Raw genomic sequence first — 57,671 nt, 5'->3', positions numbered from 1 at the left:
AACCCCGAGTGAGAGCAACATGAGTGACTGGCTAGATGCCGTAAAATGGGATGCTGATGGCCTGGTTCCGGCGATCGCCCAGGACTACCAGACTGGCCGTATCCTGATGATGGCCTGGATGAATCGCGAAGCCCTGAGCCTGACGGTACAGGAAAATCGCGCCATCTATTATTCCCGTTCACGCCAGAAACTGTGGCGCAAGGGCGAAGAATCCGGCCACGTGCAACAGCTGCATGAAGTGCGTCTCGACTGTGACGCCGACGTGATCGTGCTGCAGGTTGAGCAAATCGGTGGAATTGCCTGTCATACCGGTCGTGAAAGCTGTTTCTACCGCGTCTGGCAAGATGGCGAGTGGGTCACCGTTGATGCGGTGCTGAAAGACCCCAAAGAGATTTATTGATCTGCCGCTGGTAAAGTGGCCGATTCAATTGCAAATTGGTAAGACAAGATTCATACAGTGGTGCCTTAAATGAGTGATATTCTCTCCGCCCTGGGAGACATCCTGGAACAACGCAAAGGTGCGTCGCCGGATTCATCCTACGTCGCCAGCCTGTACCACAAGGGTCTCAACAAGATTCTGGAAAAGGTTGGTGAAGAAGCGACCGAAACCATTCTGGCCGCCAAAGACGCGGAAACCAGTGGTGACAACAAGGACGTGGTTTATGAAACCGCCGACCTGTGGTTCCACAGCCTGGTGGCGCTGGCGCAGCTGGGCGAACGTCCGGAAGCCGTGCTGAATGAGCTGGCGCGTCGTTTCGACATTTCCGGGCTGGAAGAAAAAGCCTCACGGCAACCCAAATAACCGATATAGAAGAGCTTGGCCAAGGATCAGCAAACATGACCGACTGCATTTTCTGCAAAATCGTCGCTGGTGATATCCCTTCCAGCAAGGTCTATGAAGACGACGATTTTCTCGCCTTCCACGACATTGCGCCGAAGGCCGATACCCATTTGCTGGTCATCCCCAAGCAGCACATCGTTAACCTGAATGACCTGGCTGACGAACATGGCGCACTGATGGGCAAGCTGATGCTTACCCTGCCCAAAATCGCTGCCGACCAAGGTCTGCAAGGCTTCCGCACCATCACCAATACCGGTGTTGAAGGCGGTCAGGAAGTATTCCACATGCATTTTCATATTCTGGGCGGCAGCACGCTGCCCGGATTCTGAGTATCTGAGAGGACAAGGCTATGCTCGGCGGTATCAGCATTTGGCAACTGCTCATCATTGCAGTCATTGTGATTCTGATTTTCGGCACCAAAAAACTGCGCAACATGGGCGGTGATCTGGGTGGCGCGATCAAGAACTTCAAGTCAGCCATGAACGAAGACGACAAGTCTGAAGCCCAGAAAACCCTGTCGGCCGACAAGCCGGACGCGGTCAAGGACGCTGACTTCAGCGACCAGAAAGACAAGGATCAGAAGCACTCCTGATGTTTGATATCGGTTTCCTCGAACTGGTGGTGGTCGGTGTGCTGGGCTTGCTGGTACTGGGACCCGAACGTTTGCCGAAGGCTGCTCGTACGGTTGGCCTGATGATTGGCCGTGTGCGTCGCACCATCAATGGCTTTCAGGACGAACTGGAGCGTCAGGTACGGGCCGAGGAGCTGAAAGAAAAGCTCAAGGACCCTTACGCGACCTTCCTCGACGACGACGTTCGCAAGCCAGCAGCCGTGCTGGAAGCCGAGCGCCAGGCCCATGCTGCACCAGACGTCCTGCCAGGTCAGGCTGAACAGCCGTCAGAGCCATCGATCGTTGCCGATATCGATCCCCAACACCAACAGAATTCCATTGCTGCGCCAATGCCAGCCCCTGCGGATCAGGATACCCACAAGCCATCATGAGTCAGGATCAGGAACAACCACTGATTGCCCATCTGGTAGAGCTGCGTAACCGGCTGCTGAAGTCGGTGCTGGTGATACTGGTGCTGTTTCTTGGCATGTTCTACTTCGCCAACGACCTTTATCTGATTCTGGTGAAACCACTGTCGGCCCTGCTGCCGGATGCCCAGGGCCAAATGATCGCCACCGGCGTCGCCGCGCCATTTCTGGTGCCATTCAAGCTGACCCTGGTATTGGCGGTGCTGTTGGCGGTGCCGGTGCTGCTGCATCAAGCCTGGGCCTTTATTTCGCCAGGTCTGTACCAGCATGAGAAGAAGTTTGCCATTCCACTGCTGTTTTCCAGCATTGCGCTGTTTTACCTCGGCATTGCCTTTGCGTACTTTGTGGTATTGCCACTGGCGTTTGGCTTTTTCACCATGGCAGCACCGGAAGGCATTTCGGTGATGCCCGACATCACCAATATTCTCGATTTTATCCTGAAAATCTTTTTTGCCTTTGGCATCGCCTTCGAAATTCCGGTGGCGACCTTTCTGATGGTGCTGAGTGGCATTACCACGGTGCAATCACTGTCGGAAAAACGGCCGTATATTTTCCTCGGCTGCTTTGTCGTTGGCATGCTGGTAACACCACCCGACGTTATTTCCCAGACCATTCTGGCGCTGCCCATGTATGCCCTGTTTGAAGGTGGCGTACTGGCATCCAGACTGATTCGCAAAACCGACGAACAAGCGGAAGCGGATCAGGCCTGATCCGCTAACTGCTGCTCGTCGCCATGCTCGCCACCTGTGCTGGCTGACAAATACTGATACACTCAGCAGCTGTTAGTCTGTCCCATGTAAGTACGCCCATATTTCAGGAACACGCCACCAATGCCGGAAGTTATCCCTGACGATTCCGTCGGTCTGGTTACTCCCCAAACCTTCCATTCTGATACGCCATTGACCCTCCGCTCCGGACGGGTATTGCCGCAGTATGATCTGGTTTATGAAACCTATGGCCAGCTGAACCCGCAACGCAGTAATGCGGTGCTGATCTGTCACGCCCTCAGTGGCGACCAGCACGCTGCCGGTTACAACTCGATGGAAGACAAGAAGCCGGGTTGGTGGGACAACGCAATCGGCCCCGGCAAGCCGATTGATACCAATCGTTTTTTTGTGGTGGCACTGAACAACCTTGGCGGCTGTAGCGGTTCAACCGGGCCGATTAGTATCAACCCGGAAACCGGCAAACAGTACGGTCCGGATTTTCCGATTGTGGCAGTGCGCGACTGGGTTAACAGCCAGGCGGTGCTGGCCGATCATTTGGGCATTGCCAAATGGGCCGCCGTGGTCGGTGGCAGCCTTGGTGGCATGCAGGTACTGCGCTGGTCGATCCAGTTCCCGCAACGTATCGCCAACGCCGTCGTGGTGGCTTCAGCGCCCAAGCTGTCAGCGCAGAATATTGCCTTTAACGAAGTTGCCCGTCAGGCGATTGCCAAAGACCCGGACTTCCACGACGGCAACTACCTCGACCACAACACCATTCCCAAAACCGGCCTGATGCAGGCCCGTATGCTGGGTCACCTGACCTATCTGTCGGAAGATGCCATGCGGCAGAAATTCGGCCGCGATCTGCGCGAAGGCAAGCTTAACTACAGCTTCGCGCCGGAATTCCAGGTCGAGAGCTACCTGCATTATCAGGGTGAGAAATTCAGTACCCGCTTTGATGCCAACACCTACATGTTGATGACCAAGGCGCTCGACTACTTTGACCCGGCAGCCGACTACGGCCACGATCTGGTGAAATGTCTCAGCAATGCGCTGTGCAACTTCCTGGTGGTATCGTTCACCACTGACTGGCGTTTCTCGCCGGGCCGTTCCGAAGAAATCGTTAACGCCCTGATGGAAGCCGACAAGAACGTCAGCTATGCCTGTATTGAGTCTGATGGTGGGCACGATGCCTTCCTGCTCGATAACCCGCGTTACCATCAGGTGCTCAGAGCCTACATGAACCGCATTGCCAACCAGCTGGAGGCCAACGCATGAGCCCGGCTACCCTGCAATCCCTGCGACCGGATCTGGCCATCATTCAGGACTGGATTCAACCCGACAGCCAGGTGCTCGACCTCGGCTGTGGTGAAGGCGTACTGCTGCGCTACCTCAGCGAACACAAGAACGTGCGTGGTTACGGGCTGGAAATCAACCCGGACAAAATCACCGCCTGTATTGCCAATGGTGTCAACGTGATTGAACAGGACCTCAACGACGGTCTGGTCAACTACAAGGACAGCAGCATAGATACCGTGGTGATGACCCAGGCGATTCAGGCTGTGCAACGGCCCGACCAGCTGCTGGAAGAAATGCTGCGGGTCGGCGACGAAGCCATCGTCACCTTCCCCAACTTCGGCTTCTGGCGCACCCGTTTGTATCTGGCCCTGAAAGGCCGCATGCCAATGTCAGAAACCTTGCCGCACGCCTGGTACGACACGCCTAATATTCATTTATGCACCATGACGGATTTCGAGGAACTCTGTGCCTCCAAGAATATCCGTATTCTGAACAAGACCGTGGTGGACGATAATCACCAGGAGCATTGGGCCATTCGTTTGTGGCCTGCCCTGCTGGGTGAAGTCGCCATCTACCACCTGACCCGGAGAGCGTAATGAAAGCCATAACAAGTGTCTTGATGATGTGTCTGCTGGCACTGCCAGCACTGGCCGACCGTGGTGAACAAAAGCAGGTTTTTGGTGACTATGAAGTTCACTACATTGGCCTCACCACCAGTTTCCTGACCACGGACGTGGCCAAGGCCTACGGCATTGAACGATCCGGCAAACTGGCGATGCTGAATATTTCCGTGCTCAACAATCCCAGTGATGACCAGCTGCCGATTCCCATGACCTCCAGCGTTACCGGCACCATCAAGAACCTGATCGGCCAGAGCCGGGCACTGGAATTCCGTGAGATCAAGGAAACCAACGCGGTTTATTACATCGCCACCTTCCGTTTTGACGAAGCCGAGACCTATCGTATTTCACTGAAGGTGAAGCCGGACGGCAACAGCCGTACCTACGACGTCAATTTCAGCCAGAAATTTTACGAAGAATAATTGCGGAGCCCTGTATGAAAGTTGTTCTCGCCAGTGGCAACGCCGGTAAGTTGCGTGAATTCTCACAGCTGTTCGACAGCCATTTCAGTGATCGCCACATCCAGCTGGTGCCGCAAAGCGAACTGGGCGTTACCGATGCTGACGAGACTGGCCTGAGCTTCGTTGAAAACGCCATTCTGAAAGCCCGCCACGCCTCGCAGATCACAGGTCTGCCCGCACTGGCGGACGACTCCGGCATAGAAATCGACGCACTCAACGGCCAGCCGGGTATTTATTCCGCCCGTTACGCCAGCATGAATGAAGCCGGTCAGGGCGATGCCGACAACAACGCGCTGGTGCTGGAAAAATTACTCGACGTGCCAGCCGCAGAGCGCACTGCCCGCTTCCAGTGTGTGCTGGTTTACATGCGTCATGCCAATGATCCGACCCCGCAGATCTTCCAGGGCAGCTGGGAAGGCCGCATTCTGACCGCTCCGGCCGGTGAAGGCGGATTTGGTTATGACCCGCTGTTCTGGGTCGAATCCGAACAATGTGCCGCGGCTGAACTTGAAAAAAGCCGCAAGAACGCCATTTCTCATCGAGGCCAGGCAATCCAGCAATTGCTGGCGCGCTGGCGTCCCTGAACACCAAATAACATTCGCCCCTCAGCCGCAAGCCCGGGGGGATTCGGAACGCCTGCCCCTGACAGCTGTCAGACAGGCGCTGCCGAGTGACATCACAAGGCTTATCAGCCAAGCAACGGATAGAAGTACATCGTGGATATTCTCGAACAACTGCAAAGCAAGATCACCCAGACCATTCAGACGCTGGAAAACCTGCAACTGGGTAACATGGAACTGCAAGAAGAGCTGGAACAGCTGCGCGCTGAACTGGCGACCAGCCAGCAGCAGAACGCTGACCTGCAAGGTCAGGTAGAAGAACTGCAGAAAGAACAGGTCCGCCTGTCACACGAGAAGCACGAAAACGACGCTCGCGTTGAATCCCTGCTGCAAGCCCTCGACGGTGCGGTTGCCGATTTGCTGCCAGCAGCAGACAGCGCAGACATGCTTGAAACAGCAGCCCAGCCACAGCCTGCGGAACAGCCACTCAACAACGGCTTTAACAGCGCACCAAGCTGGAACTGAGCCTGTACTCCGGGATATGACCTTGAACGCGTTACCACCACTGAGCCTCTACATCCATGTTCCCTGGTGCGTACGCAAATGCCCCTACTGCGACTTTAATTCGCATGCGGCAGGCGAGCAGATCCCGCAACAGCAATACGTCGAAGCCCTGCTGGCCGACCTGCAAAGCGAGCAACCGCTGGCTTTGCAACGGCCGCTGCAGAGTATTTTTATCGGTGGTGGAACGCCCAGCCTGCTGAGCGCAGAAGCCTATCAACAGCTGTTTACCGGGCTGCGTCAGCAGCTGGTATTTGCCGACGATATCGAAATCACTCTGGAAGCCAACCCGGGAACCTTCGAAGCCGAGCGCTTCAGGGCCTATCGCCAGTCAGGTATCAATCGCCTGTCGATGGGCATCCAGAGTTTCAACGATCTGCATTTACAGAAACTCGGCCGTATTCACGACAGCGACCAGGCCAAAGCCGCCATCGCTGCCGCCTTCAAGGCCGGTTTCGACAATATCAATATCGATCTGATGCATGGCCTGCCCGGCCAGTCGCTAGCCGATGCCATGCAGGATATCGACACGGCGATCAGCTTTAACACCCCGCACCTGTCCTGGTATCAGCTCACCATCGAACCCAACACCGAATTCTACAAGCGACCACCGACCTTACCGGAAGACGAAATCCTTTGGGATATTCAGGAAGCGGGTCAGGCCCGGCTGGCCGCTGCAGGCTTTCAGCATTATGAAATTTCGGCGTTTGCCAAACCCGGCAAGCAGGCCCGTCACAACCTCAATTACTGGCGCTTTGGCGATTACCTCTGCATTGGCGCCGGCGCTCACGGCAAGGTCAGCTGGTTTGATGAGCAAGGCCATTTTCACAGTCAGCGGCGCTGGAAAACCCGCACGCCAAAAGACTACCTCGACCCAACGAAGAACTTTCTCGCTGGTGAAGAAGCCATCGAGCCGGAAGACATGGGCTTTGAATGCCTGATGAATGCCCTGCGGCTGCACGAAGGCATCTCCGTTGAGCTGTTTGAACAGCGCACCGGCATCGGCCTTGATGCCGTCCGCGAGCCAATCGACAAGGCCATCCAGCTGGGCTTGCTGGAAGTCAGCGAGCAGATTCGGCCAACCGAACGCGGCCGTCTGTATCTGAACGAGCTGCTGGGGTTGTTTTTGTAACAATCTCCGGTTGGTGTGGTTCGGATTTGATAAGTCGTTAGATGGCACTCACTGCGCTCGTTTGTCCAACCTGCGGCCTGTACTGGTAATTCATTGTCGGTTGGGCCCCGCCCAACATTTGCTGGGCAAGGCTCAGCCTACAAGCGCTGCGAATAATTGTGCGGCCTACACCTTGATATTAACGTTATACAGGCTCTTGGCTTCCTGAATCCGATGCACGGTGATTTCCCGCACCGTGTTCTTGCTCAGCTCAATATGGGATTTCAGATTATTCACAACCGCCTCCGCCTGACGCGCCAACAGATGCTGCAGAATCTCGCTGTGCTCGCGATAAGTCGCTTCAATACGCCCTCGCTGGGTGAAATCCAGCCGCCGGATAATCTTCAGCCGCTCACACACACCCTTGTGCAACAGCGCCATTTCGCGATTACCGGCCAGCGCCACCAACTGCTCATGGAAGGCTTCATCCAGCGTCGCCACCACATCAGAATCCGTCAATCGCGAGCCTGCGTCCACACACCAGACAGCCTGTAATTCTGCCAGTCCTTCAGCCAGATCGTCTGCCTGACACAAGCGTCGCACCGCCTCGGACTCCATCAGAATCCGGCAGTCGTACAGGTCTTCAAAATACTGGAAATCAAACGGCCGCACTTGCCAGCCGCTACGGAAATGCACCTGCACATAACCATCCCGTTCGAGTCGATACAAGGCCTCCCGAACGGGTGTTCTGGACGCATCCATGCGTTTGGCAATTTCCGACTCGCTGAAGCGGTCACCCGGTAACAGCTGGAAGCCGAAAATATCCTGCTTCAGTTGCTGGTAAATACGTTCAGCGACATTCACCGGACGCTTGATAGTTTCTGTCATACCGTCACTCTTCTGGAAAGCGGCATTGCGTGTACGAATCGCGCATCAAGATGAGCCAATTTTCACCAGAGCAAATAGAGCAGCCCGGCCATGGATGGCCGACTAGCCCAGTTAAGGCAGGAATGCCGCATCTGGGCGTGCTCGTTATGGGCTCGCAGGGAAAACTGATCCGCGAATCGGTAGTGCAAAGCAGGGGGCGCCCGACCGGCCGGGGGGATAAGATCCCCCAGGAGGTCAGAACACCGCCTTAATAGGTAAAGCGATTGCCCAGGAAAATCATCACACGACTAACGAGCGTTAATCATCCCTGCAAACTCTGGATATAGGCACGCCAGCCACCCAGCTCACTGATATGGGTCGCGCCTTCAAGCCCGGCTGGCTCGCAGATAAAACCCTTCACCAGTCGGCCGTCTTCCAGTTCCAGCGTGCCGATGCCCAGCGGCTGGGGGATTTCTTCCACAAAGGAACCGAAGGCCTGTTCACTCAGACGCCAGACTTCAACAATCAGCGAATAACCTTGCTCAGCTGTCGCTTCCGGCAAACGCACCAGACCGGGTTTCGGTGGGGTGGTGTTGGCCAGCGCATAGAGTTTGTATTTGGCGGCAGTACGGGTTTCTTCCAGCAAGGAGGCATTACGGCTGCTGAGCTGATGATTCAGCGGCATCCCGGTCAGGTGGGCGCCAACCACGGCAACGTCGATGGTCTTGTTGGCTTTACGGCCCAACAGCAGTGGCGCTTCCGGCAGTTTGAGGCTGCTTTCCCAGCGGTTGGCAAAGCTCAGCAACGCCATTTCCTGCCAGGCGGGGGCAATGATGGTGATACCAAATGGCAGGCCATCACCACGCAACTGCGCTGGTAACGCAAGCGCCGACAGGTCAGCCAGGTTAACGAAGTTGGTGTAGACGCCATTACGGCTGTTAGCCAGCACCGGCTGCTGCCGTAGTTGTTCATGAGTCGGGAAGTGGGGAGAAGTTGGCACAAACAGCGCGTCAACGTCGTTGAAGAAGTCATCGACCGCCCGCATCAGTTCCAGACGACGATATTCAGCCCGGAAGGCATCCGCTGCCGACGGATTTTTACCCGCCAGCACAATGGCTTTGACGACAGGGTCGAGTCCCGGAAGATCCTGTTCCATGAACTCGCCAACGGCAGCGTAGCGTTCTGCTACCCAGGGCCCTTCGTACAACAGGGCCGCTACCTCGAATAGGGGGCCGAAATCCTTTTCGACCAGCTCGAAACCGGCGGATCGGGCCTGGCTACACGCCTGTTCATAAGCCCGCTGCTGTTGCTCATCTCCGAACCACTCGGGTTGCCGTGGTATCGCCAAACGCTGGATGCGGCGTTGAACCGGTTGCAGGGGTTGGCGGGAGAACGGGTCCGTTCCATCGAACCCACCTGCTACACTCAGAACCAGTTCGGCATCCAGGCTGTTAAGCGCAAAGATGGAAACAACGTCCAGGCTTCTACAAGCAGGAACCACGCCAGAAGTACTCAGTAATCCTTTGGTCGCCTTCATTCCAACCAGATGGTTGAAACCAGCCGGCACCCGCCCCGAGCCAGCGGTATCCGTTCCCAACGAAAACGCCACCTGACCACGGGCAACCGTCACGGCCGAGCCGGAACTTGATCCGCCGCTGACGTATTGCGGGTCAAAACTGTTGGCTACTGCACCATAAGGGGACCGCGTCCCCACCAGACCGGTCGCAAACTGATCCAGATTGGTCTTGCCCATCACCACCGCACCGGCAGCTTTTAACAGTTTGATCACGTGAGCGTCCTGCTGCGGTTCAAATGCGAACTCTGGGCAGCCGGCTGTGGTAACAAACCCGGCGACGTCGATATTGTCTTTCACCGCGAAAGGCACACCAAAAAGGGGCAAGGATGTTGGCGACTTGCCCTCAAGCGAGGCAAGCTGATCGGCCAGCTGTTGATCAGAAGCAACTGAAATCCAGCCGCTGCCATAGAAAGGCGCGCCATTTTCCAGCTCTTCGGCACGGATGCTGTGCAACAGCGCAGGCAACAGTTGCTGCGGGCTGTAGCCGGATTGATAGGCCCCGGCCCAGTCGCTGAAATTCCAGCCCAACAGGTTTTCAGGCAGGCTCTGAGGGAGGGAAGAAATGGATGAAGACATGGTCGCTCCTGTTGCACACAAACTTGTATACAAGTTACAGAGCGAGAGCTGTGCCAAATGACTATTGCCAGAGATTTACCGTAACTGGCTGTCCTTGCTGCCACGGCGGTTGATACCACCGCTGGGACGATATTCCTTTTCCTGCTCAGCCTGACACTGAATACACAGGCGTACACCCGGCACAGCCTGGCGACGAGCCTCGGGAATCGGTTTATCGCATTCTTCGCAATGAGTAAGGCTGTCGCCCTGTGGCATACGCGCACGGGCTTCGGCCACCGCGTCTTCCAGACTGGCGTCAATCTGATCCTGTACTGCCCCTTCGGGAGCCCAACCTGAAGCCATCGCTCATCTCCTGAGAATCAAGCTTGTCAGTGTTGCTCAAAAAGTGTTTGTTTGCCTGACTGCTTGCGTCATCTGGCGCTGCCAGCGACACAAAACAGCTTTTCAGGAATCACCGAATCGCCAGCTCAGCCCCAGCTGAACTTCGGTGCCGGTAACAGAATAGCTGTAAACGCGGTTGGTTTTATCAACAAACTCGTCGAAGGCTTCGTTGGTGAGATTATTGGCATCCAGGCTGATGGTCAGCTGCGAGTCGTAATGCCAGCGGGCATAGGCTCCCAGAATAGCGGAGGCATTGACGCCTTCGCGATCATTGCCGTTATTGCCTGGCACTTCCGTCAGATAACGCGAGCGTGCCCTGAGCGTCAGCCCCAGTTCGGCAGCTGGCTGGCGATACCAGAGCGCGCCATTAAAGACATGGCGCGATAGTCCCGGCGGCGGCAGGGTTTGATGGCCCTCATCCACCAGATAACGGGTGACGGCTTTGCTGAAGGCGTAACTGGCGTCGATACCCAACCGGTTCAGCGGCGCAGGCAGCAGGCTGAACGGCAGTTGCAGATTCAGCTCCAGCCCGGTGATGTCTGTACCAGGGCCGTTCACTGGCTGACGCAGTTCGTATTCACCACCGTCATCATTGGCGTTGTCGAGGGTTTGCCACAAGGGGTTGTAATACGGCAGCTGATCCAGCGTGATGGTCGAAGACTGTTCCATAATCAGGCTGTCGATGCGGGTGTAGAACAGCCCCGCCGCCAACAGGGTTTGCTGATCGCCGTACCATTCCAGCCCCAGGTCAAAGGCGTGGGCACGACTGGGATGTAGCTGAATATTGCCGCTTTCAACAATCCGGGCACTGCTGCGCAACAGCAGCGGTGAGGTCAGTGAATCAATTGACGGCCGTGAAATCTCGCGGCTGTAACCCAGCCGGATCAGCAGGTCGTCATCGGCCTGCGCCACCAGATGCAGCGACGGCAGCCAGTCCGCATAAGCAAAATGGGCATCGACCGGCGCAGTGCTGTTGTCTTCATCGCTCATCAGCATGGCCCCCGTAACCTGCTGACGGGTGCGGGCGTAACGCATCCCGACATCGCCCCGTAAGGGCCAGCCGAGTTGCCAGAATTCAAACCCGCTTTGCCACCAGCCAGCCCAGGAGGTTTCCCGTAACTGGCGCTGCTGGGTTGGATCTTTTTCCAGCAGATCGTCAGTCAGCCCCAGCGCATCCACCAGCCCCTGGCGCGCCACCACCCATTTCGATGGCAAGCCACGTACACCAAAGCCGCTGGCGTAATTGTCGGGTGTGCTGGTCGTATAGCCAAGGCTGTCACCGTTGTCACTGCTATAGGTGTAAGAGGATTGCTGACGGTCGTTAGTGAAGCCCTGATAGCTGGCGCCAAACCAGTGTGTCAGTAGTGGCGTCTGGCGGAATTCGGCTTCCAGCTGACCAACCTGATAACGGTTCACCACCTGATCATTCTGCAGCGTGATTCGCCACAACTGCCATTCGTCAGGGTCATTGATGTCGAAACCGTAATGGTTCACGGCGATACGGCCATTACTACGCAGGTCGTAGCTGAAGTCCTGTGCTTCCGACAGCAGTGAAATATTGGTGTGCAACGGGCTGTAGAAAATCGACGCCTGATAGCCCAGTTGTGAGCGCAGCTGCCAACGCTCAGACAGCTGCCGCCGCCAGTCCAGCGACAGTTGGGCCAAATCGGTTATATCCAGCTCGTGATTGTGCTCCGAACGGATATCCACATTCGAAAACGAGCCATACACCATGCCTTGCGAGCCCAGCTCAAAATCATTGACCGTGATGTCGCTGAGATCCTGCAGACGCAAACCGGCGGATGTGATGTGATATTCGTGCAGTTCCTGCTTGTGGTGCGAGGCCACCAGAGTCAGGTCCAGATCCCCCCAGGGCTGCTTGCGCCACTGCAGCACCCCGGTCGCTCCCAGCGTGGTAAGTTCCCGATTGAGAATATCGTAGCGGTTGTGGCGCGGAGAAAAGACACCGTCGTCCAGCTGCTGTTGCTGCTCATCACTGAGCTGGCTTTGTTCACCCCAGTCGGCTTGCTGCCAGCGAACCGTCGAAAAGCCTTTTTCCGAAGTGGTACGTTTGCGGAAACTGATCGCCCCGTGCCAGCCCAGTTCACCATCCTCACTGATCCCCTGCACACCAGCCAGCACCGCAGCGCCACCACTGCCATTACGAACGTTTTGCTCTGGCTGCAGGGTCAGCCATTGTTGCCGACCACCAGCCAATAGGCCATCACTGTTGAATGGCTTCGGCGTGCTCATATCCACAGCCCCGCCAATTGCCCCCTCTGTGCTTCTGGCACTGGAAGATTTGATGATGCTGATGTGGTTAAACAGCCCCTGCGGGATCACGTTGAAGTCAAAACTACGGGAATTATTTACCGAGCCACGGGCGTCAATACTGGTGCCGGTGGCCAGCATCGGCATGCCATTGACGGTCACCCGGGTAAAGTCCGAACTCAGACCGCGCACACTGATGTTACGGTCATTACCGGCTTCCTGAGTAAAGGTGACCGCGGCCTGGCGGCCCAGCGCAGCGGTGATAGTGTTATTGCCTGCCAGCTCGCCAGTCGGCAACGATGCGCTTTGCAACAGGCTATTACTGGCATAACGGGCAGCGATGTCGTTCTGACTGGCAAACTGCACGCCCTTGACCAGTACCTCCTCAGCGGCTGGCAGACCCGTGCCAGCTGCAGTAGTAACCGGTTCAACCGTGTCGGCATCAGCCTTGACTAACGGATGATAGGAAAACACGACCCCGGCCTGACCAAGACGATAACGCCAATCGCTGCCGTCGGTCGCCAGCGTCAGGAATTCTTCCAGCGGGCAATCGCCCAGCGGCTGGTTGATGGGCACATCCAGCCATTGGCTGTCAGCCGTCACTGCCGCGCGCTGATAACGCTCTGACAGCTGTTCGATCAAATGCAGCACAGAGGTCTGACTGACACCGTCGTAAAAGCAGGAAGCTTCAGCTTTGACAGGAAGTGTAAATAACGCCAGCAACAGCCAGAACCAGGCCGAACTCCGCCGGTCTGTCCTGATCAAATGCAGGCTTGCAGCCAGGTCTTTCATACCTTCAGTACCCATACCCCGGACAGGGCACTCCATCGCCTGGCCATTCCAACCGGCTTTTCAATACCGGCCATGTATGACACCGGCCAGTCTGGCGATGCCACAAAATCAGCCCGACATGCTACTCCAGCGGGTGTGACAGAGGTATGAAGCGGCAAGCTCTGCCATAATATCGACTAAAGGCTAATAGCAGCGAACCCGGCAATAATAGCGTCAACAGTATCTCTGGCCGGACGACATCAGACGACTGCAGTCATCTCCGAATTTTTGTTTTTTGCTTATCCATCCAAATACAGGAGCGCTTATGAACGCTGAACAACCCTCCATGGGCGGTGACCCACAACGCATTGTGATTGTGGGTGGCGGTGCTGGCGGGCTCGAACTGGCTACCCGGCTCGGCCACAAACTGGGCCGCAAGGGCCTGGCCAGTATCAAACTGATCGACCGCAACCGCACCCACATCTGGAAACCCCTGCTGCACGAAGTCGCCACCGGCACACTTGATACCGGTACCCAAAGTGTCTCCTACTTCGCCCACGGCGCACGCCACGGCTACCAGTTTGAACTGGGCGAACTCACTGACGTCGATGTCCACAACAAGACCCTGACGCTGGCTCCGCGCAAAAACCGCTCTGGAGAGCAGCTGCAACAACCCCGCACAATTGAATACGACCAGCTGATTCTGGCATTTGGCAGTATCAGCAACGACTTCGGCATTGCAGGCATTCAGCAGCACTGTTACATGCTCGACTCACTGTCGCAGGCTGAACGTTTCCACACCGCTCTGATTGACCAGTTCACCGACATTCACCAGAACCGCCCGGGCGATTCGCTGCGTATCGCCATCGTTGGTGCCGGAGCCACCGGCGTTGAACTGTCGGCCGAGCTCTACAAGGTGACCGAACTGCTGACCTCCTACGGCATGGCCGGGATGTCGCAGCAACAGCTGGAAGTGAATCTGATTGAAGCTGGCCCGCGGGTATTGCCAGCGCTGCCGGAACGGATTTCCGCCTCTGTCAGTCGTGAACTGGGCGAGCTGGGCGTCAAGATCAAAACCTCGGTGGTGGTCAGTGCTGCCGACGAAAACGGCCTGCTCACCAAAGACGGCGAACGCATCGACGCCGACCTGATGGTCTGGGCCGCCGGCGTCAAGGCACCGGATTTTGTTCGGAATATCAGCGGTCTGAGCCTCACCCGCAGCAACCAGATAGCAGTGAATGAATTCCTCCAGGCCACCGATGCCGAGCGCAACGTCATCAAAGACCTGTGGATCATCGGCGACTGTGCTGCGTCTATCGGCGCCGATGGCAAACAGGTGCCGCCACGCGCCCAGTCGGCCCACCAGATGGCCAGCAACGTGCTGGAAAACCTGCTCGCCCGCCGCAAGGGCAAGCCAATGAAAGGCTTCCAGTATCACGACCACGGCTCACTCGTCAGCCTCAGCAGCTACAGTGCCGTTGGCACCCTGATGGGCAACCTGACCCGCAAGTCGATGTTCGTGGAAGGTAATATGGCGCGGCTGTTCTATATCTCACTGTACCGGCTGCACCAGCTGGCAATTCACGGCAAGGTTCGCGGCGCACTGATTGTCGCTGCCGACTGGCTGACCAAGGCCATCAAGCCAAAGATGAAGTTGCACTAACCTGCAGCACGGAAACAGGTACGCCTGTTTCCGTGTTCTAAAAACGTTTAAAGACCCGTCATTCCAGACGAGCTTGCGAGCCCTGGAATCCCTACGGCGATTCTCGATTCACTACAGCATGGATCCTGAAGCGCTGCGCGTTCAGGATGCCTGTTTCCGTCTCCTTCCCCTCCCCTGTTTCCCCTCCCCTGGCAACAGAGCCGCCAATCTCTCCAGCTGGTCGGCACCACAACCAGCAACATGGCCGCTTGCCCGTTCTTTTGCTAACCTCATCACATATTCCGGTTATCAAATGGACTTGCCGTTCATGCAGCGTTTTCTGTCTTGCCTGCTGTTCATGCCGCTCTATAGCAGTGCTGCCCCTCAGATTTACGAACGAAGCTATCACTACGACTCCTCTGAAAACGAAAGCCCAAACCAGGCCCGCGATGCTGCTCAGGCTCGTGTGATTGCCAACCTGATCAGTGAAATTGGCACGTATGTCGAGCAACGGCTGGATATCCGCGAAACCGGTGAAGGCCGAATCTGGCAGCAACAGCAAATTCATAGCCTGACAGCAGGAACCGTCAGCTATCGAGTGTTGGAAGAGTCGTTTAACGATGGAGATTATCAGGTCAGGGCCTTGCTGACCGCCGATCCAGACGAAGTTGTAGACAAGGTCAACGAAGCCGCCAGACTCCGCCGTGCCCAGCAAGAAACCCAGCGCAAACTGCAGCTGGAACAATCACAAACCCGCCAGCAAATGGCCCAGCTTAATCAACAACTCGGCACCATCAGCCTGCAGCTGGAAACCATGCAGGCCAGCATGCAACTGATGCAGCATCAGCCGCTCCAAAGCGCATCGGCAAAACCACCAACAAGTCCACCAGATACGACGGCCGACAGCCCCGCCGAAGCAGTCACTCCGACCAATCTGGATGCCTTGTCGATGAGCAAACTGGTTGGCGTGCTGAATCAACAGCAACTGAAAAGTGCACCTGTCATTGAAACAACCCCAGACGGACTCACCAACGTGGTTCGCCATATCGTACTGGAACCACCCACAGTGCCAGCGACTGTCGCAGCAACCAACACACCCCTGTTACCTGGTCGGCTACGGGTCACCAACTTCTCTGATCGGGGCACCGTGATTCGTTTACGGCGAGCCAACAGCGAGCAACTGGTCGGCACCTACTTCATACCGCCACAGCGGGAAATTATTCTGAGCCAGAACAACACAGCCACCATAGTGAATCGCTTCTGGACCCTGCAAACCGGCGCTGACATTCAGCCGCTGCGGCAGATTGAAGCTGTTGGTGAATATGATGCCAACCAGCGCTTGTGGTCGGTTGAGATTGACTAGCAGATGAGCCGATTCAGCTCAGTTTGTCAGAAAATCCTGCTTTGCAAAAATAGTCACAAACTGGCTTTACTGAGCCAACCTTGATCACAGTTTAGTGATACAACTCTTCCCTGATAGCGCTGATCTGTATTTCCTGTTCATTTATCAACAGTCAGATACAGGACGTAATAATGACACGCGTAACCCATGCTGAATTTCTTCGCCTTGAAAACCGAAAAGCACAAATCAAATCGAAGCTGGACAACAATAGACATCAACTAGATATTTTAAGCTCTGAACAATTGATTCAGGTATGGCAAGACAAGGTTGGACCTGCCGTTGCCCAAACCGTATTGCCAGCCTTAAAGGAATCCACCAACTATGTTGCACCAACTCTGGATAGCATAACATTAGGTAGAGTCGCTTCCGACCTTGGAATCTTAGGTCGAATTCAGACGAAAATGGTACAAGGCAAACAATACGTCATTATAAAAGGGCTGGCAGGCCGTCGCTCTCTTATTCAGGGAACCCGATATCTGGCCAGCAATGCGAAAATGGTGGAACTGGCCTTAACTAAAGAGGGAGTAAACAAATCTATCGTTAGTGGTGCCAGGATTACGATTTATTTGGTCGTACCACTGAATGTTGTCAAATACATATTAGACGATGAAGCAACACTTGGGTTGCTGGTCGGTGAGACCGCGACAGATTTAGTGAAAATTGGTATTGGAGCCATCGTCAGTAGTTTGGCTGTATCTGGAGCTATAGCAGTCGCTGCGAGCGCTGGAGTTTCCATGTTTGCTCTTGGCCCTCTGGCTATTGCAGTTATTGTTGGATTAGTAGCTGGCGCTATACTAAACAGCATAGACAAGCAATATAATATTACCGACTCACTGGTATCGAAATTATCCTCGATATCGGAAAAACTGCGCAATATTGACAATAATGGAAGAAATATAATCAACAAATTCAATGAAAAGATTGAAGATTGCCACGATAATTTCTGGGACTATGGTGTACAATGCTTTTAAAAATACCCAAGCATCTTTACTACATGATGGGTTTTCACATAGCAACGGCCCTGGCTCTATATATGGTTTTTCGAGGATATTCAATAACGTTAGAAGAGGTTGAATCCAGGACTGAGCTTATATATACAAGCCGCCCCTTTGGCGCCATTGTCGGACTAAGTCTGGTATCTTTGTTTCATCTTCTGGTAATCGTGGAAAAAAGATTAAATCTGGGACCAGATGCCACTTTAAAAATAATATTTATTGGTATTTTCCTGGTTATTTCTTCAGGTTTTTTTATGGATTTTCTGGTAGATAATCACATCAAGAATAGTGGATATATTGAGTGTAAAAACCTCAAAGAACGAATGAATATTACTACCTTTAACTACTACTCCTATTCTGGTAATTGCATCAAACCAGAATAGGATACCCTTGGAATCTGTTTGGGATTCACAAATCCCCAAACAGGTTCTTCAACCCCGCCAGCGTCTCCTGGCCGCGTTTTTTCTGTTCTTCCGGGGTACGTTCAACCTTGCCTTCCCATTCAACGTCGTCCGGAGGTAGTTCGTCGAGGAAGCGTGAATGGGTAGTATCGACGGTTTCGCCAAACTGGCGGCGCTTGGCGGCGTAAGTGAGTGTTAACGTACGCTTGGCGCGGGTGATGCCCACGTACATCAGGCGGCGTTCTTCTTCGATGGTGTCGGCTTCGATGCTGTTGCGGTGCGGCATCAGCTCTTCTTCCATACCAATGATGTAAACGTGCGGGTATTCCAGACCCTTGGATGCATGCAGGGTCAGCAGCTGTACCTGGTCGGAGTCGTATTCCTGTTCCTGCTGTTCGAGCATGTCGCGCAGAATCAGTTTGCCGATGGCGTCTTCAATGGTGAGCTCTTCCCCCACTTCGTCGGCTTTTTCGATCATTTTGCTGATCGAGTCGACCAGGAACCAGACATTTTTCATGCGCCGTTCGGCCTGGTTGGGAGTGCCGGAGTTCTGCATCAGATAGCCTTCGTAGTCGATGTCAGAGAGCATCTCCTTGATTGAGGCAATCGGATCGTCGGTGTAGGCGTTACGGGTGATGTTCTCGAGCCAGTGGCCAAAGCGCCGCAAACGGTCGACGGCTTTTGGCGTCAGTACCTGTTCGAGGCACCGTGATTCGTTTACGGCGGGCCAACAGCGAGCAACTGGTCGGCACCTACTTCATACCGCCACAGCGGGAAATTATTTTGAGCCAGAACAACACCGCTACCATAGTGAATCGCTTCTGGACCCTGCAAACAGGCGCTGACATTCGGCCCCTTCGGCAGATTGAAGCTGTTGGTGAATATGATGCCAACCAGCGCTTGTGGTCGGTTGAGATTGACTAGCAAATGAGCCGATTCAGCGACTCGACGGGGCAAGTCAGACTCCGCCTCGTTTTACTGCCCTGTTTCAGCTCAATTTGTAAGAAAATCCTGCTTTGCAGAAATAGTCACAAACTGACTTTACTGAGCCAACCTTGATCACAGTTTAGTGATACAACTATTCCCTGATAACGCTGATCTGTATTTCCTGTTCAATTATCAACCGTCAGATACAGGACGTAATAATGACACGCGTAACCCATGCTGAATTTCTTCGCCTTGAAAACCGAAAAGCACAAATCAAATCGAAGCTGGACAACAATCGACATCAACTAGATATTTTAAGCTCTGAACAATTGATCCAAGTATGGCAAGATAAGGTTGGACCTGCCGTTGCCCAAACCGTATTTCCAGCCTTAAAGGAATCCACCAACTATGTTGTACCGGCACTGGATAGCATAACGTTGAAGCTGTAGGAAATAGAAAGCCTGACAACAAAAGACAAAGCTCCGGCCGTTATATTTACTGTAAGCAACAAGGGGGAATTATGGCAAAAATTGAAAATGGGATTGTTGTCGATGATAATGTTGAATCCAAAACATTCGCCTCAATTGAGCATGATAATCTTACTAAGGTAAGTTCAATTGTATTGCATCGGACTGATTCTACAACCGCCGACGGTACACTAAATGCGTATGCAAATGGAAAAAAAGCAGGTGCACATTTTCTTATAGATAAAACTGGTTATATTTACCAGACAGCTAGTCTATTAAAGACTTGCTGGCATGTTGGAATTTTGCTGCCTCGCTGCCAAATCGAAAAAAGCTGTAATCCTAAAGAGCTAAAAACTATAACCGCGTTGATATATGAAGAAGGATTGAGTTTTGGGCGTCGTGCAAAAAATCTTTCAAGGCACGAGGTTGCCAAGAAATACCCCCTTAGATATCCATCTAATAATGATTCTATAGGCATTGAGATTGTAGGTAAGTTTTTGCCTTCTGAAAAATCTTTTGAAAAACCAACATTAAAGCAACTTGAATCAACCAAGTGGCTAATTGAGCTGATTGCAACGAAATACGGTTTAAGTATTAATAATGATGTTTATGCCCATGGCGCTATAGCCAGAAAGGAAGTAACAGAAGGTGCTCAGTTGCTCCAATATATATTTTCTGGTGCAGTGTAATGACAAGGAAAGTATCTTTAGTTATTTTTTTTGTTCTACTCCATTTTTTGGTTTCCTGTCAGAAGGGGTGTGATGAAAATTTAATTGTGATGACATATACAAAGAGTGTAGATAAAAACCTTCCGGAGTATGAAATATGTGAATCATTTACGCTATCCAAAGCCGACGTGGTTACCTATTTTTCTACTGCAGAAGAAGTTAATGAATATGAATTTAACCAAGACGCAATCATACTCCCATGCAAATACATTGGTGGCATAGACATTCACGGGAAACAATATGACTGGGTAATATATGCAGGAGGCGCAGGTTATTTATCTAATAACAACGGTGCTAATAATCGATATTTATGTAAGGAAAAATGTAGCCAAGCCTTGCCTGGATTAAATTAAAAAATAACAAACCAAAACACACGGATGCAGCGGAGCTGTGCCGGTGTTTGAGTCCTTGAAGCTGCAGAAAAACCTCATAGGCTCAGGACCTCAGTGTTCTGCGTGGGTTCTAGAAAAATTTTCAGAGCAAACGGCTCAAGAATTCCGGGCAAAAGTCAATTCTGGAGCAATAACGGCAGAAGAAGCGGCAAATCAGGTTCAAGGGATACAAAACCAGATTATTGAAGCACAACGCTTACGATCAAGTGACATAGGTAAGGCGACAGCGGTAAAGACAAAAAATACCGGATTAACCTTATCAGAATTAACCGACAAATATGTAAATAGCATGTTTGGAAAATCGTTTTCGAATTTATCCGCCCAAAATCAAAACAGGGTATATCTGGAGATTATAGAAAGTTCTGGCAGGACAAGACCTTCTGTAAATGCACCGGCCAGTAAATATAGTAAGCTGGGCCGAGGACTATTGATTGTTACTATCGGTGTTGCCGTTGACAACATCGCTGTTGCAGAAGATAAGGTAACTGTTACGGCGAGAGAGAGCGTAATAATTGCTGGAGGTTTCGCCGGAGGTGTTACTGGCGGAGCGGTGGCAGGACTTGCCTCTGGGCCGGGCGTTCCTGTTTGTGTCACTATCGGGGTATTTGTAGGAGGCGCATTGGGTGCACCAGGTGCTGATTTCACTTTTGGGTGGTTTTTATGATTCCCACAAAGGAAATAGATGAATTTCATGTCATAGATACGATAGAAGAGCCTAATGAAACACCAAAAGTGTTGCTTGAAAACAAAAAATTAAAAAAGCAATATGAGGTTTCAGGAAAGGTGCTGGAAGCTCAGTATCGAGTTGGAGAAAACTTCCTTGTCCTGGTCACGGAAGGAAACCCTTTCGAAGAGGCACTATACGTATACTATTTTAGTAATAGCTTACATCTCATGGATTCACTGGAGCTTTCTGCAATGTATTCAGAAGGAATGCTCAGAAATATTTCCATTTCTGATTCAGGAAATATTATTTTTTTGTTTTTTGATAACAATGAGCAATGGCTTTTGAAAGTATATTCTCACTCCAGGTACGCTTTTTTCAACAACAAGTACCCGGTTAAAAGAAACATGTCGATTTTTCATAAAAATTGGCTGAGTTTAAAGAAGTCCTAATGACAAGGCATAGAACAGCATTTCTGATTTTTCATTGTTTTACAGCATTAGCATACTACCTGATTATAAAAGGGTATTTCATAACACTGAAAGAGATCGCTGCTCACCAAGAAATTATTGAATTGTTCCGGCCATTTGGTTTATTTCTTACCAGCATTGCATTCCCGCGGTATCATTGGAAGTATTCATTTTATTCTATCGCAAAATAGGTGCATTAATTGCGCACCGAACTTTCCTTACCACATTATTAACTTTATGCATTGGAGGCCTTTTCCTAGACCACCTTATCGAGTCTTATGTACTGGAAAGTGCCTATACCGAATGCAAAAACATCAAAGAACGAATGAATATTACTACTTTTAACTACTAATCCTATTCTGGTAATTGCATCAAACCAGAATAGGATACCCTTGGAATCTGTTTGGGATTCACAAATCCCCAAACAGGTTCTTCAACCCCGCCAGGGTCTCCTGACCGCGTTTTTTCTGTTCTTCCGGGGTGCGTTCAACCTTGCCTTCCCATTCAACATCGTCCGGAGGTAGTTCGTCGAGGAAGCGCGAGTGGGTAGTGTCGGCAGTTTCGCCAAACTGGCGGCGCTTGGCGGCGTAAGTGAGTGTTAACGTACGCTTGGCTCGGGTGATGCCCACGTACATCAGGCGGCGTTCTTCTTCGATGGTGTCGGCTTCGATGCTGTTCCGGTGCGGCATCAGCTCTTCTTCCATACCAATGATGTAAACGTGCGGGTATTCCAGCCCCTTGGAGGCATGCAGGGTCAGCAGCTGTACCTGGTCCGAGTCGTCTTCCTGTTCCTGCTGTTCGAGCATGTCGCGCAGAATCAGTTTGCCGATGGCGTCTTCGATGGTGAGCTCTTCCCCCACTTCGTCGGCTTTTTCGATCATTTTGCTGATCGAGTCGACCAGGAACCAGACATTTTTCATGCGCCGTTCGGCCTGGTTGGGAGTGCCCGAGTTCTGCATCAGATAGCCTTCGTAGTCGATGTCAGTGAGCATCTCCTTGATTGAGGCAATCGGGTCGTCGGTGTAGGCGTTGCGGGTGATGTTCTCGAGCCAGTGGCCAAAGCGCCGCAAACGGTCGACGGCTTTTGGCGTCAGTACCTGTTCGAGGCCCATTTCGGTGGTGGCCGACAGCATGCTGGTGTTGCGCATGGCGGCGTATTCACTGAGCTTTTCAATGGTGGTCGGGCCAATTTCGCGCCGCGGGGTGTTGATGATGCGCAGGAAGGCAGCATCGTCTGCCGGATTCACGATCAGCCGTAGGTAACCCATGATGTCCTTGATCTCGTTGCGGCCGAAGAACGACTGGCCACCACTGAGTTTGTAAGGCACCTGATAGGCCTGCAGTTTCATTTCGATCATACGGGCCTGGTGGTTACCGCGATACAGCACCGCAAAATCCTTGTAGCCACAGCCGTAGCGCAAACGGCGTTCAACGATTTCCGATGCCACCCGCTCGGCTTCAATCTCATCGTTCTTGCACTTGAGGATGCGGATCGGGTCACCGTAACCCATGTCACACCAGAGCTTTTTCTCGAATTCGTGGGGGTTGTTGTCGATCACCCGGTTGGCGGCGTTCAGAATCAGGCCAGTCGAGCGGTAGTTCTGCTCCAGTTTGACCAGCTTCAGATTCGGGAAGTCTTTTTTCAGCAAGGCGAGGTTTTCCGGCCGCGCGCCACGCCAGGCGTAAATCGACTGGTCGTCGTCGCCCACCACCGTCAAGCCGCCACGGAATCCCACCAGCAGTTTGACCAGTTCGTACTGGGAGGTGTTGGTATCCTGATATTCGTCCACCAGCAGGTAACGGATTTTTTTCTGCCAGCGGGTCAGCACGTCCTGATGGTTCATGAACAACAGCGTTGGCCCCATGATGAGGTCATCGAAGTCCACCGCGTTGTAGGCCTTCAGCATGCGCTGGTAAATCGAGTAGGTCTGGGCAATCAGCATTTCCTGCGGGCTGGCTGCCTGCTTGATCGCCTGTTCCGGGGTAATCAGGTCGTTCTTGAGGTTGGAAATGGTGTTCTGCACCAGGTCGATCATGTCGCCATCATCGCCGTGCTCACGCTGCATCACATCGCGGATAATGCCTTTGCAATCGTCCTGGTCGAGAATCGAAAAACCGGCTTTGTAGCCAGACGCCGTCAGTTCCTGCCGCAGGATATTGAGGCCGAGGTTGTGAAAGGTCGATACCGTCAGACCACGGGCACCGCCTTTGCCAACCAGCGCACTGACACGCTCTTTCATCTCGCGAGCAGCCTTGTTGGTAAAGGTCACCGCCGCGACGTGATGGGATTTGATGCCACAGGATTCAATCAGATAGGCGATCTTGCGGGTAATTACCGAGGTTTTACCCGAGCCAGCCCCGGCCAGTACCAGCAAGGGGCCATCAATGTATTTGGCGGCTTCGCGTTGACGGGGGTTAAGCTGGGTTAAATCGACCACGGGCACTTCCTCTGAACTGGGCGGGCATTCTAGCTCAGAGCGATATGAATTTCAGTGGCGCGGTGATGACAATTCAGCCGTCTACCCCACGATTACGGCTTCGGTGCAGCGGGCTCTGCCACCGGTTCAGGGTCGTTCATTGGCCCAAAAAACAGTTCGTTGTGGAATGGGCTGGGCGTGCGGTAATGGTAGACCGCCATCATGGCAACCAGAATGACCACAACGACCAGAAAAATCGCCAGCTTGCGCTTGTCATGATTTTCCGGTGGTTTTTTCTTCATACGGCTGACATCCAACACGATGCGATACCTGAAGTGTGGTTCAGCCTTCGGCGGTTTGCCAGTTCAGAGCTGTTGCCCGGTCGTAATGCGACTGCCCCACAACAGTAACCCCAGCAGCAACATGCCCAACAGCATCACCACGGCTGCGATCAGCAAGGCACCGTGATAACTGCCGGTCATTTCAGCGATGTAGCCAGACAGCGCCGGTGCCAGCACCTGCGCGACACCATAACTGAGCGTCAGCCGCGCCATCGCCCGCGCCGGGTTATGGGGAAATTGGCGGCCAATCACCGTCAAGGTCAGGCTGACGATGCCAATAAAGGTACTGCCGTAAAGCGCCACACTGATGAGATTAGGCACTAATTCGGCACTCATCATGGTCAGCACAAAGGAGAGGCTTTGCAGCAGGTAACAGACCATCAGCGCACCTATGTCTCCCAGCTTGCGGGCCACCAGATCCCATAAAAATGCCGATGGTGCCGCTGCCAGTCCAACGATCACCCAAACCCAGGCGCCGCTACCGGCAAACACTGGCAATTTTTCCAGAATCGCGACAATAAAGGTGGCGCTGATAACATACCCAACACCACCGCAAAAATAGGCGGCAATCATCAACCACAGCCAGCGTTTCGACGGAGGTGGCGGTGCACTGGCCTGATGCTGGGTGGTCAACGCTATAGGGCGCGGCATCCAGAGCCAGGCAGGCACAAAAAACAACATGCCGATCAAGCCCATCAACAGCCACTGCTCATCCCAGCGCAGCCAACCGACCACCAGCGCCGAGGCGATCCCGGTGACCATAATGCCAAAACCCATGCCGGTGAAATGCAGCCCCAGCTCCGGTCGCAGCTGATGGCGAATCAGCCAGTTCAGCACCAGCCCGGACGCCAGCAACATGCCAGCAATACTCGACAGGCCAGAGAGATAACGCAGCAGGCCCCACAACAACAGGTTGTCGGTCAGCCCCATCGCCAATGTCGTCAGCAAGGCGACGATCAACATCAGCCGATAGATAAAAAACTTGGTCAGCAGATCCTTCACCAGCGAGGCCAGAATCACGCCGGAGATGTAGCCCAGGTAGTTGAAGGTCGCCAGCCAGCCACCAGCAAGATCCGACAGCCCGGCCTGTTGCTGCATCACCGGCAATAGCGGTGTATAGCCGAAGCGTGCCAGACCGACCGTCAGCATCAGGGCAAAAATACCGGCAGCAATAACCCGGTAACGTTGGGAAGAAACAGCAGAATCAGTCGTCATGGTGCTCATCATGGGCGGGCCATTGAATCAGCACCATACGACCTGTGGACGATTCTGGCTCAGCCGAGCCCAGCACCGGCCAGCTTGACGGCGAAGCCGATAAACAGGCTGCCAATGCCACTGGTCGACACTGCGGCCAGCCGCCGCCGTTTACGGAAGGCTTCGGCCAGCCAGGAACCACTGAGAATCAGCGCCGACAGATACAGAAAGCTGCAGACCTGCACAATCGCTCCGAGAATCAGGAACGACAATCCTGGCCAGGCATAATCCGGCGATACAAACTGAATAAAGAAGGAAACAAAAAACAGAATCGCCTTGGGGTTCAGCAAACTGATGGTCAGCGCCACCCGGAACGGGCTGGAAGCCTGCTGCACTTCGGTTTGTGGCAACTGTTCTTCGGCCCGCTGACGCCAGCCACTAAAACCGGCTTTCAACAAATTGAATCCCAGCCATAACAGATACAGCGCACCGGCGTATTTCAGCGCCATAAACAACGGCGGATACGCCTGCACCAGTGACGCCACCCCCGATGCCGACAGAATCATCAGAATGGTGTCGCCAACAAACACGCCGCAGGCGCCTTTATAGCCTGCCGCAATGCCCTGACGCGCCGACACCGACATCACATACATGGAGTTGGGGCCAGGCAAGAGCACAATCAGAATGGTGCCAATCACAAATGCTGTCAGATCGGTAATACCGTAAAACACACAGGCCCCCTGAGCGTGTCGCCGCTCGAATTGATCAAATGATCGCCGTTTCGGATCAGCGCGATCTTACTCCTGCCATGCAAGGTCGTCGATATTCAACGTCTGGCAGCTGCAGCAGGTGTCGCCGCAGCGCCCAGCCGGTCGAGACTGCGATAACCAATGGCTTCCAGCAGATGTGGTTTGTGGATATGTTCGCTGCCAGCCAGATCGGCAATGGTACGAGCCAGCTTGAGTACCCGGTGAAAGCCGCGAGCGCTGAGATTGAGTTTTTCCGCCGCCGCCAATAACCAGGCCTCATCATCGGCTTGCAAGGCACAAACCTGATCGCGCTGCTGGCCAGCCAGTTCGTTGTTACTACAGCCTTGGCGCTGCAACTGACGCTGGCGGGCAGCCAACACCCGTTGCTGCACCACCTGGCTGGACTCACCGGGCGGTGCCTGTTGCAGCAGCGCGGTTGGCATCGCCGGGACTTCGACGTGGAGGTCGATGCGATCCAGCAAGGGACCGGATGTCTGGCCCTGATAACGCCGAATCTGCTCTTCGTTACAACGGCAACGGCCGGAGGGATCTCCAAAATAACCGCACGGACATGGATTCATTGCAGCCACCAGCTGGAAGCGTGCAGGGAAAGTCACACTGCGCTGGGCCCGGCTGATAACAATACGGCCGCTTTCGAGTGGCTCGCGCAACACATCCAGCACCTTGCGGCTGTATTCCGGTAACTCATCGAGAAACAGCACACCGCCATGGGCCAGCGAAATTTCCCCCGGCCGCGGATTGCTGCCACCACCAACCAGCGCCACTCCCGAAGCCGTATGATGCGGTGCCCGAAACGGCCGCTGCTTCCAGTGCTGCAGCCAATCGGAGTTGCTGGCAGCGATGGAATAGACGGCCGCCGACTCCAGCGCTTCCGCTTCCGACATCGGCGGCAAGATACCCGGCAAACGACTGGCCAGCATGGTTTTGCCGGTCCCTGGCGGGCCAATAAACAACAGGTTATGACCACCGGCAGCAGCAACCTCCAGCGCTCGCCGTGCCTGCGGTTGGCCTTTGACATCGAGTAAATCGGCCAGCGTCCGCTCGCGGCCTTCATCCACCGCATCGGGCAAGACGGTCGCCAGTTGCTGATTGCCTTTCAGATATTCAACGATTTCCGCCAGCGTGGTGGCGGTGCGGACATCACATTGATCTGACAGCGCCACTTCCTGACCATTCTGCTGCGGCAACACCAGCCTGCGCGCTTGCTGACCACAGCGTACAGCACTCGGCAGCGCGCCGGAGACTGGTCGCAATTCACCATTCAAACCCAGTTCACCGAGCCATTCGTGGCCTTGCAGGGCATCCGCGGGTAACTGGCCGGACGCCGCCAGAATGCCCAGCGCAATGGCAAGATCAAAACGACCGCCGTCTTTCGGCAAATCGGCCGGGGCGAGATTAATGGTGATGCGTTTGGCGGGAAAATCGAACTGACTGGTCAGGATGGCGCTACGCACCCGATCCTTGCTTTCACGCACGGCGGTTTCCGGCATACCAACCAGACTGAGCGAGGGCAAACCGCCGGAGAGATGAACCTCGACCCGCACTTCCGGGGATTCAACCCCCAGTAGTGCCCGTGTGGTGACACTGGCGAACGACATAAGCGATCCTTGCTTACTGACAAATTCACAGCAATTCTAAACATACCCTCAACAGGAAAGTAGCCGGGATTTCACGTTGCTTCGCCTAGAATCAATAAATCAACACGATTTTGCGGCAAACTGTCAGGAATCGACCTGAACCTTCTGCTGCCAACAGGAAATGAGCATGTCTTACCGGTTTTTACGACATCCAGGCCAGCTCTTGATACCCATCTTGCTGATGTTCAGCCTGCATGGCTGTATCAGTGTCGACAGTGACTCCGGCAGCAGCAATACGGGCAGCAGTGACGACGATACCAGCAGCGACGATAGCACTGATGACAACTCTGGCTCGGATTCCAGCTCCAGCAGCTACATTCTCAGCGGCACCATCAGCGCCGCCAACGGCATTGTGGTCGACAGCGACACCAACGATATCGAAGCAGAATACAGCACTAATGATTCAATCGCCGATGCTCAGGAAGTTGCCAATCTGGTAACCATTCAGGGCTTCGTCAATGCTACCCCGACCCGTGGAATTGTCTCTGGCGTACCGAGTCTGGAACGCTTTGCCGATAGCGCCGACAGGAACGACTATTATTATGCCTGGCTGCAGGGCGGCCAGGTGATCAGTTTGCAAGTGGTCAATTACCAGCGCAGTTACGGTGGCTATCAGGGCGACATCGACCTGCAACTGATTGATGCCAGCGGCGATATCCAGGGCTATTCCAATGGCAGTGGCGAATTTGAAAGCATCACAGTGCCTGAGGACGGCCAATACTATATTCGCGTCTACGCCAACAGTGGCAGTAGCAAATATGTGATGTCACTGGCGGCCGCTGGCGATACCCTGACCAGCAATCGGAGCAGCAGCCAAAGCAGCGATTTTGCCACTGGAGAGATGCTGCTGAAAACCACCGACAGCAGTGCCCAAAGTGCTCGTTCCGCTGCCAGGTCGAGTCTTCAGGCACTTGGCATCAGTGATATCCGCGCCAGCCAGGCCGACCGGGATGGCCACAACCGTATCCGTTTTGATCTTCCCGACAATAGCAGCAAGCTGACCACCACAGTACTGCATGGGGTCGACGTCTCAGCAGGTAACTACGAAGAAAAATTCCAGACCCTGCTGGCAATCAAACAGGCAGCTGCCGAAGACGGAGTGGAATTCGCCGAGCCTAACTACATCTACCGCAAGTCGACCACTACTCCTGACGACAGCCGTTATGACGAGCAGTGGGGTCTGCGCATGATTGATCTGCCCGCTGCCTGGGACATCACCACAGGGGCCCGCAGCGACGGCAACGATGTGGTGGTAGCCGTCGTCGATACCGGCGTATTTCTGAGCCACTCCGACCTCGCAGACCAGCTCACCAGTGATGGCTACGACTTTATTTCCGACAGCAGCAATTCCAATGATGGCGACGGTATCGACAACGACCCGGATGACCCGGGTGACAACACCACTGCCGGATTGAGTTCCTGGCACGGTACCCATGTGGCCGGCATCATTGCCGCCGCCAGCAACAACAGCAAAGGGGTTGCCGGTATCAGCTGGAACGCCAAAATCATGCCTGTACGGGTGTTGGGTATTGATGGCGGTACGGTTTGGGACATTATCCAGGGCATGTATTACGCCGCCGGTCTCGACAACGACAGTGGTCTGTTACCAGACCAGGCTGCTGCGATCATCAACCTCAGCCTTGGCGGCGACAGCGCCTCCACCATCTTCCAGAACGCCATTGATGACATCAATGCCGCTGGCGTCATAATTGTTGCCGCGTCGGGTAACTCCGGTAATTCCACCACGCTGTATCCAGCCGGTTACGACCATGTGATCGCCGTTGGCGCCACCAATGCAGAAGATGAGCTGACCTCATATTCCAACTATGGCTCCAAACAGGATCTGGTAGCCCCCGGCGGCGCCAGCCTTGAAGACGTCCAGAACGATGGCTATCCGGATGGCATTCTCAGCACCGTCGCCAATGACAGCAGTGGCAGCCGGGTCAGCTCCTATGCCTATTATCAGGGCACCTCAATGGCGGCTCCGCATGTTTCCGGTGTTCTGGCTCTGATGAAAGCGGTTTATCCGGAATTAACCCCAACCCAGGTCGATGCACTGATTGCAAACGGCGATATCAGTGATGATCTGGGTAGCAGCGGCCGGGATAACTATTACGGCTATGGTCGTATCAATGCGCTCAAGGCCGTCAATGCTGCCCTCAGTCTGGCCAACGACGGCGAAGTCACCCTGCCGGTGATTCTGACCACGGACGTGGATATTCTGGCGCTGGGCAGCAGTGACTCAGCCGACTTTACTCTCAGCAACGAAGGCGGCGGCAATCCGGTAATCAGCAGTGTCAGTGGCACTGATAGCTGGCTCAGCGTGACGGCCAGCGATGTCGACAGCGATGGCTTTGGCAGCTACACCGTCAGCGTTGATCGCACGGATCTGAATGACGGCTACTACCGCGACACCATCACTGCGACGGACGACAACGGTAATACCACCACCATGACGGTGACCATGATTGTTGGTGAACTCAATACCATTGGCCAGCTGACCACCCAGTACGTGCTGGTGTACAGCAGCAGCGGCAGCCTGGTCGATGAAACCAGCACCAACAGTGATGGCGAATACAGCCTTGAACTGGAGCCCGGCAGTTATGAAATCTACGCAGGATCAGACATCGATGTCGACTTTCGCCTCTGTACCGATGGCGAAACCTGCGGCGCCTGGCCGAGCCTGAACAATCCGGAAGCCGTTACCATCAGCAGCGCCGATGTCAGCGACGTGGACTTCACCGTCAGCCTGATGAGCAGCACTGACAGCTCCAGCAGCTCGTTAAACAGCAGTTCAGATGAGAGCGACAGCAGTCTGCCGGATACACTGACCCGCACAGCACCTGAGTCGGCAGCAAGCGATACAACACCGACGCGCTCGCTGCAATAACCGCCAGTCCCGGCATGCCGGGACCCTACGAAGAAGACGTTCGCGCTGCAGCTCCGTAGGGTGGGCCATACCCATCAGGGACAAGCCGCTTTAGAATCGGCCCTCACCCAGCCTGAGCTTATAACGCCTGTTTCACCAGCTCAGCCAGGGCTGTGGTTGGGCGTCCAATCAGCTGACTGAGCGTGTGGCTGTCATCGAACAGGCCACCTTTGGAAGCACCGGTATCAGACTCTGCCAGCAAGTCAGCAATCGGCTCAGGCAAACCAGCCTGCACCAACGCCTGCTGATAATCCGCTTCAGGAACATTCACGTAAGGAATTTGCTGGCCGCTCTGGCTGCTGATTGCCGCTGCCAATTCCGTCAGGGTATAGGCTTCGTCACCCGCCAGTTCATATACCTTGCCAGCCTGAGCTTCGGTACTGGTCAGTACCGCAGCGGCGGCAGCGGCGTAATCAGCCCGCGCAGCGGAAGCAATTTTGCCGTCACCGGCGCAACCATAGACAGCCTGAAGTTGCAGTGCTGCCGGAACTCCCGCTGTGTAGTTTTCGGTATACCAGCCATTGCGCAACAAGGCGTATGGCAAACCGGATTCCGCCAGCAGTTTTTCGGTTTGCTGATGTTCCAGCGCCAGCGGCAGCGGTGAAGTATCCGCTTTCAGAATGCTGGTGTAGGCCAGCAGGCTGATCGCTGTGCCTTTCAGAGCTTCAATCACGTTGCGGTGTTGGGGCAGTCGCTGACCCACTTCGCTGGATGAAATCAGCAGTACCTTGTCGACACCGGCGAAGGCCGCTGCCAGACTGTCAGGCTGGTTATAGTCAGCCTGACGAACCTGCACGCCCAGTTCCGTCAGATCGGCCACTTTCTGTGGGTCACGCACCAGCGCAACAATGTCGCCAGCAGCGATGGTTTTCAGCAGTTCGGTAATGACCAGTCGGCCCAGTTGGCCGGAAGCACCTGTGACAGCGATCATGGGATCTCTCCTGTTTTTCCTGTGGGGGTATTTAAAGCAGATGACAGCAGGCTAATACCAATGCTAACTTTTAGTAAGTACATACAAAAAGGTTAGTATGGTGAATCAAACAACCAATACTCAAATTGCGGCGACCACAACAGCCAATACCGGCAGCCTCACCGACTTGCTACGACAGGGAAATCTGTTTGCAGGCCCCTGCCCATCACGGCAGGTGCTGAAAAACGTCAGCAGTCGCTGGGGGGTACTGGTGCTGATTTCATTGCGCGATGGAACACACAGATTCAGTGAATTGCGCAAGCGCATTGATGGCGTCAGCGAAAAAATGCTGGCCCAGACGCTGCAGGCACTGGAGCACGATGGTTTCGTCAGCCGGATCGCCTATCCGGTGGTACCGCCGCATGTGGAATACAGCCTGACGGACATGGGTGAGGAAGTCGCCCGCCTGGTGGCAGCGCTGGCCGACTGGATCGAAACCAGTTTGCCGCGAATCACCGCGGCCCAGCAACAGGCTGAAGCTGCTGCTGGCAGCTGATTGTGGTTACAGGTGAATCGCGCGAAAGTGCCAGTCACTGTCAGCCATGTGATTCACCACAGCCGCCCGCAGCGACAGTTCGATCTCTTCGCTGTCGGCGTCATACAGGCCACACAACCTCAGCGCCTGACGGGTGTTGATGTCGGTGCCAAGAAACTCGTACACCACCCGCGCACAGCAGGGCATCCGCTCGCCACTGCCCGACACCCCAATACGCAATCCAGACAGCCGCGATACGCGGTTGCGGAATGACGGAAACAGAATGGTTTCGGTCATTTCGTTACCGGTTTTGGATTCATAGTCGGACATAAAGATACGGTCGCTGAGGAAGTTCACCAAGCCAAAATAGCGACCATGAAAAACCTGACCTCCAGGCGACTCGCGCAGCCGTTCGCTGCGCTGGTAATAGACGCCGTCCCCTTGCCGCTGGATATGCACCAGCGTGCGCAGAATCTTGCCGGGACAGGCCATCGACAGGTAGTACTCGAAGTAATACCCCAGATAACGATCCATGCCATCAGAGTTCTGCGCTCGCAGCTGCTGCAGATGTGCCAGCTCGAGTGCCGGTTCGACCGCTTCTGCCACCGCCTGCTTGCGCGGTCGAACCTGAATCAGACGCCGGAATTGCTCGGCGGGCATCAGGATTTCGTGTTCTTCAACGCCAAAAAAATCACACAGCCGCCGCATGGTGTTGGCCGACGGCCGACTGCTACCGGCCAGGTAACGATTGAACTGCGGCCGGTTCAGTTGCAGCTGCCGGCAGACTTCCGCGATGGAACGGTAATAACTGGTCAGCAGCCGCAGGTTGGCTGCGAAATCCTGGGAATGAAGCGAAGACGAGGCGTCAGTCATGGCGAACAACCACAGCAGCGATGGAGAGAAATTCAACAACTGCTCAAAATTATAACAGTTCAATCCCGAGCCGACTCTTCAAAAATGGCGCTGGTTGATGCTATCTAAACATCGATTAGCACCAAACTGCATCAGTTCGACAAATGTTTTCGCCTGCTCTGCTTTGCTGCAATGGCCATCTTCAGACAACAACAAGAATTCCACTACCCGGAGATGAAGAACCCATGCTCGATTTTCTCAATGACCTGCTGTGGGGCAAGGTACTGATCGCCGTGCTGATCGGCCTTGGACTCTGGTTCACGCTGGCTTCACGGCTGGTGCAGTTCCGTTATTTCGGCCGCATGTTCAGCATCTTGCGCGCCAGCGAAGCCCAACGCGACAAACACGGCCACCTGAGTTCTTTCCAGGCGCTATTGCTGTCCGTCGCTGGTCGGGTTGGTGGTGGCAATATTGCCGGTGTTGCCGTGGCACTGACCCTGGGTGGTCCGGGAGCCATTTTCTGGATGTGGGTGGTTGGCCTGATGGGCATGGCCACCAGCTTCTTCGAATGTACGCTGGCACAGGCTTACAAGAAAAACGACAGCGATGGCACCTATCGTGGTGGCCCGGCCTATTACATCCGCCGCGGCCTGGGCAAACACTGGACCTGGCTGGCGAGTCTGTATTCCGTGCTGCTGCTGGTAACCTTTGGTTTTGGTTTCACCGCCATGCAGTCCTACTCGGTTGCAGCTTCATTTGAGGATGCCTTTGGCATTCCGGTTTACCACACCGGCATTGGTCTGGCGCTGATCGTTGGTCTGATTATTTTTGGTGGCGTCAAACGTATCGCCCGGGTCTCTGAAATTCTGGTGCCCGTGATGGCGTTGGGTTATCTGTCTATCACGCTGGTAGTGCTGGGCATGCATGCTGACCGCATTCCGGATGTCCTGACATTGATTTTCAAAAGTGCCTTTGGTCTGGAACCTGCAATTGGCGGCGGTATTGGTGCAGCGATTCTGATGGGTGTCAAACGCGGGCTGTTCTCCAACGAAGCGGGCCTCGGCAGTGCCCCTAACGTGGCAGCCGTGGCCTACGTACCGCATCCTGCGGCGCAGGGCGTGGTGCAATCTTTCTCGGTCTTTATCGATACCATCATTCTGTGTTCCTGCACCGCCTTGCTGATTTTGCTCAGCGGCGTGTACGACCCGGCAACTGCTGGCCAGCATGGCGGCGTAGCACTGACCCAGATTGCGCTGGCGGATCACGTTGGTGAATGGGGTCGCAGCTTTGTCAGTGTGGCGCTGCTGTTGTTTGGCTTCAGCACCATTCTGTACAACTACTATCTTGGCGAAAACAGCCTCAGCTATTTCCGTGAGGGCAGCGCCACCCTGCTGAACTCCTTCCGGGTCGCCTTGATCTGTCTGTGTTGCTGGGGCGCGATTATGGACCTCGGCACCGTGTTCGCATTTGCCGATGTCACCATGGGCCTGCTGGCACTGGCCAACCTGCTGGCATTGGCACTGCTGTTCCCACGTGGTCTGCGCCTGATGAAAGACTACGATCGCCAGCTCAAGGCCGGTATCGCTCATCCGGTCTTTGATGCCAAGCAGTTTGCTGACATGAACGTTGATGCCAGTGCCTGGCAGCTGGAGCCTGAACACCAGGCACAGCTGGAGAGCCAGCGCCGCGGCTGAAGCCGTTAACCCCTTGCTTTGCGCTATCCCCCTAACTTCTCACCACTGGGATAGCGCCTTTTTATTCCTGTACCAATTCCCGAACCTATTTCCGAACCAAAGAAACCAACCACACCAACCCGGCCCGTATTGGCTTGCTTGCGCGAATTTTCAGCCATATCCGGCCACTACGCTTGAGTAACCTTGATGAACACACGCAGCGAACACGATCTTCTGGGCGATATGGATCTGCCCGCCGACGCCTGGTTTGGTATCCAGACCCAGCGCGCCGTCAATAACTTTGCCATTACCGGCGTGCCGATCAGCCACTTTCCCGAGCTGATCCGGGCGCTGGCCCTCGTGAAAAAAGCCGCCGCCCGCGCCAACCTCGATATTGGCTACTTGCCGCCACACAAGGCCGACGCCATCGACAGCGCCTGTGATGAAATTGCCAATGGCCACTTGCTTGATCAGTTTGTGGTTGACCTGATTCAGGGTGGCGCCGGCACCTCCACCAACATGAACGCCAACGAAGTGATCGCTAATCTGGCACTGTCGCGCATGGGCCATCGCCAGGGTCAGTACCAGTACCTGCACCCCAACGATGATGTGAACTGTTCACAGTCCACCAACGACGCCTACCCGACCGCCGTTTGCCTGGCGATCCAGTTTGCTGCGGAGCCACTGATGCAGGCGATCACCAATCTGGTGTCGGCCTTTGAAGCCAAAAGCGCCGAGTTTGCCGACGTCGTGAAGATGGGTCGCACCCAGCTGCAAGACGCGGTACCCATGACGCTGGGACAGGAATTCGGCGCTTTTGCAGTGAACCTCAGCGAAGACATCGACCGCCTCAAGGAAGTCTGCCTGCTGCTGTGTGAGGTCAACCTTGGCGGTACTGCCATCGGTACCGGACTCAACACCCACCCGGATTACGCCGCCAAAGCCATTGCCTATCTGGCCGAGTTCTCCGGCAAGCCGATGGTCGCAGCGGCCAACCTGGTCGAAGCAACCTCCGACATGGGCGCCTTTGTCATGTTTTCCGGGGTGTTGCGCCGCTTTGCCATCAAGCTCAGCAAAATTGCCAACGACCTGCGCTTGCTATCGAGTGGCCCTCGTACCGGTTTTGGTGAAATTCGTCTGCCACCCATGCAGCCAGGCTCATCCATCATGCCAGGCAAGGTGAACCCGGTGATTCCCGAAGCGGTTAACCAGACTGCCTTCCAGGTTATTGCCAACGACCTCGCCGTAACCCTGGCCGCCGAAGCGGGCCAGCTGCAGCTCAACGCGATGGAGCCACTGATTGTCTACAATCTGCTGAATTCGATGCGAATGCTGGGCGCCGCCTGTGATATGTTCGAACACAAGTGCATCCGCGGCATCGAAGCCAACCGTGAGCGTTGTGCCGAATTACTCGATATCAGCATCGGCAGCATCACCGCGCTGGTTCCGCATATCGGCTACGCCAACGCCTCCCGCATCGCCAAAACTGCCCTGCACACCGGCAGCACGGTACGAGAGCTGATTCTGGCCGAAGGCTTGCTCGCAGAAGCTGAACTGGACCATCTGCTCAGCCCGGCTTCGATGCTGGCTCCCCGCAGCCGAACCTGAAGAGCCAAAACTGAATTCACCCAGCTAGAAGACGACGCATGAAGACACGTATTCTGATTTTGTACACCGGCGGCACCTTCGGCATGGTGCCGTCCGACCAGGGGTACCAGCCAGCGGCCGGTATTGAGCAACGAATCCGTGCCAGTCTGCCGGCCGATCAATGGGACAGTTTGCCTGACTTTGAAGTACGGGAACTGGCACCATTGATCGACAGCTCAAATCTGGTCCCTGCCCACTGGAATCGTATCGCCGGAGAGTTACAGGCATCCTGGCAGCAATATGACGGTTTTGTCGTTATTCATGGAACAGACACGATGGCATATACCGCTTCTGTTCTGTCTTACATGCTAAAGGGACAAGATAAAGCCGTTATTGTAACTGGTTCTCAAATACCACTTGGCATACTCGGCAGTGATGCTGTTAACAATTTCACCAATAGTTTGCTATTTGCGACACAAAAGGGCGTTCGGGAGGTTGCAATATGCTTCGCCGGTCGGTTATTGCGTGGTAACCGCAGTCGTAAATTAAAAAGCACCCAACTGGATGCTTTTGATTCGTTGATGTTCCCGTATTTGGGCGAATCTCATATAGGAATAAAGCTTAATAGCCATTTATTACTAAAAGAGGGTAGACAGGAATTCACAAACCCTGCGTTTAACGACAACGCTGTTCATTTGATTACTTTGTACCCCGGATTTTGTGACGATATTCTGACGGCTATATTAGCGAAACCGCAAACAAAATCGATTATCATTCAAACATATGGTGTCGGCAATCCACCCGATGCCCATCCAACGTTGATGCAGCAATTGCAAAAAGCCACTGCGGCCGGAATTGTGGTGGTGAATCTGAGCCAGTGTCCATGGGGCGAAGTACTGCAAGGAAGCTACTCAACAGCTGTCATGCTCAACAATATTGGCGTCATTGGCGGTATCGACATCACACCTGAAGCAGCCTTTACAAAACTGTACTGGCTTATCGCCAAAGGTCTCACAGGAGAGGATTTAAAGGCCGGATTTATTGACTCTGTAGCTGGTGAGATCGATACAAGAGACTAATGACAACTGCTCGTTGTCATAAACGTGACATATTTGTCAATTCTCAATTTATTCTATAGCAACACGCTATATAACATGACAGCAAAGCCGGGATCATTGGATACTGCGCCAGCCATTTACACCGTACAACTGTGCTTATGATCAAGATTTGAGCATAAGCCTTTGACACTAATGCTGTTTTTGTATGCATCTACGCGGTTTTACGGTTGATTATCGGTTGTCGATTGTTTTATATATCTTCCGCCAATTGGAAAACGCCCTTGGGCACACTCATAAAAACGGAGAACATCATGAAAAAACAGGTTCTGGCTCTTGCTATTACCGCTGTAGCTTCCGCATCTGCCTTCGCTGAAGTTGAAAACTCTATTTACGGTTCCCTGCGTCTGAAGCTGACTACCGGTGATTCAGCTGCCGACATCTCCAACGACCTGTCTCGTATTGGTCTGAAAGGTTCTTCCGATACCGATTTTGATGGCGTAAAAGCTATCTACCGTTTCGAAGCTGGTGTTGGCGGTGGTGACACTGTGCGTGGCGACGCTTCTAATGAAGCAAACCTGAACAGCCGTCTGGCTTGGGTCGGTCTGACCAGCGAAGATTACGGTACACTGAAAGTTGGTCAAATCTGGACCAACTATTACAGCTTTGTTGGCGGCGTAACTGACGTTGCAATCAGCCTGACCAACGACACCCAACCATACTTCCGTGCAGACTCCACTGTTGCCTACGTTTCTCCAGAACTGAGCGGCTTCACTTTCTCTGCTGCCGTTACTTCTGATACAGAACAAACCACTGGTGGCGAAGGCGAAGCCGACCGTTACCTGGTAACTGCTTCCTACTCCAATGGTGCTTTTGGTGTAAACCTGGGTATGGTTGAAGAAGGTCTGGAAACTCTGGAAGACACTCTGGGCCTGTCTGTAACCTACACTGCAGATGCTCTGTACCTGGCAGCTCTGGTTCAAACCAAAGAATCTGACGTTGACGGTGCCGATTCCCGCACTCCATTCGAGCTGGCTGGTACCTACAGCTTCGACGACAAAAATGCTCTGGCAATCAACTACTACGATCAAGACGACGAAGTTGAAACCGGTTACGTGATTGAATTCACCAGCAAAATTGGTGCAATGAGCACTGTATACGCCAACATTGATACTGCAATGTACGATGGCGGTGACGATACTACTGACTACACTGTTGGTCTGAAAGTCGATTTCTAATCTCTGATTGGTTAATCAACTTCGTCAAAAAAGCGGCCTAGGCCGCTTTTTTGTTATTTCCCCCAAGCTGATATAACCTACGAACAAAGTTAGCGCTGGCGCCACTGTTCTGGCGTCATACCGGTTTGCTGGCGGAACATCACAATAAACGCCGACGCACTGCTGTAACCCAGATCCAGGGCAATGTTCTCCACCGCCTCCCCGGCTTCGAGCATTTCGTAGGCCTTGATCACTCTTAAACGCTGACGCCATTGCCGCAGTGGCATTCCCAACCCCGCCTGAAAGCGACGAATAAGGGTACGCTCACTGACATGCAGGCTGGCGGCCAGTTCGGCAGCAGAACGTCCATCGGACGGGTTATTCATCAACTGTGATAATAATGGCGCCAGCAGAGCATCCTCACTAACCGGCAAATAGCTGCCCTGTACCTCGGCAACAGCCAACTGATCCAACAATACCTGTAACAGCCGTTGATGAGCTTCCGAGTCGTTTGCCGGGCCAAGCCGCAAATGTTCCAGCAAGGCCCGTGTCAGAGGCTCCAACAGCAACATACAAGGATGTGACGGCAGCGCCTCAATCAGTAACGGATGGATGTACAGGGAACCATGACAGGCCGCCTGGCGGCTAAAGCCGGTATGTTCCACTGCTGGAGGCAGCCAGATACCGAATTGCGGTGGCGCAACAAAATAATCATCACCCACTTCGACTTCAATACTGCCAGTAAAAGAGCAAACAAACTCTGCCCAGCAATGCTGATGGGGAGGATAAAAAGTTTCTGCCTGCGTAGTTGCAGCACGAAACTCCAGGCCTGGCGCAGAGTCCATCGCCAGCTGTAATAGATTGTCTTTGGGAGGCAGGTGAATCATTGGCGTGCTGGCATACATTCAGGCTCGCTTGTCATGAACTCGATACAGGATTAGTACCTGACATGACCATAATAACCAGCCAAACCATACAAGTAGAGCCATACCGTGAAAAAGCCGCTCGACAGCCTCGCCATCAGCCTGATGGTGCTGGTGACTTTCATCATGAGCCAACAACAGCTGTTGTCCAAATGGGCAGCCGCCGATATGAGCCCGACCTTGCAGATTGGCTGGCGCTCGTTGTTTGCCGTGTTGCTTATCGGTGGCTGGGTGCTGCTGCGAGGGCTACATAAAAGTTTTGTCGCTGGCGCGTTCTGGCCCGGTTTAGTTGCCGGAGTGCTGTTTGCACTGGAGTATCTTGGCCTTGGCGAAGGACTTAAATACACCACCGCCTCCCATGCTGTCGTATTCCTCTACACCGCACCGATCTTTGCTGCCCTGGGGCTGCACTTCACTGTCACTCATGAACGTCTGAGTCCACTGCAATGGGCTGGAATTCTGTTGGCTTTCGGCGGCATTGCCATGGCATTTCTCGGCACCGGCAGTGAATCCCGGGATGGCAGTCAAAGCGCCAGTAGTTGGTTTGGCGACCTGCTTTGCATGCTCGGTGGACTGGCCTGGGGAGCAACGACCGTGCTGATTCGCAACTCCGTGCTCAGTCATGCCCCTGTCATGCAAACACTGGTTTATCAGCTGGCTGGTGCCTGTGTGATTCTATTGAGCTACGGCCTGTTCGGTGCTCCACTGGTAGTGCTATCTGATGCGGTGCTGATCAGCTTGACCATTCAGACTTTGGTGGTCTCTGTCGCAGCGCTGCTGACCTGGTTCTGGCTGTTACGTAACTATCAGGCTTCCCGGCTCGGCGTGTTGTCATTTATGACGCCACTGTGGGGTGTTGCCCTCGGAGTATTGTTACTCGACGAACCACTTGAGCCAGGCTTTGCTGCTGGCGCTTTACTGGTATTGGGAGGCATCCTGCTGGTCAGTGGCAGTGACTGGTTAAAGCAGCGTCATCAGTTTAAATCTCAACCACCAATTCCCGAAAAGGCTGTTTGATTAACAATTGATCACAAATCAACGCAACTACTAACATACCCCCTGTCACAGTAGGTTTATGCTGGAATCTCAGGTTCGGAGGTTAGCACCATGGCAATCAATATCTCTGGCCCATCAGCCAGTCTGATGGACGCGCAATCAGCCACGCTGAAATCCAGCCAGCAACTGGCGTCCGGCCAACGTATCAACAGCGCTGCCGATGACGCTGCCGGGCTGATTATTTCAACCGGCATGACTTCCCAGCTCAACGGCTTTGCCGCCGCAGCCAGCAACACCGTGGCGGCCATGTCGTATACAGAGATGGCTTCCGGTTCATTACAAACCCTCACCGACAACATCGGCCGCATGCGCGAGCTAACGGTACAGGCCGGTAACGGCATTCTGAATGACAGCGATCGCAACGCCATCCAGCAGGAAATCAACCAGCTGTCGGAACAAAATCAGAGCCTGTTGCAGGACAGCAACTTCAACGGTCAGTCCCTGTTCTCGGGGAATTCCAGCTTCAGCTTTCAGGTTGGCAGCAATGCCGGAGACACCATTCAGGTAAGCGGCAGCGATTTGCAAAGCCAGCTCAGTGATGCTGGCCTGTTTGCCGTTGATGTCAGCAATCCGGCAGCGGCGGCCAACAGTCTCGCCAGTCTGGATCAGGGGCTTGATATGATTGGCAGCCAGCAAACGGATCTGGGGGCGTTAAACAACCGCCTGCAATCCACTTCCAACCGGCTGGCGCAGGATTACGAAAATACCGCCGCCGCCAACAGTCGGATTGCCGATGCCGACATGGCCAAAGCGGCTTCCGACTACACCGCAGGCCAGATTCGCGATCACATCCAGATTGCGGTGCAAGCCCAAGCCAACAGCGATCGGTCGATGGTGTTGAACTTGCTGGCCCAGTAAACTTTTAATGGCATTGATCTTGTTTCATAAAAATGATGCGATTCTGGCTCTAAAGATTTAACAAAAATCAGATATCAGCCAATTTCATATCTATTTCTGAAAGAATTACCGCACCATACTCTTCGTTACCATGAGCGCCATCATCTTTCAAATAGATACTTTTCATCTTTGCATGCCCTGTCTCCACTACGAGCTCAGGTATCGGTAAAAAATCAATTTTCGAACCGATTATTAAATCATTTAAAATATCAATGCGCTTTTGGTGTGAATCATAGGTAGATCCTGGCCTATATTCAGAATCCTGGAAAGGATGTGATATTATATAAACTTTCTTATTAATGGACTCAGAAATCAAAACTGCTAATTTAAGATGGATTCTTTCAGTGATCACATCGGAATACCTTGCTTTCAAGATTGCAGAAGAATAAAACGTCCTTCCATCATCAAGGTAGGGAACCCGATATCCGACAAAGACAAAAGCATCATATTCTGATAGCGGTCGATCTTCCCATGAAACAAATCCTGTAATGTCTTCACGTAACAAGCGGTCACTTTCAACTTGATATTTTAAGCCATTCAGTCCGCCAAACCCCTGAGGCCGGGCAATAAAGTAATATTCATTATTTCCTGAGTATTTAATGCCATATGCAGACCTTAACGCTGCCACATGGCTATTACCTAAAACAAGTATTTTCATATGGTAAAACCCTTAGAATTATAGTTTCAGAACTATAACATCAACCAGTGTGGTTTATGATCATTTCCCGAACGCATTCAGCAGTTCCTCTTCACAAACAACATCCTGATCAGCTTGTTTTTTATTCTTTAATACTTTTCGCTGCCTCGGCGGAATAGATTCGTTTTTCTCAAATTTAGAAGCCAGTGATTTAAAAAAAGTATCCATCACAAAATCGACTCCAAATGAAGTTACACCTCTCTGGTTAGGCTCGAAAAACACCCCTTTAAATGATGGCGCATTAATCAGTTCATAAGAAGGGAAGTAGTCGATAAACGACCGACTTCTGGCAAGTTGACCAGCGACGGCTCTGAGGATTGATTTAGACTCCATTGTCGCCAACAGTACATGATTCCCTGTATTTGTTGCAGTTAAAGGCACAGGGCTTACAGTTAATATAAACTTAAGCTTTTTATTGACTTCCCTCATCAACTGCATAGACTCACGCAAATTATTAAGGATAAAAGGATAGTCCTGATTCTTAAAAATATGATTTTCGGAATCAAATACTCCAGCCGCAGTACCAGGACACATGGGATATTCGACACCCGTTTTTTTATTAAACCAGCTTTCTGTCAGCCCCAATGTAAAAACAAAATAATCAGCAGTCAGAATACCTTCTTTAAACGAGGATATTGTTTGATTACGAGATTGTAATACTTCATCCGGACTACCAAAACCATCTGGCTCAATCTGAGGCCGAAACGGATCATAGTAACGACCGTCTTTTTCCCATACTTCATCCGATGTTTTTTTCTTATCCAGAGACCATTCAGTCCACTGGCGTAAAAGAGATGTTGTATATATATTGCCAGTTCTGGATGAAAATATATTGTAGTTATATTTTTTTGCATTATCAGCCGAAAGCCCTTTGGGGGGCATTTCGTTACTCATCCAAGAAAAGCCTCGCTTAACCAAAGCCTTGCCAATATGCTGAGCGAAGCAAGACCCAAATGTTACAACCTTGGCTTTTGGCCGGATATTAAATTTAGGATCCCAAAGACCTTCAATATCAAACATATTGTGAGCTGCAACAGCGAGTCGCCAAAAAGCCTTATCTGGCAGATTTTCGTACGGATTGAGGGGTTCCATATGAGCTCCTAACAGGAAATTCATGATAACTATTAACTAATATCAAATGGAATTTATATCCTGGTTCGAATATCTCCCAGATACTAGCCAACTGCAGAGAAGTGTTGATACCAGTTGACTGTATGATACAGCCCTTGGACCAGCGATGGTGATAGCGCACATTCCAAAAGCAGATATGCTTTTGAAAGATAAAGTGAGCATATAGCAATACCTCAACAGCCTTGGATCGAGGAAAAATAGCAAGGATCTGTTTTATTTTTCTACGACTGGAGCAGCGTTGCACGAATGTCGAGATTTTTACTCTCGGCACAGCCTGCATCCCTGATTTCCTTGGCCAACCTATCGTGACTATACCCAACATGCACTCCAGTTATTGGTATCGCTAGAAAGACTCTGCCACAGTGTGTACGAGTAACCAACCATTTTGGCTACTCCACCGTCACGCTCTTGGCCAAATTCCTTGGCTGATCTACGTCCGTCCCCTTGATCACCGCCACGTGATAACTCAGCAGCTGGAGCGGCAAGGTGTAAACGATCGGTGCGATCAGGTCGTCGCAGTTCGGCACCGGAACCACCACCATATTGTCGGCGCTGCTGATTTCGGCGGATTCCCCGGCGAAGACGTACAGTTCACCTCCGCGTGCGCGTACTTCTTCAATGTTGGATTTGAGCTTTTCAACCAGGTCGTTGTGCGGTGCGACCACTACAATCGGCATTTCGGCATCAATCAGAGCCAGCGGGCCGTGTTTAAGCTCACCAGCGGCGTAGGCTTCGGCGTGAATATAGGAAATTTCCTTCAGCTTCAGCGCACCTTCCATCGCAATCGGGTACTGGTCACCACGACCAAGGAACAGCGCGTTGTGCTTTTCAGCAAAACGTTCGGCCAGTTTTTCGATGGCTTCGTTCATGCCCAGCGTTTGCTGGATCAGGCCCGGCAAGGTCGCCAGCGCATTGGCAATTTTTTGCTGCACCGCAGCAGCGTCGGCACGCCGTTCTGCCAGCCCGGCAGTCAGCAGTAACAAGGCCGCCAATTGGGTAGTGAAAGCCTTGGTCGAAGCCACGCCAATTTCTGCTCCGGCACGAGTCAACAGGGTCATATCGGATTCTCGTACCAGCGAGGAGCCCGGTACGTTACAGATTGCCAGGGTTTTGGTGATGCCCTGGGCGCGGGCCTGACGCAAGGCTGCCAGGGTATCAGCCGTTTCACCACTCTGGGAAATGGTCACCAGCAAGGTGTTGGGACGAATCACTGGCTGGCGATAGCGGAATTCGGAGGCAATTTCGACGTTACAGGCAACCCCCGCCAGCGACTCAATCCAGTAACGAGCAGTAACACCAGCATGGTAGCTGGTGCCGCAGGCGATAATCTGTACCGAGTCAACATCAGAGAGATCGCCCAGCGCCTCAAGATTGAGCTGGCCGTTAAGCAAACGGCCTTCCAGAGTGTTGGTAATCGCCTGTGGCTGCTCGTAGATTTCTTTCAGCATGTAGTGGCGATATTCGCCCTTGTCACCGGCATCGTGTTCAACCGAGCTTTCCCGGGCTTCACGCACCACAGGTTGATCATTGAGGTCGAAGACTTCGACGCTCTGGCGGGTAATTTCAGCTACATCGCCTTCTTCCAGAAAGGCAAACCGGCGCGTCACCGGCAGCAGTGCCAGCTGGTCTGAAGCGACAAAATGCTCGCCAATACCGTAACCAATCACCAGCGGACTGCCGGAACGCGCCACTACGATGCGGTCTGGCGTCTGACTGTTGACCGCCACCATGCCGTAAGCACCTTCAAGTCGTTTACGCACGGCTTTGACCGCCGCTAGCAGTGGCTGTCCGGCGGCGGTTTCACGGGCGATCAGGTGAGCAATCACTTCAGTGTCAGTTTGCGACTGGAATACGAAACCCTCGGCCTGCAGCTCCCGCCGCAGGCCTTCGTGGTTTTCGATAATACCGTTGTGAACAACCGCGATATCGCCAGAAACATGCGGGTGAGCATTGGCTTCGGAAGGTTCACCGTGGGTGGCCCAGCGAGTATGGGCAATGCCGGTGCCTCCAGCCAACCCTTGCTCGGCAGCCGCGTCAGACAACGCCTGGACCTTGCCCAGTCGACGTAACCGCTGCAGCGGTGCTGGCTGATGAGCAGCATCCAGCACTGCCACTCCGGCGGAGTCATAACCGCGGTATTCCAGACGGCGCAAGCCTTCCAGCAAAATCTCGATTACATCACGCTGGGCAACGGCTCCGACAATGCCACACATATAGATAACTCCTGCTGTTCCGGGCATTTATAGTATGTGCAGGAGATTACCATAAAGCAGTCAACAGGCGTGCTGCAGCATGTAAAGGAACGCGAATCAGAGCATCACAACGCGATTTCGGCCTTGCTGTTTGGCCTGGTAGAGCGCCCGGTCCGCCTGTGCAAACACCTGTTCAAATGCGGCAGTCGACTCCGCTGTCGCCAGACCGATTGATACGGTGATGGATACCGGTTCGCCCCTGAAATGATACGGCACAGCAGCAACGGCTTCGCGCAGGGTATTGGCCAACGCCTGCGCCTGGCGAGCGTCCAGATCCTGTAACAGCAGGACAAATTCCTCGCCGCCATAACGGGCCAGAAAATGTTGCTGTGGCAGCTGTTTCCGCAGTACCCGGGCAATCAGTTTCAGTACCCGATCGCCCGCCTGATGACCGTATTGATCGTTGATGCGCTTGAAATGATCAACATCCAGCACACCGATCAGCAGTGATTGACCCTGCTGTAGCTGCGGCCAGATCTGGCGAATCTGGTTATTGTAGGTCAGCCGGTTAGGCAGACCGGTGAGGGCATCCCGGGAAGCCAGTTTGCGCTGCTGCTGCAGTGCCCGACGGGTGTCTGCCGATTGCTTTTCAACTTCCTGCAAACGTTGCTGTAGTTCATCCATTTCCTGCTGCTGCTGTTGCTCACGGGCCTGTTCGCGAACTTCAAAGCGGTCAATAGCCGACAGGATGGTTAACAGATAATGCTGGATTCGCGATCCCAGACTGGAGATTTCGGTATTGCTGTTCACGAGACTTCGCAATTCATGTACCTGCTGCTGGACCTCGACATTGAGCGACTGACGCGAATCCTGACCTTCGCCAATCAGCAGACAATCCTTGCCGAGATGCAACTGCAGGGCCTGTAATTGCTGATCCAGCTGCTGCAGAAACCCTTCCAGTTCATTCTGGCTATCAGCCAGTGAAGCCACCACCAGATCGGTCAGTTGATCCAGCGCCATCACCAGACTGTCGATGTCTGACTTATCTTCAATCTGCAAACGCAACCGTTCCGCCTGCTGCTGGTGATCGGCAGGCAGATTCAGCTGCCCCAGCAAACGTCGCACCCCACGGCAAACGCCATCATGGAAACGCAGAGGATCATCAATGACTGTTGGAGATTCGACCGACTCGATTTTTTTGTTAGCAGCAGTAGTGGTATGAGGTAGCGACTCCACTGGCAGTAACTGGATCCACTCGGCTAATAATTCACGAGTTCCCAACCAGCTTTGCAGCTTGTCATCGATGCGTAACCGCAGTCCTTCCAGACGTTGTTGCTGTAGTGGTGTCAGTGCGCCTGCCGCCAGGCTCGCAACCGCCTGTTGCAGACTTTTCGCCAGCAGCTTTTGCTGTTGCCCGGTACGTTCTTCAAACTGTTGCAGCAGACTTTCCAGCGGTTCGATCTCGGTACTGCCAGGCTGGTCCCGTTTGAACTCCTTGCGCAATTGTCGTAACTGGACGTCCAGCAGGCTGTCCTGGCCTTGAGCCAGCAGGCTGAGCGCAACACAATTACGACGCCATTGCTCCTGCTGTCGCTGCCATTGCTGCGAGGACGCCTCAAATTCGTCTGCCAGCGTCTGATATTTTGTCCGCCACTGTTCACCGGTAGCGTCTTGTCTATCCATATGCCTCGCCTGTTTCGATACGGACCTCGAAGAAGTATAGATAGTCAGCGTCAGGCGGCGAGCGTCAGCACCAAAAAAGCTGGCACAGAAAAAGAGCAATAAAAAAGCCGGGCATTTAGCCCGGCTCTTGAGGTGCGACGGAATAGGTCAGCTTATTTGCTGGCCGCACGTTCCTTGGCAATCAGGAAATCAACCACGTCGGTCATCTTGTCCTGGCCGCCGGCAGAGCTGGCAGATACCACGTATTTGCCGTTAACAATCAGCGCCGGTACACCACTGATGTGGAAAGCACGTATACGCTTGTCACCCTGCTGCATACGGGACTTCACCGAGAAACCGTTGTAGGCCTTGTTGAACTGGTCAGCGGTAATACCGCCGTTTTTGACCAGGAAGTCACGCTGTTCGTCTTCAGTCAGCAAGCGCTGGCGGCCAACCTGAATGGCTTTGAAGATTGCTGAGTGCAATTTGTCCTGCAGGCCCAGCACATCAGTGGTGTAGAACAACTGGGCATGCGCAACCCAGGCACGACCAAACATCGCCGGCACACGGGTAAACTCTACATCGGCAGGCAATTTGGCGATCCAGGGTTCAACGTAACTTTCCAGATGGAAACAATGTGGGCAGCCATACCAGAAGGCTTCTTCAACATGTACCTTGCCATCTGCCAGCACAGGCACCGGTTCATCCAGCACGGTGTAATTCTCACCAGCCTTGTATTCTTCAGCCATGACTACTGATGCCAGCATCATCATCGGCAGTATCAGCCAGCGTTTGATCTGCGCGAACATCTTTTTCTCCATAGGTTATGTCGCCAATTCGGAACCGCTATTGAGCACTATTTTCACACAAAGGTTCCCGACCGCACAGGCATGCTTGTTACCAATCACGGTATTCAGGGTTCCCTGGTCGGCACAAGGCACAAAAAAAGCGGCCGGAGCCGCTTCTTTCAACAGGGTGTGGGATTAACGCAGACCCTGAATGTAGTTGGCAACTGCTTCGATTTCAGAATCGTGCAGGCGGTAGGCAACGTCACGCATCATCTTGGTATCGCCATCGTTGGTACGGGCGCCAGAGCTGAAGTTATGCAGCTGCTTGGAGGTGTAGGCTTCGTGCTGACCAGCCAGTTGAGGGAAACCAGCCAGTTCTACACCCTTGCCATTTGGACCGTGACAGGCCAGACAGGCAGGAACACCTTTGGATTCGATACCAGAACGGTAGATCTTCTGACCCAGCTCCACCAGTTCTTCCTTGGCACCGCCACCAGTTGGAGTCTGGCTACCGAAGTAGGCGGCCAGGTCAGCGATGTCGTGATCGCTCAGCGCAGCAACAAATGCAGTCATTTCAGGAACGGAACGACGACCTTCACGAATATCTGTGATCTGCTTGATCAGGTAGCGTTCGCCCTGACCAGCCAGTTTAGGGAAGGTAGGCACCATGCTGTTACCGTCAGCACCGTGACAAGCAGCACACGTTGCAGATTTTGCTTTGCCAGCATCCGCGCTGCCCTGGTAGGCAGAGTTCGCGTCACTCGCATGTGCCGCGGACATCAGTCCGGCCGAAACAAAGAGGCTAATCAACAGGTTTTTCATCGTCAGATCCAGTTAGTGAGTGAATTCTTTTTCGCTGGCGGAGTTAGCTCCACACTTGTTTTATTTAGGCGTTGACATGAAAGTGATCAGCGCCTTGTACTGTTCTGCAGTGCAGTCCATACACAGGCCACGTGGAGGCATCGCATTAAAACCGTTGGTCACGTGGTTTACCAGTGTATCTATGCCTTTTTCCAGTCGAGGCTTCCAGGCAGCGGCATCATGAGCAGCCGGAGCACCCAGCGCCGCCGCAGTTTGCGGAGCGTGACAGGCAACACAAGCGGTATTGAACTTGGCTTCGGCATCAAAGGCCTGAACATTGGCGGACAGAACGATAGCAGAAGCGGCTGCGATCAGGGACAGGAGTTTGGTCATGGGCATCTCTCTCATCAGTCATTATAGTGTTCTGTAGTCTCATCCAATGCCGTAGCAGAGAGACTTATAGGCCTGAATGCCAGCCGAATTCGGTTGTGTTAGACTGGCTACGCCATTCAAAGGCCCAGCATTATATATCATCAAAAACCAGACGGTCATTACGTTTACCCTATGCCAAACCAGGATTCATTGACTTATACCAAGACCCACTACCTTCGTAGTGCCGCCAAACTAAGCCAATGCCCTGAGGAAATTTCCCGGGAAGTGGCGTTTGCCGGGCGTTCCAACGCGGGTAAATCAAGCGCACTGAACTGTTTGACGAGCCAGAAAAAACTGGCGCGTACCAGTAAAACGCCGGGGCGTACTCAACTAATTAACTACTTCCAGATTGGTGATTTGCCGCTCGCGATCGTCGACTTACCGGGCTATGGCTACGCCAAAGTGCCAGTCGGCGTCAAAAACGCCTGGCAAAAAGAGCTTGGTGATTACCTGCAGAATCGTGAAGCTCTGGTTGGCCTGGTATTGCTGATGGACATTCGTCATCCGCTCAAGGATTTCGATACCGCCATGATCGACTGGGCCGAGAAAAAAGGCATGCCGCTGCACCTGGTGCTGACCAAGTCAGACAAGCTCAAACGCGGTGCTGCCCAGGCAGCCCTGCTGCAAGTAAAGAAAGCGACCGCCAGCCTGACGATCCCGGTAACCGTACAGATTTTCTCGTCGCTCAAGGCCCAGGGACTGGATCAGCTCAAGGCGCGCCTCAACGAGCTGTTGATCCCGGCTGAAGCCGACGACGAGCCTGCTGCAGAAGGCCTCAGTGAGGCGGTTGCTGATACAGACAAACAAGAGCCGTCACAGGGTGATAACGCGGCGGAATAATCCTGCCGCCATAGCCTGCCCCTCTTACAGAACTCTTGTTTTGTTAGCAATTCCGCAACAAACAGCGTTTTGATCTCACGATAAATTACAAATATCTGGCTAATTTTCAGATCGAGGTGGAACCTTGCCCGTGCAGGCTGATCTATATTGTTACTAGGCCTGTATGGCTAGTGGTGGTTCACAACCTCCATCTCTCTTCATAGGTAGTTCTACTCTTCGGCCATTCCCCCAAGAATCCGAAGTCTGGCCCGGCTCGTTTCCCCTAACGCCCGGGCCTTTTTTATAGCCGCTTCAAAAAGATCAGTGCGCCTGTTCCCAGTTATCACCAATACCCGCTTCCACCAGCAGTGGGACTTTCAGATCTGCAGCGGCCTGCATTTGCTGTTTGAGAGCTTCGGCAAAGGCCTCCGCCTGATCTTCTTTCACTTCCAGCACCAGTTCATCGTGCACCTGCATCACCATGCGGGCATCAAAACCAGATTGCGGCAGCCAGTCGAACACCCGAATCATGGCGCGCTTGATAATATCTGCCGCACTGCCCTGCATCGGCGCGTTGATCGCGGTGCGCTCAGCGTGCTGACGGCGCGGTACGTTCTTCGATTTGATTTCCGGCAGGTATAAACGACGGCCAAAGATGGTTTCGACATAACCCCGCTCACGGGCCTGCTCTCGGGTGGTTTCCATATAGTCGGCCACGCCCGGATAACGCTGGAAGTAGAGATTCACATAGTCCTGCGCTTCAGCCCGGCCAATGCCCAGTTGCTTGGCCAGACCAAAGGCAGACATGCCATAGATCAGACCAAAGTTGATCGCCTTGGCACTGCGACGCTGGTTATCGGTCACATCCGCCTCTGCTACTTCAAACACTTCAGCGGCCGTGGCGCGGTGAATATCGCGGCCCTCTCCAAAGGCTTTCAGCAAGCCGTCATCATTGGACAGGTGCGCCATGATGCGCAATTCGATCTGCGAATAGTCCGCCGCTACCAGCTTGTAACCCTCTGGCGCCACAAACGCCTGCCGAATACGACGGCCTTCGTCGGAGCGAATCGGAATGTTCTGCAGGTTCGGGTCACTGGATGACAAACGACCGGTAGCCGCTACCGCCTGATGATAGGAGGTATGCACGCGACCAGTTGAACCCGCGATCATGGCTGGCAGCTTGTCGGTGTACGTGCTTTTCAGCTTCGCCAGGCCACGGTGTTCAGTAATCAGCCGTGGCAGTTCATGGCCATCTTCCGCCAGTTGTACCAGCACTTCTTCGGCGGTCGACGGTGCGCCTTTGGGGGTTTTCTTGATCACTGGCAGCTGCAGTTTTTCAAACAGGATTTCACCCAGCTGTTTGGGTGACCCCAGATTGAACACCTGTCCGGCAGCATCGTGTGCCTGGCGTTCCAGCAGCTGCAGCTTCTGTTCAATTTCACCGCTCTGCTCGTACAGCATATCGGCATTAATCAGCGCACCGAGGGATTCCATCGCCGTCAGCACGGGCATTACCGGCATTTCGATGTCACTGAATACCTGCGCCAGACCACCTTGCTGTTGCAGTTTTGGCCACAGGGTCTGGTGCAGACGCAAGGTAATATCGGCATCTTCAGCGGCGTAAGGGCCTGCAACGTCCAGTTCGATCTGGTTGAACGTCTTCTGCTTCGCGCCCTTGCCCGCGATGTCTTCAAACGACACGGTTTTATAGCCCAGATATTTCAGCGCCAGGCTGTCCATATCGTGATGGGTCGCGACCGAATCGAGCACATAGCTTTCCAGCTGGGTATCAAACTGCACGCCGCGCAACTCGATGCCATGATTCGCCAACACGTGAGCATCGTACTTCATATGCTGGCCGACTTTTTTCTGTTCTGGGTCTTCCAGCAGCGGCTTCAATTGCGCCAGCACAGCGTCCCGATTGAGCTGCTCCGGTGCGCCTTCATAATCATGCGCCAGTGGCACATAAGCGGCCTTGCCGACTTCGACAGCAAAGGAAACACCAACAATTTCGGCTTGTTTGTACACCAGTGAGGTGGTTTCGGTATCGAAGGCGAACAGTTCGCTGGCCTTGAGTTTTGCCAGCCACTCGTCGAGTTCGGCTTGCTGCAGAATAAGCTGGTATTCGCCTGGCTGATCCATCACGTCGGCGGTTAGCGGGCTTGTTGCACCAGCATCAGACCTGCCAACATCAGCCCCAGCGGCGTTAGTCGGTGCGGAAATGCTGGCAACGGCAGTGGCTTCACTGTCATCTGCCAGCTCGGCAATCCAGCCCTTGAATTCCATGGTTTTGAACAAGGCCAGCAGCGTTGGCTTGTCGATGGCCGAGTTTTGCAGTTCACCTAACGGCTGTTCCAGTTCAACGTCACACTTGATAGTCGCCAGTTGTTTGGAAAGAAACGCTTGCTCCTTGTGCTCTTCCAGCTTGGCAGCCATGGTTTTGGCGCCACGGAATTCAAGCTCCTTGACCTTATCAAGGTTGGCGTAGATATCTTCCAGCGAACCCAGTCCGGCAACCAGGCCAACGGCGGTTTTTTCACCGACTTTGGGGACGCCGGGAATGTTATCGACCTTGTCGCCCATCAGCGCCAGGTAGTCGATGATGTGTTGTGGTGGTACACCAAATTTCTCCTTCACGCCGTCAACGTCGAGGAAGGTGTTGGTCATGGTGTTGATCAGTGAGACATGCGGATCCACCAGCTGCGCCATGTCCTTGTCACCGGTCGACACGATCACCTGACACTGACTGGCTTCGGCCTGTGCTGCCAGCGTGCCGATAACGTCATCGGCCTCAACACCTTCGATGATCAGCAGCGGCAAGCCCATGGCCCGGATAACGTTGTGAATCGGCTCAATCTGTTCCCGCAGTTCTTCTGGCATCGGTGGCCGGTGGGCCTTGTAGTCCGGGTACATGTCGTTGCGGAAGGTTTTGCCCTTGGCATCAAACACCACCACCATCTGGGCGTCCGGATAATCCTTTTGCAGTCGTTTGATCATACTGATCACACCCTTTACCGCATTGGTGTGCAGGCCGTCGGAATTGGTCAGCAACGGCAAGGCGTGAAAGGCACGAAACAGATAAGAGGAGCCGTCGATCAGCACGACTGTCTTGGACATAGTGGAATTCCTGTGATTGGCGCAGGGCGAAAAACCTGAAGCGAACACTGTGTGTTCATGCGTCAGGCAGCATACAATGAAAAACAAGATACAAACGGAAGGCATCCTAACATGAAGACTCTCTCACGCCGCAGCACGCGTACCCTGATTTCCGCCAGCCTGTTGGCGTTGACCGCCCTGTTGCCCCTTACCAGCCAGGCGGAAAATCCCGCCGGAGAGTCGGTCACCATTCGCAACGATGGCGACAACACCTATTACGAATTCCGCGAAAACGGCCAGCTGGTCGAAATCAAGGTCGAGCCGAAAACCGGCAAGCCCTACTATCTGGTGCCAAAAGATGGCCCGGGCGAAGAGTTTGTCCGCAAGGACAACCCGGATGTGGTGGTTCCCAAGTGGGTGATCTTCCGCTGGTAAGCGGTTACTGCTAAAAGGCTTGTATGTCTGTTTATACCCCGGTTTCAGAAGCCACCCTGCGGGACTGGCTGACTGTTTTTGATCTCGGCGAACTGGTGTCCTTTCAGGGCATCAGTGCGGGCATCGAAAACACCAACTATTTTGTGTTCACCACCATGGGCGAGTATGTGCTGACGATTTTCGAGCACCATGCCGCCGACGAAGTGGAACAGTTCATTGCCCTTGCCCGCCATCTGGGTGAAGCCAACCAGCGCCAGCCAGATCAGGCCTTGCCGGTCCCGGCGCCGCTGGAAGACCGCCAGGGCCAGTGGCTGCATTGCCTAGAACACAAGCCTGCAATCCTCTGCCCCCGGCTGCGTGGCGAACACATCAGCCAGCCAACCAGCCAGCATATTGCCCTCGCAGCTGCTGCGCTGGCACAACTGCATCTGAATGCTGCCGACCTGACCCTGCCGCGGCCGAACCCACGGGCGCTGGACTGGTGGATCACCATGGCTGGCACCTTTGCGGCCGGATTGCCGGCTGACGATATGGCATTGCTGCGTGATGAAATTGCCCAGCAACAAGCGATTCATGCCGACTGGCTGGCATTACCGCGGGGCTGGATTCATGGCGATATGTTCCACGACAACATGCTGTTTGAAACCACCAGCGACGGCCCCAAAGTCGGCGCCATTCTGGATCTGTATAACGCCTGTCAGGACGCCTGGTTGTTTGATCTGGCGATTATGGCCAACGACTGGTGTTGCAATACCAGCGGTGCATGGCGTAGCGGCCAGCTGGAAGCATTATTGGATGGCTATCAGTCAGTACGGCCCTTTACTGCGGCCGAACAGCAACTGTGGCCGATGGCCTTGCGAGCAGCAGCACTGCGCTTCTGGCTGAGCCGGATTCTGACCCGTTTCCATCAGGCTGAAAGTCTGCAACAAGGCTCGGAGCAAATGGCGATCAGCAAGGATCCCAACGAGCTGCGTGACAAGCTGATACTGCGCCGCCAACAAAGCGTCTGATTCAGCGGGCTGTTCAGTCTTCTGTATTGATCCGTAATTGCTGTAACTGCTGCCACAAGCGTTCGGCAGGCAGCAATTGCTGGGCGCCGTACCACAACACCGAGAAATACTGCTGCTGCGCCAGCGCCCGTTGCCAGACCGGGTCGTCAGCCACCAGCTGATTGGCCGCCAGCCAGCGCTGCAACACTTCACCGCGCCAACCGGCCGCAACCACCAGCCCGGCAAGATCCCAGTAAGGATGGCCCAGTGCGGCGTACTCCCAATCCAATAACTGCCAGCCGTTAGTCGTGTGAATCCAGTTATCCGGATTGGCGTCCATATGGCACAGACTCAGACGTTCTGACGGTGCTGCCGCCAGCTGCCGTTGCAGTTGCTGCTCCAGCGCCAACCAGTCGAACTGTGGATAAGTCGAAGCGTAGTGCTGGTGAATCAACTGCCAGTAGACCGCCGCCTTGGGCGCGACTTGCAACCTTGGCATGTTATCGAGATCGTCCAGCGGCAAGCCATGCAAACAACCCAGCTGGCCAGCCAGTTGCTGCAGGGTCTGGTCGGTGGGTGAACCCGCCAACAGCTGCTGCGACAGCGGTTCACCAACCAGATAATCACTGATCCAGTAGCGCTCCTGCGGGCAACGATAACGCACGGCAGGCGCCAGTTGCTGCGCTGCCGCCAATGTCCGCGCCTGATACTCCGCCTGCCGATTAATATCCAGCTGGCCGCCATTAGCAGCGTTCAGCCGCAATACAAACCGGCCCTCTGGCAGTTTCAGCAACCAGCTTTGGTTGGTCAGCCCTCCCGGAAGTACCGCGCAATCGGTCAACTTCGGTGCTGATTGGCACAGCTGCCAGTCGCGCCATTCCGACAGCACCCTGAACAGGGAAACCCTGGCCGGACTCAAGCGACGTCAGCCTGGTTGTGAAACGGTTTCATGGTGCTGGCGATAATCCTTCGACCACATAAACCAGCCCGCCACTGCCAGCACCACATAAATCATCATCAGCAGCGCGGTCAGGTACAGACCACGGTCGATGTACAGATAAATGGCAACGGTGTCGATAACGATCCAGTAGAGCCAGTTTTCCAGTACCTTGCGAGTTACCATCCAGGTGGTAATCACAGCGCCCCAGGTGGTGAAGGAATCCAGATACGGCAACGCCGCTGAAGTCTTTGCAGATAACAGATAACCACTCACCAGCGTCAGCACAGCAATTGCCAGCAAGGTCAGCAGGTGATGACGACCACTCCAGCTCTGGACCGGCAATTCGGCATCATGATTGTCACTGCTGCCGTGTTTCCAGGCCCACCAGCCATAAACCGCCATCACCAGATAATAGACGTTGAGCGCTGACTCCATCAGCAGGCTGACATCCCAGAATAACCAGCTGAAAATCGCCGTACTGCCAAAGGCGGCATACCAGCACCAGTTGCTCTGGCGCATGGCTAACACCAGATAGGCAACGCCCAGTGCGACGGCAACCATCTCGGCCCCGCTCTGGGCCATAAAGGCATCGATTATCTGTTTGAGAATGTCATTCATCAGGCGGTCTCGTACTCGAATTCAGAAAACGGATTAACCGTGTGGCTTGAGAGCCGGATCCAGGTTGGTACCCGGAATCATCTTGTAGACAAAAATGGCTTTGCCGAAGGTTTCGAACGACAGTTTCATTTCTGCTGCCAGCACGCTCATGACCAGATCATAGTCACCAAATACCTGGGTGCTCATGGTGTTGCAGACTACGGTCAGACCTTGCGTCTGCTGCAGCCGTTCGATAAAGGTTTTGATGGCCGGAATATAGTCGTCAGCCAGTGGGTAGGCGCTGATATCAACAGACAATTGCATACGGGTTCTCCAATAAAGGTTGAGAGCTAATCAGGCTCCTTGATAAGCCTGACTCGCTGTGAGTGAACGGCTGTCAGAAGAAGTATTTGCCTTCAACACCATACAAACGCGGTTCGCCATACTGCACCCAGCGCTGGTTGGTATAACCATCACGAGGGTCATTACCGAAGTGGAAACCACGCACTTCGTAATCAACGTTGGTGAGGTTGCGACCATACAAGGCCAGCTGCCAGTTGGCGGCGTCATAGGCAACCCGGGCGTGCCACAACACATAGGATTTGGCTTTTTCGTTGTGACTGTCTGAAAAATAGAAGCTGTCCTTGGCTTCGTTTTCCAGTGTCAGACTGAGGCCGCTGACAAAGGCGTAAGCCAGGCTGTTGGCAAAGCTGTATTTCGGTGACTGCGCCTGCTCTCGACCATTCATGCTGAAGGTGCCATCGGCGGTTTCATACTGATAGTCGAGAAATTCAGTGTTCAGGTAACCACCACTGAAGGTCCAGCTCAATTCGTCCGTCAAGGCCCAATCGCTTTCCAGCTCAAGACCATAGTTCTGGCCTTCGGCGGCGTTGGCCAGGTAGTCCTGGAAGGTGTAACCGGCACCGACATCGTTGGCGACGGCATAGGAGCTTTTAACCTGCTGGTTCTTACGCAGGATGTAAAAAGCTGCCAGGCGGGTTTTCAATTGATCGTCCAGCAAGGACGACTTCAGACCCGCTTCCCACGCTACATTGTATTCGGTGTCGAAGGTACGGTTGTCTTCGCTGATGTCCGGGTCAGTATTCACACCACCGGCCTTGTAGCCACGAGCCACGGACGCATAGGCAAGCTGGCTGTCGCTGAGCAGGTATTCAGCGGTCAGCTTGCCACCCCAGAGGTTTTCGCTGCGATCATTGTCGATACCATTGCTGTCGCGGTAATCGGTAGTCCAGCGTTCTCCACGCAGGCCAGCCGTAATGGTCAGCAAGTCCGTCACAGAAATCGTCAGTTCGCCATAAACCGCCCGGGCGTCAGTGCCCAGATCGCTGGTGAAGGTCGCGTCCATATAGG

At 53.8% G+C, this 57,671-nt stretch carries 57 protein-coding genes (1 of these 57 cut by a window edge); 32 read left to right on the top strand and 25 right to left on the bottom strand.

Features of this window, described 5'->3' with window-relative positions; translation table 11 throughout:
• Positions 1–19: 19 nt before the first annotated feature.
• From hisI to hemW, 12 genes are all read left to right on the top strand, one after another.
• A complete protein-coding gene (gene hisI, locus K6123_RS02000) occupies positions 20–400 on the top strand; it encodes a phosphoribosyl-AMP cyclohydrolase (protein WP_221793589.1) in 381 nt (126 codons plus the stop codon).
• Between the two features lie 69 nt (positions 401–469).
• Positions 470–802: a phosphoribosyl-ATP diphosphatase gene (locus K6123_RS01995; protein ID WP_221793587.1), complete on the top strand. Its 333-nt coding sequence runs from the start codon at positions 470–472 to the stop codon at positions 800–802.
• 35 nt (positions 803–837) lie between these two features.
• Positions 838–1,170 carry a histidine triad nucleotide-binding protein gene (locus K6123_RS01990; protein WP_221793585.1) on the top strand — a complete coding sequence of 111 codons (333 nt, stop codon included), beginning with the start codon at positions 838–840 and terminating at the stop codon, positions 1,168–1,170.
• Positions 1,171–1,190: 20 nt separating this feature from the next.
• Positions 1,191–1,433, top strand: coding sequence for a Sec-independent protein translocase subunit TatA (tatA, locus tag K6123_RS01985; protein ID WP_221793583.1), 243 nt, complete (start codon positions 1,191–1,193; stop codon positions 1,431–1,433).
• Positions 1,433–1,843 carry a Sec-independent protein translocase protein TatB gene (tatB, locus tag K6123_RS01980; RefSeq protein ID WP_221793581.1) on the top strand — a complete coding sequence of 137 codons (411 nt, stop codon included), beginning with the start codon at positions 1,433–1,435 and terminating at the stop codon, positions 1,841–1,843. The genes tatA and tatB overlap by 1 nt, the downstream gene beginning before the upstream one ends.
• Positions 1,840–2,589: a twin-arginine translocase subunit TatC gene (gene tatC / locus K6123_RS01975; protein ID WP_221793579.1), complete on the top strand. Its 750-nt coding sequence runs from the start codon at positions 1,840–1,842 to the stop codon at positions 2,587–2,589. The genes tatB and tatC overlap by 4 nt, the downstream gene beginning before the upstream one ends.
• 120 nt (positions 2,590–2,709) lie before the next feature.
• The gene (gene metX, locus K6123_RS01970) at positions 2,710–3,864 is read left to right on the top strand and encodes a homoserine O-succinyltransferase MetX (protein ID WP_221793577.1); all 1,155 of its coding nucleotides are present in this window, start codon (positions 2,710–2,712) and stop codon (positions 3,862–3,864) included.
• Entirely contained in the window at positions 3,861–4,481 is a 621-nt protein-coding gene (gene metW, locus K6123_RS01965) for a methionine biosynthesis protein MetW (RefSeq protein WP_246624561.1), read from the top strand. The genes metX and metW overlap by 4 nt, the downstream gene beginning before the upstream one ends.
• Positions 4,481–4,927, top strand: coding sequence for a DUF4426 domain-containing protein (locus K6123_RS01960; RefSeq protein WP_221793575.1), 447 nt, complete (start codon positions 4,481–4,483; stop codon positions 4,925–4,927). The genes metW and K6123_RS01960 overlap by 1 nt, the downstream gene beginning before the upstream one ends.
• A 14-nt stretch (positions 4,928–4,941) precedes the next feature.
• Positions 4,942–5,550 carry an RdgB/HAM1 family non-canonical purine NTP pyrophosphatase gene (gene rdgB / locus K6123_RS01955; RefSeq protein ID WP_221793573.1) on the top strand — a complete coding sequence of 203 codons (609 nt, stop codon included), beginning with the start codon at positions 4,942–4,944 and terminating at the stop codon, positions 5,548–5,550.
• A 132-nt stretch (positions 5,551–5,682) separates the two neighbouring features.
• Positions 5,683–6,051 (top strand): hypothetical protein, encoded by a 369-nt coding sequence (locus K6123_RS01950; RefSeq protein WP_221793572.1) that lies wholly within the window; start codon positions 5,683–5,685, stop codon positions 6,049–6,051.
• A gap of 16 nt (positions 6,052–6,067) precedes the next feature.
• Positions 6,068–7,219, top strand: coding sequence for a radical SAM family heme chaperone HemW (gene hemW, locus K6123_RS01945; RefSeq protein WP_221793570.1), 1,152 nt, complete (start codon positions 6,068–6,070; stop codon positions 7,217–7,219).
• Positions 7,220–7,384: 165 nt separating this feature from the next.
• Here the strand turns inward: hemW and K6123_RS01940 are convergent, their stop codons facing one another.
• The 4 genes from K6123_RS01940 to K6123_RS01925 all read right to left on the bottom strand — a co-directional run bounded on the left by K6123_RS01940 (position 7,385) and on the right by K6123_RS01925 (position 13,661).
• The gene (locus K6123_RS01940) at positions 7,385–8,086 is read right to left on the bottom strand and encodes a GntR family transcriptional regulator (protein ID WP_221793568.1); all 702 of its coding nucleotides are present in this window, start codon (positions 8,084–8,086) and stop codon (positions 7,385–7,387) included.
• A gap of 301 nt (positions 8,087–8,387) precedes the next feature.
• The gene (gene atzF / locus K6123_RS01935; RefSeq protein ID WP_221793566.1) at positions 8,388–10,217 is read right to left on the bottom strand and encodes an allophanate hydrolase; all 1,830 of its coding nucleotides are present in this window, start codon (positions 10,215–10,217) and stop codon (positions 8,388–8,390) included.
• Between the two features lie 75 nt (positions 10,218–10,292).
• Positions 10,293–10,559, bottom strand: a complete 267-nt coding sequence (locus K6123_RS01930) for a DksA/TraR family C4-type zinc finger protein (protein WP_221793564.1) — start codon at positions 10,557–10,559, stop codon at positions 10,293–10,295.
• A gap of 102 nt (positions 10,560–10,661) precedes the next feature.
• Positions 10,662–13,661, bottom strand: a complete 3,000-nt coding sequence (locus K6123_RS01925; protein ID WP_221793563.1) for a TonB-dependent receptor — start codon at positions 13,659–13,661, stop codon at positions 10,662–10,664.
• A 304-nt stretch (positions 13,662–13,965) separates the two neighbouring features.
• On the opposite strand from K6123_RS01925, the gene K6123_RS01920 reads away from it, so the two are divergent.
• The 3 genes from K6123_RS01920 to K6123_RS01910 all read left to right on the top strand — a co-directional run bounded on the left by K6123_RS01920 (position 13,966) and on the right by K6123_RS01910 (position 17,655).
• Positions 13,966–15,303, top strand: a complete 1,338-nt coding sequence (locus K6123_RS01920) for an NAD(P)/FAD-dependent oxidoreductase (RefSeq protein ID WP_246624560.1) — start codon at positions 13,966–13,968, stop codon at positions 15,301–15,303.
• A 292-nt stretch (positions 15,304–15,595) separates the two neighbouring features.
• On the top strand, positions 15,596–16,645 hold the full coding sequence (locus tag K6123_RS01915) for a hypothetical protein (protein WP_221793561.1): 1,050 nt from the start codon (positions 15,596–15,598) through the stop codon (positions 16,643–16,645).
• A 170-nt stretch (positions 16,646–16,815) separates the two neighbouring features.
• Entirely contained in the window at positions 16,816–17,655 is an 840-nt protein-coding gene (locus K6123_RS01910; protein ID WP_221793559.1) for a hypothetical protein, read from the top strand.
• Positions 17,656–18,087: 432 nt separating this feature from the next.
• On the opposite strand, the gene K6123_RS01905 is transcribed toward K6123_RS01910, so the two are convergent.
• Positions 18,088–18,747: a 3'-5' exonuclease gene (locus tag K6123_RS01905; protein WP_246624559.1), complete on the bottom strand. Its 660-nt coding sequence runs from the start codon at positions 18,745–18,747 to the stop codon at positions 18,088–18,090.
• 14 nt (positions 18,748–18,761) lie between these two features.
• On the opposite strand from K6123_RS01905, the gene K6123_RS01900 reads away from it, so the two are divergent.
• The 6 genes from K6123_RS01900 to K6123_RS01875 all read left to right on the top strand — a co-directional run bounded on the left by K6123_RS01900 (position 18,762) and on the right by K6123_RS01875 (position 21,710).
• Entirely contained in the window at positions 18,762–19,004 is a 243-nt protein-coding gene (locus K6123_RS01900; protein WP_221793557.1) for a hypothetical protein, read from the top strand.
• Positions 19,005–19,225: 221 nt separating this feature from the next.
• A complete protein-coding gene (locus tag K6123_RS01895; protein WP_221793555.1) occupies positions 19,226–19,456 on the top strand; it encodes a hypothetical protein in 231 nt (76 codons plus the stop codon).
• A gap of 71 nt (positions 19,457–19,527) precedes the next feature.
• Positions 19,528–20,163: a peptidoglycan recognition protein family protein gene (locus K6123_RS01890; RefSeq protein WP_221793553.1), complete on the top strand. Its 636-nt coding sequence runs from the start codon at positions 19,528–19,530 to the stop codon at positions 20,161–20,163.
• Complete coding sequence (locus K6123_RS01885; RefSeq protein WP_221793551.1) at positions 20,163–20,555, top strand: hypothetical protein; 393 nt, start codon at positions 20,163–20,165, stop codon at positions 20,553–20,555. Before K6123_RS01890 ends, K6123_RS01885 begins: the two co-directional genes overlap by 1 nt.
• Before the next feature lie 55 nt (positions 20,556–20,610).
• The gene (locus tag K6123_RS01880; RefSeq protein WP_221793549.1) at positions 20,611–21,258 is read left to right on the top strand and encodes a hypothetical protein; all 648 of its coding nucleotides are present in this window, start codon (positions 20,611–20,613) and stop codon (positions 21,256–21,258) included.
• A complete protein-coding gene (locus K6123_RS01875; RefSeq protein ID WP_221793547.1) occupies positions 21,255–21,710 on the top strand; it encodes a hypothetical protein in 456 nt (151 codons plus the stop codon). The genes K6123_RS01880 and K6123_RS01875 overlap by 4 nt, the downstream gene beginning before the upstream one ends.
• Before the next feature lie 428 nt (positions 21,711–22,138).
• Here K6123_RS01875 and rep read toward each other — a convergent pair whose 3' ends face one another.
• From rep to K6123_RS01850, 5 genes are all read right to left on the bottom strand, one after another.
• Positions 22,139–24,166 carry a DNA helicase Rep gene (rep, locus tag K6123_RS01870; protein WP_221793545.1) on the bottom strand — a complete coding sequence of 676 codons (2,028 nt, stop codon included), beginning with the start codon at positions 24,164–24,166 and terminating at the stop codon, positions 22,139–22,141.
• 92 nt (positions 24,167–24,258) lie between these two features.
• Positions 24,259–24,465, bottom strand: a complete 207-nt coding sequence (locus K6123_RS01865; protein WP_221793543.1) for a hypothetical protein — start codon at positions 24,463–24,465, stop codon at positions 24,259–24,261.
• 45 nt (positions 24,466–24,510) lie between these two features.
• Positions 24,511–25,701, bottom strand: coding sequence for a YbfB/YjiJ family MFS transporter (locus K6123_RS01860; protein WP_221793541.1), 1,191 nt, complete (start codon positions 25,699–25,701; stop codon positions 24,511–24,513).
• Between the two features lie 59 nt (positions 25,702–25,760).
• The gene (leuE, locus tag K6123_RS01855; protein ID WP_221793538.1) at positions 25,761–26,411 is read right to left on the bottom strand and encodes a leucine efflux protein LeuE; all 651 of its coding nucleotides are present in this window, start codon (positions 26,409–26,411) and stop codon (positions 25,761–25,763) included.
• A gap of 95 nt (positions 26,412–26,506) precedes the next feature.
• Positions 26,507–28,048, bottom strand: coding sequence for a YifB family Mg chelatase-like AAA ATPase (locus tag K6123_RS01850; protein WP_221793537.1), 1,542 nt, complete (start codon positions 28,046–28,048; stop codon positions 26,507–26,509).
• Positions 28,049–28,214: 166 nt separating this feature from the next.
• On the opposite strand from K6123_RS01850, the gene K6123_RS01845 reads away from it, so the two are divergent.
• Positions 28,215–30,977, top strand: a complete 2,763-nt coding sequence (locus tag K6123_RS01845) for a S8 family serine peptidase (RefSeq protein WP_221793535.1) — start codon at positions 28,215–28,217, stop codon at positions 30,975–30,977.
• Between the two features lie 118 nt (positions 30,978–31,095).
• On the opposite strand, the gene K6123_RS01840 is transcribed toward K6123_RS01845, so the two are convergent.
• Positions 31,096–31,947 carry an SDR family oxidoreductase gene (locus K6123_RS01840; protein WP_221793534.1) on the bottom strand — a complete coding sequence of 284 codons (852 nt, stop codon included), beginning with the start codon at positions 31,945–31,947 and terminating at the stop codon, positions 31,096–31,098.
• A 97-nt stretch (positions 31,948–32,044) separates the two neighbouring features.
• Between K6123_RS01840 and K6123_RS01835 the strand changes: the two genes are divergently transcribed.
• Entirely contained in the window at positions 32,045–32,482 is a 438-nt protein-coding gene (locus K6123_RS01835; protein WP_221793531.1) for a winged helix-turn-helix transcriptional regulator, read from the top strand.
• Positions 32,483–32,488: 6 nt separating this feature from the next.
• Here K6123_RS01835 and K6123_RS01830 read toward each other — a convergent pair whose 3' ends face one another.
• Entirely contained in the window at positions 32,489–33,397 is a 909-nt protein-coding gene (locus K6123_RS01830) for a helix-turn-helix domain-containing protein (RefSeq protein ID WP_343223947.1), read from the bottom strand.
• A gap of 161 nt (positions 33,398–33,558) precedes the next feature.
• Here K6123_RS01830 and K6123_RS01825 point away from each other — a divergent pair, with 161 nt between their 5' ends.
• The 4 genes from K6123_RS01825 (at position 33,559) to K6123_RS01810 (ending at position 38,866) form a co-directional block, all read left to right on the top strand.
• The gene (locus K6123_RS01825) at positions 33,559–35,007 is read left to right on the top strand and encodes an alanine/glycine:cation symporter family protein (protein ID WP_221793530.1); all 1,449 of its coding nucleotides are present in this window, start codon (positions 33,559–33,561) and stop codon (positions 35,005–35,007) included.
• 186 nt (positions 35,008–35,193) lie between these two features.
• Complete coding sequence (locus K6123_RS01820; RefSeq protein WP_221793528.1) at positions 35,194–36,594, top strand: aspartate ammonia-lyase; 1,401 nt, start codon at positions 35,194–35,196, stop codon at positions 36,592–36,594.
• Between the two features lie 38 nt (positions 36,595–36,632).
• Entirely contained in the window at positions 36,633–37,652 is a 1,020-nt protein-coding gene (locus tag K6123_RS01815; RefSeq protein WP_221793526.1) for an asparaginase, read from the top strand.
• A gap of 290 nt (positions 37,653–37,942) precedes the next feature.
• Entirely contained in the window at positions 37,943–38,866 is a 924-nt protein-coding gene (locus tag K6123_RS01810; protein ID WP_221793524.1) for a porin, read from the top strand.
• A gap of 89 nt (positions 38,867–38,955) precedes the next feature.
• On the opposite strand, the gene K6123_RS01805 is transcribed toward K6123_RS01810, so the two are convergent.
• Positions 38,956–39,750, bottom strand: coding sequence for a helix-turn-helix domain-containing protein (locus K6123_RS01805; protein ID WP_221793522.1), 795 nt, complete (start codon positions 39,748–39,750; stop codon positions 38,956–38,958).
• An 87-nt stretch (positions 39,751–39,837) separates the two neighbouring features.
• Between K6123_RS01805 and K6123_RS01800 the strand changes: the two genes are divergently transcribed.
• Positions 39,838–40,785, top strand: a complete 948-nt coding sequence (locus K6123_RS01800; RefSeq protein WP_343223946.1) for a DMT family transporter — start codon at positions 39,838–39,840, stop codon at positions 40,783–40,785.
• A 90-nt stretch (positions 40,786–40,875) separates the two neighbouring features.
• Positions 40,876–41,682: a flagellin gene (locus K6123_RS01795; protein WP_221793520.1), complete on the top strand. Its 807-nt coding sequence runs from the start codon at positions 40,876–40,878 to the stop codon at positions 41,680–41,682.
• Positions 41,683–41,749: 67 nt separating this feature from the next.
• Here K6123_RS01795 and K6123_RS01790 read toward each other — a convergent pair whose 3' ends face one another.
• From K6123_RS01790 to K6123_RS01760, 7 genes are all read right to left on the bottom strand, one after another.
• On the bottom strand, positions 41,750–42,379 hold the full coding sequence (locus K6123_RS01790; RefSeq protein WP_221793519.1) for a hypothetical protein: 630 nt from the start codon (positions 42,377–42,379) through the stop codon (positions 41,750–41,752).
• A 60-nt stretch (positions 42,380–42,439) separates the two neighbouring features.
• Positions 42,440–43,510, bottom strand: coding sequence for a GSCFA domain-containing protein (locus K6123_RS01785; RefSeq protein WP_221793517.1), 1,071 nt, complete (start codon positions 43,508–43,510; stop codon positions 42,440–42,442).
• Between the two features lie 428 nt (positions 43,511–43,938).
• A complete protein-coding gene (gene glmS, locus K6123_RS01780; protein WP_221793515.1) occupies positions 43,939–45,762 on the bottom strand; it encodes a glutamine--fructose-6-phosphate transaminase (isomerizing) in 1,824 nt (607 codons plus the stop codon).
• Positions 45,763–45,858: 96 nt separating this feature from the next.
• Positions 45,859–47,424, bottom strand: coding sequence for a GGDEF domain-containing protein (locus K6123_RS01775; RefSeq protein WP_221793513.1), 1,566 nt, complete (start codon positions 47,422–47,424; stop codon positions 45,859–45,861).
• A gap of 152 nt (positions 47,425–47,576) precedes the next feature.
• A complete protein-coding gene (locus tag K6123_RS01770) occupies positions 47,577–48,212 on the bottom strand; it encodes a thiol:disulfide interchange protein DsbA/DsbL (RefSeq protein ID WP_221793511.1) in 636 nt (211 codons plus the stop codon).
• Positions 48,213–48,386: 174 nt separating this feature from the next.
• The gene (locus K6123_RS01765; RefSeq protein WP_221793509.1) at positions 48,387–49,013 is read right to left on the bottom strand and encodes a c-type cytochrome; all 627 of its coding nucleotides are present in this window, start codon (positions 49,011–49,013) and stop codon (positions 48,387–48,389) included.
• 60 nt (positions 49,014–49,073) lie between these two features.
• Positions 49,074–49,385 (bottom strand): c-type cytochrome, encoded by a 312-nt coding sequence (locus K6123_RS01760; RefSeq protein WP_221793507.1) that lies wholly within the window; start codon positions 49,383–49,385, stop codon positions 49,074–49,076.
• Between the two features lie 171 nt (positions 49,386–49,556).
• Between K6123_RS01760 and yihA the strand changes: the two genes are divergently transcribed.
• Positions 49,557–50,264 carry a ribosome biogenesis GTP-binding protein YihA/YsxC gene (gene yihA / locus K6123_RS01755; RefSeq protein WP_221793505.1) on the top strand — a complete coding sequence of 236 codons (708 nt, stop codon included), beginning with the start codon at positions 49,557–49,559 and terminating at the stop codon, positions 50,262–50,264.
• A gap of 300 nt (positions 50,265–50,564) precedes the next feature.
• Here yihA and polA read toward each other — a convergent pair whose 3' ends face one another.
• Positions 50,565–53,360 (bottom strand): DNA polymerase I, encoded by a 2,796-nt coding sequence (polA, locus tag K6123_RS01750; protein WP_221793503.1) that lies wholly within the window; start codon positions 53,358–53,360, stop codon positions 50,565–50,567.
• Between the two features lie 111 nt (positions 53,361–53,471).
• On the opposite strand from polA, the gene K6123_RS01745 reads away from it, so the two are divergent.
• Together K6123_RS01745 and K6123_RS01740 are read left to right on the top strand one after the other, a co-directional pair.
• A complete protein-coding gene (locus K6123_RS01745) occupies positions 53,472–53,774 on the top strand; it encodes a DUF2782 domain-containing protein (RefSeq protein ID WP_221793501.1) in 303 nt (100 codons plus the stop codon).
• 23 nt (positions 53,775–53,797) lie between these two features.
• Positions 53,798–54,784, top strand: a complete 987-nt coding sequence (locus tag K6123_RS01740) for a homoserine kinase (protein ID WP_221793499.1) — start codon at positions 53,798–53,800, stop codon at positions 54,782–54,784.
• A gap of 13 nt (positions 54,785–54,797) precedes the next feature.
• Here the strand turns inward: K6123_RS01740 and K6123_RS01735 are convergent, their stop codons facing one another.
• The 4 genes from K6123_RS01735 to K6123_RS01720 form a co-directional block, all read right to left on the bottom strand.
• Positions 54,798–55,682 carry a phosphotransferase gene (locus K6123_RS01735; protein WP_221793497.1) on the bottom strand — a complete coding sequence of 295 codons (885 nt, stop codon included), beginning with the start codon at positions 55,680–55,682 and terminating at the stop codon, positions 54,798–54,800.
• A gap of 6 nt (positions 55,683–55,688) precedes the next feature.
• Positions 55,689–56,321 carry a nicotinamide riboside transporter PnuC gene (gene pnuC / locus K6123_RS01730; protein ID WP_221793495.1) on the bottom strand — a complete coding sequence of 211 codons (633 nt, stop codon included), beginning with the start codon at positions 56,319–56,321 and terminating at the stop codon, positions 55,689–55,691.
• A gap of 33 nt (positions 56,322–56,354) precedes the next feature.
• A complete protein-coding gene (locus K6123_RS01725) occupies positions 56,355–56,624 on the bottom strand; it encodes a YkoF family thiamine/hydroxymethylpyrimidine-binding protein (protein ID WP_221793493.1) in 270 nt (89 codons plus the stop codon).
• Positions 56,625–56,697: 73 nt separating this feature from the next.
• On the bottom strand, positions 56,698–57,671 hold the end of the coding sequence (locus K6123_RS01720) for a TonB-dependent receptor (protein ID WP_221793491.1). It continues 1,180 nt past the right edge of the window; 974 of the gene's 2,154 nt are visible here — the last part of the coding sequence; its start codon lies off the right edge, out of view — the gene reads right to left on this strand; it ends in the stop codon at positions 56,698–56,700.

It is taken from the genome of Oceanobacter mangrovi (assembly GCF_019740315.1).
In the GTDB taxonomy this organism is placed as follows: domain Bacteria; phylum Pseudomonadota; class Gammaproteobacteria; order Pseudomonadales; family Oceanobacteraceae; genus Oceanobacter; species Oceanobacter mangrovi.
The sequence above is the reverse complement of the archived record's forward strand: the minus strand, read 5'-3'. Positions and strand labels throughout refer to the sequence as shown.

Bases quoted from the DNA above. Each gene is read 5' to 3' on its own strand.
- K6123_RS01915 (WP_221793561.1), top strand. From the start codon at position 15,596: ATGGACTTGCCGTTCATGCAGCGTTTTCTGTCTTGCCTGCTGTTCATG.
- K6123_RS01825 (WP_221793530.1), top strand. From the start codon at position 33,559: ATGCTCGATTTTCTCAATGACCTGCTGTGGGGCAAGGTACTGATCGCC.
- K6123_RS01840 (WP_221793534.1), bottom strand. From the start codon at position 31,947: ATGATCGCTGTCACAGGTGCTTCCGGCCAACTGGGCCGACTGGTCATT.
- K6123_RS01785 (WP_221793517.1), bottom strand. From the start codon at position 43,510: ATGGAACCCCTCAATCCGTACGAAAATCTGCCAGATAAGGCTTTTTGG.
- K6123_RS01745 (WP_221793501.1), top strand. From the start codon at position 53,472: ATGAAGACTCTCTCACGCCGCAGCACGCGTACCCTGATTTCCGCCAGC.
- K6123_RS01860 (WP_221793541.1), bottom strand. From the start codon at position 25,701: ATGACGACTGATTCTGCTGTTTCTTCCCAACGTTACCGGGTTATTGCT.
- K6123_RS01760 (WP_221793507.1), bottom strand. From the start codon at position 49,385: ATGACCAAACTCCTGTCCCTGATCGCAGCCGCTTCTGCTATCGTTCTG.
- K6123_RS01920 (WP_246624560.1), top strand. From the start codon at position 13,966: ATGAACGCTGAACAACCCTCCATGGGCGGTGACCCACAACGCATTGTG.
- atzF (WP_221793566.1), bottom strand. From the start codon at position 10,217: ATGTCTTCATCCATTTCTTCCCTCCCTCAGAGCCTGCCTGAAAACCTG.
- polA (WP_221793503.1), bottom strand. From the start codon at position 53,360: ATGTCCAAGACAGTCGTGCTGATCGACGGCTCCTCTTATCTGTTTCGT.
- glmS (WP_221793515.1), bottom strand. From the start codon at position 45,762: ATGTGTGGCATTGTCGGAGCCGTTGCCCAGCGTGATGTAATCGAGATT.
- K6123_RS01820 (WP_221793528.1), top strand. From the start codon at position 35,194: ATGAACACACGCAGCGAACACGATCTTCTGGGCGATATGGATCTGCCC.
- K6123_RS01775 (WP_221793513.1), bottom strand. From the start codon at position 47,424: ATGGATAGACAAGACGCTACCGGTGAACAGTGGCGGACAAAATATCAG.
- K6123_RS01770 (WP_221793511.1), bottom strand. From the start codon at position 48,212: ATGTTCGCGCAGATCAAACGCTGGCTGATACTGCCGATGATGATGCTG.
- K6123_RS01765 (WP_221793509.1), bottom strand. From the start codon at position 49,013: ATGAAAAACCTGTTGATTAGCCTCTTTGTTTCGGCCGGACTGATGTCC.
- K6123_RS01850 (WP_221793537.1), bottom strand. From the start codon at position 28,048: ATGTCGTTCGCCAGTGTCACCACACGGGCACTACTGGGGGTTGAATCC.
- K6123_RS01960 (WP_221793575.1), top strand. From the start codon at position 4,481: ATGAAAGCCATAACAAGTGTCTTGATGATGTGTCTGCTGGCACTGCCA.
- K6123_RS01990 (WP_221793585.1), top strand. From the start codon at position 838: ATGACCGACTGCATTTTCTGCAAAATCGTCGCTGGTGATATCCCTTCC.
- K6123_RS01875 (WP_221793547.1), top strand. From the start codon at position 21,255: ATGATTCCCACAAAGGAAATAGATGAATTTCATGTCATAGATACGATA.
- K6123_RS01885 (WP_221793551.1), top strand. From the start codon at position 20,163: ATGACAAGGAAAGTATCTTTAGTTATTTTTTTTGTTCTACTCCATTTT.
- K6123_RS01725 (WP_221793493.1), bottom strand. From the start codon at position 56,624: ATGCAATTGTCTGTTGATATCAGCGCCTACCCACTGGCTGACGACTAT.
- K6123_RS01815 (WP_221793526.1), top strand. From the start codon at position 36,633: ATGAAGACACGTATTCTGATTTTGTACACCGGCGGCACCTTCGGCATG.
- K6123_RS01845 (WP_221793535.1), top strand. From the start codon at position 28,215: ATGTCTTACCGGTTTTTACGACATCCAGGCCAGCTCTTGATACCCATC.
- hisI (WP_221793589.1), top strand. From the start codon at position 20: ATGAGTGACTGGCTAGATGCCGTAAAATGGGATGCTGATGGCCTGGTT.
- yihA (WP_221793505.1), top strand. From the start codon at position 49,557: ATGCCAAACCAGGATTCATTGACTTATACCAAGACCCACTACCTTCGT.
- tatA (WP_221793583.1), top strand. From the start codon at position 1,191: ATGCTCGGCGGTATCAGCATTTGGCAACTGCTCATCATTGCAGTCATT.
- metW (WP_246624561.1), top strand. From the start codon at position 3,861: ATGAGCCCGGCTACCCTGCAATCCCTGCGACCGGATCTGGCCATCATT.
- tatC (WP_221793579.1), top strand. From the start codon at position 1,840: ATGAGTCAGGATCAGGAACAACCACTGATTGCCCATCTGGTAGAGCTG.
- K6123_RS01940 (WP_221793568.1), bottom strand. From the start codon at position 8,086: ATGACAGAAACTATCAAGCGTCCGGTGAATGTCGCTGAACGTATTTAC.
- K6123_RS01895 (WP_221793555.1), top strand. From the start codon at position 19,226: ATGACACGCGTAACCCATGCTGAATTTCTTCGCCTTGAAAACCGAAAA.
- K6123_RS01890 (WP_221793553.1), top strand. From the start codon at position 19,528: ATGGCAAAAATTGAAAATGGGATTGTTGTCGATGATAATGTTGAATCC.
- K6123_RS01835 (WP_221793531.1), top strand. From the start codon at position 32,045: ATGGTGAATCAAACAACCAATACTCAAATTGCGGCGACCACAACAGCC.
- pnuC (WP_221793495.1), bottom strand. From the start codon at position 56,321: ATGAATGACATTCTCAAACAGATAATCGATGCCTTTATGGCCCAGAGC.
- K6123_RS01995 (WP_221793587.1), top strand. From the start codon at position 470: ATGAGTGATATTCTCTCCGCCCTGGGAGACATCCTGGAACAACGCAAA.
- K6123_RS01810 (WP_221793524.1), top strand. From the start codon at position 37,943: ATGAAAAAACAGGTTCTGGCTCTTGCTATTACCGCTGTAGCTTCCGCA.
- rdgB (WP_221793573.1), top strand. From the start codon at position 4,942: ATGAAAGTTGTTCTCGCCAGTGGCAACGCCGGTAAGTTGCGTGAATTC.
- K6123_RS01925 (WP_221793563.1), bottom strand. From the start codon at position 13,661: ATGAAAGACCTGGCTGCAAGCCTGCATTTGATCAGGACAGACCGGCGG.
- metX (WP_221793577.1), top strand. From the start codon at position 2,710: ATGCCGGAAGTTATCCCTGACGATTCCGTCGGTCTGGTTACTCCCCAA.
- K6123_RS01740 (WP_221793499.1), top strand. From the start codon at position 53,798: ATGTCTGTTTATACCCCGGTTTCAGAAGCCACCCTGCGGGACTGGCTG.
- K6123_RS01805 (WP_221793522.1), bottom strand. From the start codon at position 39,750: ATGTATGCCAGCACGCCAATGATTCACCTGCCTCCCAAAGACAATCTA.
- K6123_RS01795 (WP_221793520.1), top strand. From the start codon at position 40,876: ATGGCAATCAATATCTCTGGCCCATCAGCCAGTCTGATGGACGCGCAA.
- K6123_RS01910 (WP_221793559.1), top strand. From the start codon at position 16,816: ATGACACGCGTAACCCATGCTGAATTTCTTCGCCTTGAAAACCGAAAA.
- hemW (WP_221793570.1), top strand. From the start codon at position 6,068: ATGACCTTGAACGCGTTACCACCACTGAGCCTCTACATCCATGTTCCC.
- K6123_RS01930 (WP_221793564.1), bottom strand. From the start codon at position 10,559: ATGGCTTCAGGTTGGGCTCCCGAAGGGGCAGTACAGGATCAGATTGAC.
- K6123_RS01790 (WP_221793519.1), bottom strand. From the start codon at position 42,379: ATGAAAATACTTGTTTTAGGTAATAGCCATGTGGCAGCGTTAAGGTCT.
- tatB (WP_221793581.1), top strand. From the start codon at position 1,433: ATGTTTGATATCGGTTTCCTCGAACTGGTGGTGGTCGGTGTGCTGGGC.